This is a genomic window from Vibrio sp. TH_r3 (assembly GCF_033101115.1).
Taxonomy (GTDB): Bacteria; Pseudomonadota; Gammaproteobacteria; order Enterobacterales; family Vibrionaceae; genus Vibrio.
On record NZ_JAWMPW010000005.1, the window covers coordinates 115,343 to 173,013 of the forward strand.

Below are 57,671 nucleotides of genomic sequence, written 5' to 3' on the forward strand. Positions count from 1 at the left end.
TACCGTGTTCGCCACGTGTAACAAGTAACGCTTCTAAATCAAATTCTTCGACTAACGCTAACCCTTTTTCGATCAGCTCTTCATCGGAATGGACTTTTCCGACCTTTAACTCAAATTCAGCCATGTTCGGTGTTAATAGCGTTGCACCTCGGTAGCGTTCAAAATCGACTTCTTTAGGGTCAATGAATACAGGAATATTGGCTGCTCGTGCTTTTTGAATAATTAATTGAGCGTGCTCTAATGCGCCTTTAGCATAGTCAGATAAAATAATCGCATTCATTTTCGGCAGTACGGCATCAATACGGGATAAAATTAACTGCGGATCGACATCTTTAAATTTTTCTTCGAAATCTAACCGAATGAGTTGTTGTCCTCGGCTGATTATGCGTAATTTGGTTATGGTTGGGTATTGCGGAAGGGTGACAAAATCGCAATCAATATTGAGGCCATGCAAAGTATCGGATAACACTTTTGCCGGTTCATCGTCACCTGTTAAGCCGATAATATGTGCATTTCCACGTAAAGAAGCAATATTCATTGCAACGTTAGCTGCTCCTCCGGGACGCTCTTCATTGTTGTCTACTTTGACTATTGGCACTGGCGCTTCGGGTGAAATACGTCCAGTTGGACCATACCAATAACGATCGAGCATAACATCGCCAATAACTAAAACATTCGATTGGTTATATTCAGGCAAAATAGGTTTCATACAATATTCCAAAAATGATGACTGGAAGGAAGTTTAGCATAAGCCAGTAGCGCGCTAAACTTGCCACAAGCATCAAATTCTATCTTATTTCTGTAAAATCAAAAAAACACTTATCTTTTTCAAATTTTCTGCTATTATTCGCGCACTATTTTTTGAACACTAATCAGCTCTGCTCAAAAAAAGATCACGAAATCTTGTAAAAGGATCTATTCAGGTCTTGAGCAATGTACGTCAAGTTAGTATAATGCGCGACCTTTGATAGCCTTGTATGGGTTTCCATAGCGGTTTTTAACCTCAAATCTTTACTTATTTAGTAGTCGTACTATTTAGTAGTAGTTTTTACTTATTGAGTAGATAGAGAGGTTCGGCCACCAAGGTTGATATCGAGCTGAAACGATTTTGGAGAGACTTTAATGTCCCGAGTATGCCAAGTAACTGGTAAGCGTCCAGTAACGGGTAATAACCGTTCACACGCACGAAATGCTACTAAGCGTCGTTTTCTGCCGAACCTACAAACGCATCGTTTCTGGGTAGAGAGCGAAAAACGCTTTGTTAAACTACGTCTAACTGCTAAGGGTATGCGTATTATTGATAAGAAAGGCATTGATGCTGTTCTTGTTGATATTCGTGCTCGTGGCGAGAACGTTTAAGAGGAATTGAACGATGGCTAAAGGCATTCGTGAAAAGATTAAACTTGTTTCATCTGCTGGTACAGGACATTTCTATACCACTGATAAAAACAAGCGTAACATGCCAAGTAAATTTGAGATCAAGAAATTTGATCCTGTAGTTCGCAAGCACGTTATGTACAAAGAAGCAAAAATCAAGTAATTGATGACAGTTTCAATAAAAGCCCAGCTTAAATAGCTGGGTTTTTTGTTTTTTAGATAAATGTTTTGCAAAATTTGATTTCGTTCGCTAAGTTTTATCAATCTTATTCTTACTTCTTCTTTTCGGCTCCTTAACCGACAACCTAGCAGTTTCAGTCATTCCTTGTTAGATTAGTCCTCAGTTTAATTACTCAAGTGCTAAGGTATTACTGCATGAAAAAAATCTCTCGTCGCGGTTGGAACAATGTCCTTATTTTTGCTGTTATCGCGTTTATGTTAATTCTTAATCTGCCGATGATTATTAAAGAAAACTTTATGCAACCAGAGCAAACAACCTATCCTTATGTGCTTAATCCTGAAGCTGATATCAAGGAAATGCATTTTTCGCAACTCTCTATTCAAAGGGAAGCAACCGATTGGGTCGCGAATAAAGAACTCACCATTTCGGCTTTAGAACTTGTACAGCGTTGGCACGCGCTTGCGGGTACACAGATTGATAGTGATACATTTTCGCAACTTAAAGATCAGTTGCCTAAAGCGAATACATTAGAAGTATGGTATTTAAATACCGAAGAACCGCAAAGAGTCACTTACTATCAAACCCCTAATTTTTGGTTGATGAAAGGTTGGCAACAGCATTGGATCGCTGTTTCAGTTGATGAAAACTACCTATTTCCAATTTCAAATTAGTGATTGGTTATCCTCTATTGATTGTATTTCTAAGTACGAAATAGAAATAACCAAGAAAGATGATGAATAAACAAAGAGAGCGCGTAATAAAAATAGATAGTACCTAACCAAATAGATAGTACTTAATACAAACTAATCGCACGGAGTAAAATTCACTATGCCTGAACTACCAGAAGTTGAAGTTAGCCGAATGGGCATTACGCCCCACCTTTCTGGCAAAACCATCAAGCATATTGTTATTCGCCAACCTAAGTTACGATGGATGATTCCTGAAGAATTAAGCCAACTTAGTGGGCAAGTTATTTTAACTATTCGACGTAGAGCAAAATACCTGCTTTTAAAAACAGAAAAAGGCAGCATTATTGTTCATTTAGGCATGTCCGGTTCTCTACGAGTATTAAAAGAAAATCATCCAGTGAAAAAGCATGATCACGTTGATCTGGTGTTAACTGATGGAACGCTGCTTCGTTATAATGATCCACGACGTTTTGGTGCTTGGTTATGGCAAGATAGAAATCAAGAGCATACGCTGTTTAAAAGTTTGGGCCCAGAACCGCTAGAAGAGGATTTTCACGCTGACTACATTGTGCAAAAAGCGGATAAAAAGCGAGTGGCAATAAAGCAGTTTATTATGGATAACAAAACCGTGGTTGGTGTTGGGAATATTTATGCTAATGAAGCTTTATTTTTAGCAAAAATACACCCTTTAACACCGGCGGGTACTTTGCAGCTTGAGCAATGGCAAGAATTGGTTCAACAAATTAAGCAAGTACTCGCTACGGCCATAGAGCAGGGGGGTACAACACTTAAAGATTTTAATCAAGCGGATGGTAAGCCGGGTTATTTTGCTCAAGAACTCAGAGTTTACGGTAAAGCAAATGAAGGTTGCCCTATCTGTGGTGAAAGTATCCAACAGTTGAAAATAGGACAACGAAATAGTTATTTTTGCTCAACTTGTCAGCCGGAACAGTAATCCAGTTCGACTCAATTACAGCTTGAATACCATGCTGTTGAAGTGCTATTTTTGTGCTTTTTCTTTTAGCTTAATCGCCACAGGAATAGGCACAAATTGATCGATTTCACCGCCATGAATCGCGACTTCTCTTACAATCGTTGAAGATAGGAAAGCATACTCTTCTGCTGGGGTTAAAAAGATACTTTCTAAATTAGGCATCAATTTTTTATACATATTGGTTAAGCCAAATTCGTATTCGAAATCGACAGTGGTTCTTAAGCCTCGGATCAGTAAATTGGCATTTTTTTGTTTAGCAAAGTCAACTAACAGCCCTGAAAATCCTTCAACCGACACATTATCAAGCATTTTTACCGATTCTTGCAGCATATCGACTCGCTCTTGCAGCGAAAACATGGTCTGTTTACTCGGGCTATAAGCGATCGCAACGGTAACCTGATCGAACATTTTTGCTGCTCGAGTAATGATATCCATGTGACCATTTGTGACGGGATCAAATGTGCCAGGGTAAAGTACATGATTATCCATTACATTGTTCCTTTTTGCTGGCTAACCACTGATTTAAGCGCTGTTTTACCATTTCTAAACTAATATCCTGCATTAGGTTTTCCCCTTTGGCTCTTGTGCCCCAGCTTAATTGTTCTAGTGGTTTTCCTTGTTGCTGCTCCACATGTTGCTGATACACACTAGCCACATATTGCTGGCTATAATACGGCCCAGTTCGTACTGGATTACTGTGTGCATACAAACCAATAACTGGTGTGTTCTGAGTGGTGGCGAGATGAGCGGGCCCAGTGTCTGGCGCCAAAACAATATCGGTGTGTTTAAGTACAGAGGTGAGTTGCATTAAATTGGTTTGGCCAATTAAGTTGGTCACAGGGCACTGACACAGAGCTTCTATTTGTTGACCTAGCTTTACTTCTCTTGGTGCAGGGGAGCCACATAAAACAATGTGTAATCCTTGTTCATAGGCGTAATCTGCTAGTTGAGCATATCGCTCTGTTAACCAGTTTCGTTCGTCTTTACTCGCCGCGGGTGAAATGACTAACGTTGGCGGTTTGGGTAGATTTTTCTTTGCAAATTCAACATCACTTTGGCTAATAGGAATATCCCAGCTAGGTAATTCAAATGGTACGCCAATATACTTGGCAAACTCAGCAAAGTTATCTAAAACATGAAAACTATCAGTATTGGCAAGATGTTTGTTGGTGAAAAATCGTTGTCCCTCACGGGTTCTATTTTTACCAAAACCTACTTTATATTTTGCTTTAATTCCAAAAGAAAGAGCACTAGCCCGAATCGCTGCTTGCATGTGTAAAAGTGCATCGAAACGTTGCTCAGAAAGCTGTCGCCATACTTTCTTCATGCCAGTAAAGCCTTGTTTTTTATCAAAGATAACTACATTGATATTAGGCAGTTGGCTAACTAACTGCGCTTCTATTTTTCCTGTTATCCACGTTATTTTGGTTTCAGGCCAATATTTTTGAATTGCCTGAACCACTGCGATAGCATGACAAACATCACCAATAGCGGAAAGCCTTAATATACAAAGCGATTTTGGAGCAGAAGAAAATAAAGCCATAACATCTTTACTCGTAAAGTAGGTAATGCGAATTATGCAGTTGCCATGGTTAAATGTAAACTATCGTTATAAGTGGTTACGCTCAAAAATAAAGGCGAGTTTATTCAAGATAAAAGTCGGTGGTATACAATAGCGGGCTGTGATGTTTAATAAAAAAAAACAAAAAACAAAAAACAAAAAACCAAACTCGAATATAATCCGTCACGCTTATATTCAAAATAACCAAGTTCAAACAGAGGCACTGGTGCAAATTTATAAAAGTGGAAATGAGACTATTTGGTATGATTCAGAGCTTCTATCTGTTCCAGTAGAGATGTGTACTAATGCGCCTTATTGGTATGTAAACAATAAGGTTGTTGGTGTGGCGAAAGGACGAGGAACGACTTGGTTTGTTCAATTGGCTAATCTGCAAGGTGCGCTAAGGCATTATCGTCGTGGTGGTTTATTCGGCAAACTAGTGAGTGACCAGTACTGTTTTCAAGGCTGGCAAAAAACGAGAAGCTATCAAGAATTTTTATTGTTAACCACATTGCGATCAGCAGGTGTCAATGTGCCACGACCTATTGCGGCTCGTGCCGTGAAAACAGGGTTAATTTATCGCGCTGATTTATTAAGTGAGAAAGTACCTAATGCGCATGACTTAGTGGATATATTGCAACGTCAGTCCTTAACCAAACAAAACTATTGTAATATTGGCCAGCAAATTCGCAAAATGCACGATGCAAGCGTGAATCATACCGATCTTAATATCCATAATATATTGCTAGATGACGAACAAAATGTATGGATTATCGATTTTGATAAATGCGCCGTTCAATCTGGTGATGCTTGGAAAGCATCTAATTTAGACCGGTTAAAACGTTCATTTTTCAAAGAACAGGGTAAGCGAAATATTCATTGGAATGAAAATGAATGGCAGCTATTGCTTGCCGGCTACTCTGGTTAATTTAATATGCTACCTTACAAAAGGACAGTGCGTTTTCAAGACCGATTCTATATCTCGAATAGGCTGTACATTTTAAAATAGGTAGCACGTACTTCAGTATAAATTAGAACATTACAGATATAGAAAACGTTTAATTAGACTATAAATAACGCAGTGTTTTCTCTAGTGCGCCTCGGTTTCTTTCTACCACATTTAATGCTGCTTGGCCCATTGATTGCGACCGTTTTGCATCTGAAAAAATCAGGTTCAGTTGTTCTGCTATCTCGTCAGGTGTACTCGCAATCACTACTGCATTATCCGCTAATAATTGTTGAGTAATATCGCTAAAATTATAATAGCTTGGCCCATTAATCAGTGGCTTAGCCAATGCAGCTGGCTCAAGAAGGTTGTGTCCGCCTACTTTATCTCCTAACAAGCTTCCTGCCATGAAGCAAATATCAGCAGCACCAATTAATAACAACATTTCGCCCATTGTATCGCCAATATAAACTTGTGTATCGTCTTGTGGTGGATGTTGGCTTGTCCGAGTAATGGCTTTTAACTCTTGTTGCTGTACTAATTCACTCACAGCAGTAAATCGTTCAGGGTGCCTAGGAACGAGAATCATCAACGCATTAGGCTGTAACTTCAATAATCGTTTATGCGCCTGCAATAATATTTCATCTTCACCTTGATGAGTGCTGGCTGCAATCCAAATCGGTCTTTCGCTACCTAGTTCGGATCTCAATTTTTGGCTAGACTGCATAATATGAGTGGCAATGCTGATATCAAATTTAATCGAACCTGTAACATGAAGGTTTTTATTAGCAAACCCGAGTCGTTTGAAACGCATTGCATCATCTTCATGTTGGCAAAGGATTTGAGATATATTTTTTGCTAATAAGTTAAATACAGATTGAAATTTTGCGTAGCGCAAACAAGACTTTTCTGACAAGCGAGCATTCAGCACGGTGATCGGAATATTAGATTTTGCGACGGTATGCAATGTATTAGGCCATAATTCCGTTTCCATAATTAATAGCTTTGTAGGCTTTACCGAACGCAGAAAACCTTTCACGCACCACGCAAAATCAATCGGCATATATCTGTGCTCAACAAGATCGGCTAACTTTTCTGCTTGTTGTGCGCCAGTGCTCGTTGTGGTGGTTAATACAATGGCTTGTTGTGGGTTTTGCTTTTTTATCGCTTTAATAATAGGCGTAACAGCAATGGTTTCACCAACAGAGACTGCATGAATCCAAATAGGATTTTGCGCTTGAGTTGTAGGTGTTACCCCCCAATGCTCTTTCCAGCGAGAGCCGAAGGTTGGTTTACCGGTCTTTTTCCTATATAAGCCAACTAAAAGAAAAGGGCAGGCGAGAAAAAGAACCAATGTGTAAAGTAAACGAATAAGCATAATTATGGGCGCTTAGTTGAAATTAATAACAATCAATACGGTTGTGCTCAAAATCATTGCATTTGCATTGAGGCGACAAGTGAGTAAATCATCACGAGTATAGTTTAACTATATGATTTGAGTAAACGAATGCCACTAACCAAGAGTGTGTTTCAAAGGAACAGGGTAGAACTTATATAGTTAATAGCCCGCATTTTAAGTTAGAATAAACAGACAAACCAGAAAAATTGAAGAGGCTTGCAGTGACAGCACGTAAACGTCGTTACCTATTGTATATTGCGCAAAATTACGCCTACGCTATTTGTCGTCCACTACAAGAAGAAATACTGGCTCAAGGCGGAGAGGTTACTTGGTTTCTTGAAGGTGACGAGGTTAATCCAGATTATCTCCGAGAAAATGAAATCAGATTAAACACGATTGAAAAGGTAAAGCAATTTAATCCTGATGTTGTTCTGGTTCCTGGTAATGTTGTGCCTAGATTTATTCCTGGCCTTAAAGTTGATATTTTTCATGGTTTTAATTCAGGCAAACGAGTGCGTCGTGGCAAGGCGAGACATTTTGAAATTCGTAATTGCTTTGATTTGTATTGCACACAAGGTCCGCAAACTACGGGGCCATTCCAAGAGCTTGCTTTAGAGCATAGACATTTTTCTGTTAAAGAAACCGGTTGGTCTATGCTTGATCCATTATTTAAGGTTAATCACGATAACCCATATATTGATAAGTCAGATACTCGTCCTACCGTGTTGATGTGTTCGACATTTTCTCGCAATCTAACTTGTGCACCTCATTTATATGAACAAGTTAAGGCAATGTCAAAAAAGGGAAACTGGCGTTGGTTGGTTCAATTTCATCCCAAAATGCCGGAAGATGTGGTAGAAAAATACAAGCAGTTACAAAATGATAATTTAACCTTTGTCGAAACAGACAATGTGATCCCGTTATTGAAAGCGGCCGATGTGATGTTGTGTGATACTTCATCGGTATTATTAATGTTTTTATTGCAAAGGAAACCGGTTGTTACCTTCAAAAACCGAGCTCCGCAACCACATTTACTGGATATTAGCCAAGCAGATAAAGTAGAAGAGTCGATACAGCTAGCGTTATCTAAACCCAGCGATTTAATGGAAGAGATCGAAAAATACTGTCAGTTTATCCATCCCTATACTGATGGAGAGTCGAGTAGACGAGTCTTAAAAGCCGTAGATAAAATGTTAGATAATGGGAAGCAGTTATCGTTAAAAAGAAAACCTTTTAATTTAATCCGAGAGTTAAAGTTGCGTAAAAAAATAGGGTATTGGAAACCTTGGTAATTAATGAAGTCTCATTACTAAAAATTTCTAGCTTTATCATTGCTGTAGTGAGGTAAGCTTACCTATTTGGACTCGGTTATGGCAAAGTAGCTGAAATAGAAATGTTGAGATAAAAAAGGGCTCGGGTTGGTAAAATCTTATATTCATTTACTAACATTTTAATTTAACAACATACATACAGTTATTAAATATGAAAAAAATTAAGCTACTTGCGGTTACACATCATAGCCGTAGCAACATCAACCCCATTCGACCGGAAGCTTCGCAAATTATTGGCTTGCATAAATCAGGGCAAGTTGATGTTACCGTTCTCTGTAATCCTAATTCAGGGTTGATTCCTTATTTTGAGCAGCATGGGATCGAGGTGTTAACTGATCCTCTAGATAAAAAAATCTCATTAGCAACCATTTCCAAAATACGTTCTTTAATTAAATCTAAAGATATCGATATTTTGCACTTATTCAATAATATAGCTTGTAGTAATGGTGCGACAGCAGCAATTGGCACTAAGGCTAAAGTTATTGCTTATCGTGGACAAACGGGCAACATCAGCCGTTTGGATCCTGCTAGCTACCTGACGATGCTGCATCCTCGATTAGATAAAATTATTTGTGTGGCAAATGCAGTACGTGACGACTTAAAGCAACATGTATGGGGTGATAAAAATAAACCGATCACCGTTTATAAAGGGCACGATCAATCATGGTACCAAAAGCCTCAGGCGAGTTTAGAAGAGTTAAACTTAAATGCAGATTCATTCAAGCTTTCATTAGTGGCTAACTTGAGGCCAAGAAAAGGCTTAAGTGTGCTGATTGATGCCGTTAAGTTGCTTCCTGCTGATATTAATCTAGATGTATTATTAGTAGGAGCCGATCCTAAATCAGAAAAAATTCAGGAAATGATCGTGCGAAGCGGTAAACCAGAAAGAATACATGCGTTAGGGTATCGAACTGATGCTCCAGAAGTTGCGGCAGCTTCAGATTTAACCATTCTACCCACAACCAAGCGAGAAGGGTTATGTCGAGCAGTATTAGAAGCAAACTCTTACGGTGTCCCTGCGATTGTTTCTGATACCGGTGGAAATGCCGAATTAGTTGCCGATGGTGAAACAGGATTAGTTGTCCCACCAGGTGATGTTGCAGCATTGGCTGATGCTATTCTAACACTCTACAATAATCGTCCACTGTGTAAGCAGTTTGGTATTGCAGCAAAGCAACGAGTGATCAATAAGTTTAATGTAGAGCAAGGTGTTGAAGCGACGTTGCACTGTTATAACGATTTATTAGGTAAGCAATATTAGTTTAATTTTAAACTTACTTGATATGTTTTCGAGTTTTTTTCTTAAGACTTTTTAATAGTTTATGTTTTAGTTTTTTTATAACTTTGTCGCTGTTTTTTATCATATATAGGGCTTTGTGTTTTTTGATAATGAACCGCCGGCGAAGTGTGTTTTTCCTAGTTGGATTCCTATCCATGTAACTATAATAACGTAATAATTTTCTTTTATCTTGTTGCTTACGATAGAACGCTACAATGTCTAACTCATTGTTATAAAATGATAAAAAAAGTAATTTCAAATAATGTATATTTGAAATTGATTCAATAACTTGATGACCTACGCCATAAAAATGTAGGTAGTGAGTTTGACTAGGGTAACGTAACGCTATCTCTTTATCTTCAGCATTAAATGGATCATAAATTAAGGTGAATAAAGTTGATTCTAGCTCTTTAAATGTTTGGTCTTTATTTGATAACGGTGGAAGCAAAGGAGAAAAAATTAGTGCTCGGTTGATATTTAATGTTTCTGAAAAGCAAGAAATAGCATAAGCTCCCATGCTTGCACCATAGCCTAATCGTTCAGGAAATTGTTGTAGAGAAAAGGCTAATTCTTTAAGGTAGTCAGATAACTTGGGTCGAACAAACCAATGGTTTTCATCAATAGTGTTTATTGCTACAACATTAATTTGTTGTTTTCGTAAAAACTGATAACACCATGCGTGCTCACCGTTTTCCACTTGTTTTGATGTCAGCAACATACCTGCAGGGTTGAAGCAAATCACTATTGGTTTTTTATAGTCAAAAAACGCATATTCAATTAGGGAGTTATCAACTATAACCCGCTGTTCTTTAGTAGGAGTTACCATATTATTATTCACCCCATATTACGTTCATTTTTCTAATTTCTTATATCGAGGTTTGTAGGTGATTGCTTCACGTAATAGTCGTTGTGCCCACTTTTTGTCACTACTACCAAAATTATGAGGGCCTTGTGGGCCTAAATAGTGATACAGCACTTTATCAATAAATAACGCTCTTTTACCTGCCAATTCTAATAACGGTGAAGTTAAGTATTTATCACTACATCGCCTAACGTAGCGGCCATCTTCTGTAAGAAGATCAGTCAGCTTTATTTTTTTAAATTCCAACCAGTTTCGTATGCGTCCAGTATACAAGTTAATTTTGATTGTTTTTCTTAGCTCTTCTTCTGATAACGTCAAAGACTCCGGTTTTACCTCTCTCCACAGAGAATACTTAAATGTTTTCAAGTGGTTTGCACGCCATTTAATATAGCGAAATAAGTTTAGTTTTTTTATATAATCAGGGTATGACGTGCAGTTTGAACCTAACCTTCCATTAACAGAATATGAACCAAACGTCATTAAGCATTTTTTTTCTTTATATACAGAGTTTAAATAGTTAAGAACGTCTATATCAGCCAGAGCATCATCACCATCGACAAGGACGATAATATCCTCGTCTTTAGGAGAGGCACATTTTATCGTCTCAGCGATATTCCCCATGGAGTAGAGCTTTTTTGTATGGCGTATTAAATGAAATCTATTATCATCTTTAATATTTTTTTCTATAACCTCACAACTGTCATCAGTTGATAAGTCATCCCCAAAATAGGCTTCAAAATTAATATGAGTTTGTTCTTTTAAAATATCTATATTCTGTTTTAGTTGCTCAGACATATTATATACAGCACTAATAATTATAAATTTCATTATTATTTTTCACCTTTTAGTGCTTTAGTTTGCTTGGTTTTAGATGGGTTTTGTAATAAAAAATAAACGCAAATAAGATAAAACCCTAGTGGATGTGAACGTTCTAGAGGCATATCTGTTAAGGTCATAGTTAAATAAATGCAACTTAGAATTAATATTGGAATTTGACTGCTTTTATTTCGTGACGCATACAAAGGGTAGACAATAAGAAGTAAGGTTAATATTATTCCTAGTAAACCATATTTGGCTAAATCATTGATCCATTGATTATGAAGATGAACTAAATTAGCTGCTTCTTGGCTAACTTCACCTATGTTTACTAGATGCTGCTTTATTTCTATTTGCCCGGTATTTCCTACACCTGTTAGCCAATTAGATTTAATAATATAGGCACCAATTTTCCATACTTGTAAACGCAAGCCTATAGAGGTATTTAATTGATTTGATTGGATTTGTTCTATTTCCCAAGCAGTGATCTTGATTCTTTCTTCTATGGGTTTTTTTAGAGCGACAACCATAGAAACGGCAAGAATAAACAAGGTTAATACTATTTTAATGTTTATTTTTTTTATGTTTACTATTTTGAAAATTAAAAAAATGAAACAAATGACAAATGCAATCCAAGTGGAGCGAGATAAAGATGAGATGAGAGGAAGCATGGTTAAAATAGCAAGACAAACAGACACAATCTTACTTTTTTTATCTGTATCCAATATTGAATAATAAATATTCATATTAACTAATATTGCACTTATAACCCCAATTCGAATAGGGTTTATAGTCCAATTCCTAGTGAATAAATGGCCATCTAAATACTGAATAAAAAGAAATATAATTACACTTATTGACAACGTCCAAGTTAAATATCGAAATGATAACTGTTTCAATAAGTCCAGAGGTAAAATAGATAAGTACAACATTGCCAACGTTAACATTCTAAAGCGATTAGATGATATGCCATAAGTAAAATAAGCGACAACGGCAAAGCATAAGTTGGCAATAATAATCCAAAGGAATTTATTATTTTTTATATTTTCTGTAATGCCTTGCAAACCAAAAGAATGAAAGCGAACTATCAATACTATAAGTACAAGTCCATTAAGTATTTTATCTCCATTGGCGAATATGTACATGCCACTAAAGCACCAAATTAATGGCAATAAAATAATAAACTTAATTAGAGTTTGGCTATCTAATGTCTGAAATCGGTCACTTAACATTATAGTTCTTTTATTCTGTATGGATTTTTACCATCATTTGGTCGTGTTTTTAGCAATCTTAATATCCACATATATTGCTCAGGCTTATCGCCCACATATTCTTCAATACATTGGTTCATCATTCTCGCATCTTGCTGTTCGTCACCAGTTGGAAATGGTAGTGCAGGATAGAAGTCTAACTGATATTGTCCAGTTGAGGAATTATACATAGCAAATAGAGGGACAATTTTTGCTCGGCTGAGTTTAGATAATCGCCCTAAGCCTGAAATGGTCGCTTTTTGTGTCGCAAAAAAATCAACGAATACACTATGTTCTGGGCCTAAATCTTCATCGGGTAAGTAATAACCTAAGTAACCATCACGAACTGATTTGATGAATGGTTTTATACCACCACTTCGGTCATAAATCCGCCCACCGTACTGCACGCGTTGTTTATGCATTAGCCAGTCTGAAACCGGGTTTTTCTGAGCTTTTGCCATGGCAGATACCGGTAGACCTTTGGATGCAAGCAAAACAGCAGGAATGTCTATTGCCCAAGTGTGTGGCACCAATAAAATAACGCTTTCACCTTTGTCGGTAATAGATGTCAGATGCTCCATACCATTTATAGTGGTATTGGCATCTAACCATTGTTTGTTGCGTAACGTTAACGAAGCAAAACTTAACAGAAACGAAATGGACGTAACGTAAGAAGCAACTAGAATACTTTCTCTTTGCTCAGTGTTTTTATCAGGGAAGCACATTTGTAGGTTTACACGTGCCCTTTTATTGGCTTTATTGTTGATTTTTACTGCCTGTTTAGCGAAAAGCTTTGCTATCCAATGACGGAAACCAGCAGGAGTAAAACTCAATATAGAAGCAAATATTACAGCAATCCAAGTCCCCCAATATTTAGGTAATAAAAAGGACTTATCAAACTGTGGATTGTAAGCGTTTACGTCAAAATCATTACGTTGATTCATAGAATAAAATTACTTATAAAAGTGAGTACGAGTTACTATAATAAACTACTATTACGGATAAAGATTGAACCGATATAGTTTAGTATTTATTGTCCAATAATCCCAAAACTTATTTAGCTATATTGAGATAATATCTTCATTTTCTCATAGGGTTGGTATCGTTTTTGGGTAGAAGATACCCTAGCACTGCTGTACAATCAACAGCCCGCTAGCGTAGATAACTCGTACGTACGGTAAAATAATTCAAATACTATTGCCATTTAGGAGGCTTACCTAAGGGCGGTAGCGTGCTCAAATTTTGTTAATATCTACGCTCGGATGGCAATAATGAAAACTTTGAAAGTCATTTCAATTTGATGTTGGCGTAAACATGCTTGTTACCAGTATTGTTATTATCTCACTTTTAGCTGCATTGGTTTTTTCCAATGTGCGGCCTTCTCTATTGTTTATTGGTACCGTAATTGTCCTTTATATTACTGACAATGTGTCTCAACAAGATGTGCTAGGTAATATTGTTAATACCTCTGTACTGACGTTGATCAGCTTGATGTTAGCTTCTTTAGTTTTAGAAAAAACTCAACTATTAACTTGGATTTCAAGCAAGGTTTTTCGTCCTAGTTATAGAAAAACTATCTTTAGATTAGGCATTGGAACGGCTATTTCTTCTGCGTTATTGAACAATACCGCAGTAGTGGCAACCATGATGAGTGGCATACAACGAAATCAAGAGCATGCGGCTTCTCGCCTTCTTATGCCGCTTTCCTATTTTGCTATTGTTGGCGGTACCATCACTCTAATAGGAACATCAACCAATTTAATTGTTAATGCTTTGATTATTGAGCAAGGACTGCCTTCTCTGAGCTTCTTCAGTTTTTTACCAGTGGGTTTATTATTGTTTATTCTGGTCGGTTGTGTGATTGCACTTTCTAGCTACCGTCTAAAAAGTTCAGATTCGACAAAAGACAATACCGATGCTTATTTTATTGATGCAGAAGTGTTACCCAACAGTAAACTGATCGGGAAAAGTGTAATTGAAAACCGTCTGAGAGCACTAGATGGTTTGTTTTTAGCCGAGATAGTAAGAGGCGATGAATTACTGTCACCGGTTGCTCCTAATATGGTAATCCAACAAGGTGATAAACTGATTTTCACTGGTGATGTTAGCCAAGTGAAACAATTAAATATGCTGGACGGAGTGGAAGTTTTTGCCGACAGCAGCAAATTGTTATCGGAAAACTTAATTGAAGTGATTGTAAGCCCAGAATCGATATTGATTGGCCGCACTCTTAAAAATACGGAATTTCGCTCAAGATTTGATGCCGCGGTTGTGGCGATTAAACGCCAAGGTCAAAAACTATCCGGTAAGTTAGGCGAACAATCTATTTTTGCAGGGGATAAGTTGGTTCTGGCTGTCGGTCAAGACTTTAGTAAACGACAAAACTTAAGTCGCAATTTTTTTATACTTACTGGTAAGCAGTTACATCAACCATTGAGTATTAAAGCTAATTTTTTTGCTATTGGCGGTTTTATTGCCGCCATATTAGTTTCGGTTGTTAGTTCGGTATCATTGCTTGAAATGATGGCGCTGTATCTTATTTTTATGGTAGCGAGCGACATATTAGACGGCACCACATTAAGGCGACGCTTCCCGTTCGAACTTTGGTTAATATTGGTTTGTGCGCTGTCTATTGCTCAAGCGTTTAGAGAGTCAGGTTTAGCCGACTTTCTATCCGATGGGGTATTCTCTTTTGTTGGATCTCAAAATCCGTACTTTGCATTAGTTATCTTATTTATCGTAACGGTGCTACTAACTGAGACAATTACCAATACTGCGGCAGCCGCAATAACGTTGCCGATAGGTTTATCTCTCGCAACGGCTTATAACGTCAGTACATTGCCATTTATTATGGCGGTGGCTTATGCAGCCAGTGCCAGCTTTATTAGTCCTTTTGGGTATCAAACCAATTTAATGGTTATGAACGCAGGGGGCTATAAAGTCATGGATTTTATCAAAACAGGCTGGAAAGTTTCGTTGGTTTATACTGCGGTTTCGTTATGTTTTATACCGCTGTTTTTTCCTTTTTGATGTAAGAAATTCGTAATAGTGTTAAATGCACTTATATTATAAAAATTTGCATTTAATGAGCTATTGTTTGAATTAATTTAGTAAATGTTTCAGATGATTCTTTTTTGAATTGGTTGAGATACTTTGAATGTATAGCAACTGTGTTAATTAACTATTAAAATAAGTATATAAAATGTTTATACCTGTCATTATGGCTGGAGGTTCAGGTTCTAGATTGTGGCCTCTATCTCGCTCTGCTTTTCCTAAACAATTCCTTGCTCTAGATAATAGTAATAAGCTTACTATGCTTCAATCTACTCTTGAGAGATTAGATGGTATGGATGTAAAGGGCTCAATTATCATTTCTAATGAGGATCATCGTTTTATAGTCGCGGAACAAGTTCGCCAATTTGGCCAACAATCAAAAATAATTTTAGAGCCAGCAGGAAGAAATACAGCACCAGCAATAGCATTAGCAGCACTTCAGGCTATAAAAAATGGAGATGATCCTATCTTGCTTATATTAGCTGCCGATCATGTCGTGTTGAATAAGCAAGCATTCCAAACCTCCGTCGAAAAGGCGCTTAGTTATGCTGCGAATAATCAATTGGTTACATTTGGAGTTGTACCTAGTGCACCAGAGACAGGTTATGGATATATACGTAGAGGTGAAGAAATTGATAACGGTGGTTTTCAAGTTGATTCATTTGTAGAAAAACCAGATAAAAAAACTGCTGAGAAATATTTAAAAAGCCCACATTACTATTGGAATAGTGGCTGTTTTATGTTCAAAGCAAGTGTTTATCTTGAGGAGCTGAAAAAACATTCCCCTGGTATTTATAACGTATGCAAAGAATCTTGTTCCAATGTAAAAATAGATTACGATTTTATCAGAGTAAATGAAAGTGCATTCTTGAATTGCCCTGATGATTCAGTTGATTATGCAGTAATGGAAAAAACAGATAAAGCAGTTGTCGTTCCAATGGATGCAGGGTGGAGTGATGTAGGATCCTGGTCGGCTTTATGGGAAGTTTCTGAAAAAGATATTAACGGTAATGTAATTCATGGCGATGCAATAATCGAAGACACAGAAAATTGTTATATCTATGCGCCCAATAAATTAGTTGCGTCAGTGGGGGTCAAAAATATTGTAGTTGTTGAAACGAAAGATGCTGTATTAGTTGCGGATAAATCTAAAGTTCAAGAAGTTAAAAAAGTGGTAGAGAATTTGAAGTCTAGCAATCGTGCTGAATATAGAGAACATAGAGAACAATATAAGCCATGGGGACATATAGATGCAATTGAAACTAATTGTAAATATAAAGTAAATAGAATCACCATCAAACCAGGAGAACAGCAAAGTGAACAGATGCACTATCACAGGGCAGAGCATTGGATCGTAGTTTCTGGAACAGGCAAAGTAACACGAGGTGGAGAAGTTTCTCTCATCACAGAGAACCAGTCAATTTATATTCCTATAGGTGTACCTCATAAAATAGAAAATCCAGGGAAAATACCTTTAGATTTAATTGAAGTTCAATCTGGAACATATCTTAATGAAGACGATATAGTCAGACTTAAGCAAGTATAATACTTCAGTGTTAAGGGATGTGATGATAAGTAATACCTTTAAAAATGCGTGGTCTTACAGAGCGTTTATACTTGGAAGTGTTAAAAGAGAATTCCAAGTGAAGTATCAAAACTCTATGTTGGGTGCTCTATGGAATGTGATTAATCCACTTGCAATGATATTCGTTTATACAGTTATTTTTAGTCAACTAATGCGCGCTAAACTTCCTGGAGTAGATAGTACTTTCGGTTATAGCATATATTTGTGTACTGGAATTTTGGCTTGGGGGCTTTTTTCAGAGGTTTTTTCTAGAAATGTCAATATATTTTTAGAAAACTCGAATTTACTGAAAAAAATAAACTTCCCTAGTTTGTGTTTACCAATCATATCAATTTTAAGCGCACTGTTGAATTTTAGTATAATATTTTCTCTGTTTATAATATTCCTTGTTCTTTCTGGAACTTTTCCAGGGATGGTCATATTTCTATCTGTACCTATTTTATGTATTTTAATACTTTTTGCAGTAGGGCTAGGAATTACATTAGGTGTTCTTAATGTTTTTTTTCGAGATATCGGACAGTTAGTTGGAGTAGGCATACAGCTCTGGTTTTGGGGGACTCCTATAATTTATCCATTAAATATTCTCCCTGAAAAAATACAGATTATTGTTATGTTAAATCCGTTAACGACAATTTTTAATGCCTTACAAATGATTATTGTAAGAGGACAAGTTCCTAATTTTTATTCTTTACTTCCGGTATTTATTCTTAGTGTAATATTATGTGTGTTTGGCATTAAATTGTATCGAAAACATTCAAATGAAATGGTGGATGAACTTTAATGGGCAAGGTTGTAGTTTCAAATGTAGGGAAAGCTTTTAAGACTTATCCCACTAAATGGTCTCGACTAATTGAATGGATTAATCCATTTAGCGGCACAAAACATAAATTAAACTGGGTTTTACAAGATATCAGCTTTGAATTAGAGCAAGGAGAAGCTGTAGGAATTATTGGAATTAATGGTGCGGGAAAAAGTACTTTATTAAAAATGATTACTGGAACTTCAGCACCTACAATTGGTTCTATTTCTCTCGATGGGAGAGTTGCAGCTCTATTGGAACTAGGTATGGGTTTTCATCCTGATTTTACAGGTAGAGAAAATGCTTATATGGCAGGTCAATTATTAGGTTTATCAAAAGAAGAGTTAGATAAATTAATGCCCGAAATCATTGACTTTTCCGAGATTGGTGAATATATCGATCAACCTACTAGAGTGTATTCTAGCGGTATGCAAATGCGTTTAGCATTTAGTGTGGCAACAGCTATCCGACCCGATATTTTAATTGTCGATGAGGCATTGTCCGTTGGTGATACTCATTTTCAACATAAAAGTTTCGGTCGTATTCGAAAGTTCAGGGAACTTGGTACTACGCTGCTGATTGTTTCACATGATAAACAAGCAATACAAAGTATCTGTGATAAAGCAATTTTATTAAACTCAGGTAAAGTTGAGTTAATTGATAAGCCTGAAGTTGTTATGGATTATTATAATGCTATGATCGCAAATAAACAGGGAAATGAAGAAAATAAAATACAACAAGATGACTATATTGAGCTAGGCGGAAAAACAATTTCAGGAACTGGAGAAGTTACGTTCAAAAAAGTTTTTTTATTAGATGAAAATAGAAATAAAATAGATTCAGTAACTGTGAATCAAAATGTGATTTTATCAATTGAAATAGAGAAAAAAGCGGATTGTCCAGATTTTAGTGTAGGATATCTAGTAAAAGATAGGTTAGGGTTACATATATTCGGTATTAATTCGAAAGCGCTAAAAGAAGACATTAGTTTATTGAGTATATCAAATAGCTGCGTAGTTGAATTTAGTTTTAAAGCATCGCTGGGTGTAGGTACATATTCTATTGCAGTAGCTTTACATTCAGGTGAAGATCATATGTCTCGCAATTATGAGTGGAGAGATAGAGAATGTATATTCAATGTAATAAATAAAGATACAGTGGATTTTATTGGTTGCAATTATATGTTGCCTAAGGTTGAAGTTAAGTATGAAGTATGATTTTTATCGAGAATTTGAAGAGAAAAATTATGCCCCAAGAGAGCATATTTATGAATTAAGAAAGCAATACTTGCCTTTCACTAATATTCTACGAGATATTTACGCAGAGTCAAAAGTATTTGACTTAGGCTGTGGTAGAGGCGAATGGTTAGAGTTGATGGTTGAAAGTGACTTTAAAGCATTTGGTGTAGACTTAAACGAAGGTATGTTGGCTGACTGTATTGAAAGAGAACTATCGGTAAAAGAAGGTGATGGAGTAGAATTCCTTACAAATCTTCCTAGCATGAGCCATAGTGTTATTAGTGCGTTTCATGTAGTTGAGCATTTACCATTTGACGATTTACTCAAGTTTATATCTGAAGCTGAGAGAGTACTTCTACCCGGCGGTTTACTAATTTTAGAAACACCAAATCCTGAAAATATAATCGTTGGAACCAATAACTTTTATTTTGATCCAACACATATTAAACCTATACCATCGGCGCTACTCAGTTTTCTTTGTGAGCATAATGGTTTTATTCGAAATAAAATCATGGGGTTAAATCATTTGAAAAACTTTGATGAGTCAACACCTATCGAATTATATGATGTGTTGTCTGGTGTGAGTCCCGATTACGCCATTGTTGCACAAAAGAAAGCCAGTTCGGAAATCTTGAGCCAATTCGACAGTCAATTTTCATTGAAGTATGGTGTGACCTTACAAGATATATCGAAGCTGTACTCTAAAAGATGTAAAAAAATATCATATGAACTAGATACTCTAAAGCAACAATTAGATTATTTGAATCAAAAAGTTGATGAAATCTATAATAGCAGATCATGGAAAGTTACAAAACCACTAAGAGGGCTCTCTATGTTGCTTAGAAAGGTTCGAGGAAATAGGTAATGGCACTAGTTATTGATATTACAACACTAAAAAAATGGAATCGATACCCGGTTGGAATAACTAGAACTTTATTGGAGTTTGTCAATTTTAGTAATGAAAATCTGGATGTTAAATTTGTTTTTTTTTCAGATGATAAAAGTGAAATTGTAGAATGTGAGCAATATGAAGTAGATAGTATTTTAGAACGTTTAAATAATGGTTTGTGGGAAAAAGAAAATAGATTTAAGCTAGTAAAAAAAGAAATCATTAGGAAATATAGTTTAGTTCGATTAATCCTTACTTTTATTAAAGAATTGAAAGGTGGGAATTTTCGTGTCGTAGCAAGAGCAGTGTATCATCGCTCGCCTGGTTTTATAAAATATATCGCTAGAAACCTTTACTTATTGAAAAAAAGTAATATCTCAATTCTTGAATCTAATGTGGAATTAAATGAAAAAATCAATTTTCATGAAGAAGAAATATCAAGAGATAGGAGCATACCAATTTCGGAAGGTGATATTTTTGTTTCTATCGGATTAGATTGGGATTTCTCAAATTATAGGTTGTTATATGAATATAAGAATGAAATTAGGTTTGAAGTGGTGACTTGCTTTTATGATGCTATTCCAGTTACACACCCTGAATTGGTCCATTCTGATTACTTTGGCAAGGTTTTCTATACTCATATATATAATTTAGTACATCTCAGTGACAAAATTTTCTGTATATCAAAATACTCTGAGAAAATACTAATTGATATGATAAATAAACAGGACATGGGCGTGATGCCTGATGTTAAAACAATACACTTGGGAGGTGACATAGATAATAATAAAACCACATCGCTTTCCTTGAGTCAAGATAACTACGTTTTGTTTGTTAGTACAATAGAAGCAAGAAAAAATCACAAATTACTCTTAGATGTGTGGGAAGAATTGATAGAAAAACGCGGTGAAACGACTCCGAAATTGATTCTTGTTGGTATGCATGGTTGGGGTGTAGATGATTTTTTTAAAAAGTATAATTCCGAAAAAAAATTTAGTGAATTTATCGAAATTAGAAATTCAGTAAGTGATAGTGAATTATCTAAACTATATTCTCAATGTAAGTTTTGTGTATTTCCTTCAATAGTAGAAGGTTGGGGCTTGAGTGCTTCAGAAGCATTAAGTTATGGGAAGGTGTGTTTGATTTCGGAAGCACCGTCACTAAAAGAGGCAACCCAATCCTTAATGCCTGTGCTGCAAAATGATCCTATTGTTTGGACAGAAAAAATAGGTCAATTATTAGATGATGAAGACTATTTAAAAAATTTAGAACTAGATATTAAAAATAAGTTTGAAAAACGCTCTTGGGAACGTTTTTCTAAAGACTTTGTGTCTTTTATCTTAAATAAGGCTCAAGATTAATGAAAATATTACAGTTATCAACTTATCCCATAAAAGAACCGAGACACGGCGGGCAAATCAGGGTTTACCAAATCCGAAAGCAACTAGAAAAACTAGGTCATGACGTTATATCTGTTTCATTTTCAGAGGTTTCCCATGTGCATTTTGATGATGAATATGATTTTATTATGGACTCACATCAACTTTCGCAAGAAATTAGTACTCCATATGCTACCGATTTAGCGACTGCTTTAATATGCGAAAAAAGTAAAAAATGCCAAAGCTTTTTAGTTCACCATTTAAAAGAGCATTTACCAGATTATATTTTTATTGAACAGCCCTGGCTTTGGCCTGCCGTAAAAAGAATAAAACAAAAGCACCCGAATTTGATTAAAAAAATAATTTATTCGTCACAAAATGTAGAGTTTGAAACGAAAAAATCATTGTTTTCTAATAATATGATCCAAGATAATGATAATGTTGTTGATACAATTAAGTCTATTGAAATGGACTTTATAAATAATGCGGATGATGTTATTTGTTGTACAAACAATGATGCAGATATATATTTTACTCTAATGAATAAAAATGCACATGTTTGTCCTAATGGTGTCGCTCCTATATTGAATAATGATAGAGTTACAGCGATCAGGAAAAGTCTTCGGAAAAAACTTGGGAAAAGAAAAAAATACGCTTTATTTGTTGGTAGTGCATATCCACCCAATGCACAAGGGTTTTGGGATAACTTGAGCGGTTCTTTATCGTGGTTAGGCATGGATGAATTTATTTTTTCTGTTGGCGGATGCTCAAATATTTTAGATGATTTTATGCCTAAAGAGGCAGATATTGCTAGCTATCTAAATTTCGATAAAGTTAAGAGGTTGGGGTATGTATCTAATGAAGAACTATCTGCATTAATATATGAATGTACATTAATAATCTTGCCGATTAGTGATGGTGGAGGATCCAATTTAAAAACAGCAGAGGCTATTATTTCGAATAAACCAGTTGTCGCTACAGAAATGTCTTGCCGAGGATTCGATAACTTTGATAAATATACAAATGTTTTCGTATGTGGAAATGACACTCAATTTCGAGAAAAAATTAAGTACTGTTTCGAAAATACTCTTTGTACGGAACTAAATGAAGAAGAAAAAAATAGTAGAGCAAGAGTGTACTGGACGAATACACTGAAAGGAATAAAAAATGTGGTGGTCTGATACTCGTTTGGTTAGTAATAAAAAAAATTATATAATTATTTTCATTAGTTCTTTGATAGTGTCTATTTTTTGTAGTTATATCGTGTCTTCTCTCACTGTTGTTCCCGATGAATCTGCATACTGGGCTGGAGCATCAGCATTAACTGGAAATAAAACAGATGCATTTGGTAGTTGGACGCTAGGCTATTCATTTTTTATCTGGCCTGCCTTTTATTTTTTTGACAGTTATGACTCAATATTAATTGGTGTTAAACTGATTAATAGTATTATTTATGCATTTAATGTTGTTCTTATATTTAAATTATACGACGTTTTATTCGATAATGGATATATAAAATCGTATCAAAAATTCATTCCTATTCTTTTTTCAATATATCCATTTTATATTATTATTTCTGGATACGTGATGTCAGAGAATGTTTTTTCTTTGGTTTTTTTGTTTTTAAATATAGTGCTTGTAAAATTTCACATTAAAAATAGTCGGTATTTATTACTGCTATTATCACTCCTGACAGCTTTATTATATATCGTAAACCCGAAAGCTATAGTTATATTCATTGCTATTACTTTAACTTTATTCTCTTCGAAACAAAAACCGTATGATGTTATTTTTTTTGGCATTATTTATTTTTTTTCTCTCTATATATATCGTGAGTTTGAAGCAATACTGCATTCTACGGCAAGTCTTGGTGATATAAAACTACATTATCCTCACATAGGTGAATTATTTTCCGTCTTACTCGATTACCAATCGGTTAAAGATTTATTTCTCAGGTTTTCTGGGCAGAGCCTCTATCTAACTCTTTCAACTGGTGGGTTATTTGTTATTGGTATGATGATGTGCTTTTTAAATCTTTACAGAGGCCGAAGGTTTAATTATTACTATTTATTTCTATTTCTTTCTGTGTTTGGTACACAGATACTGACTGCTATGATGTTTTCGTTGGAATCTGAGGCGGCTACTAGGCTAGATCATTTTATGTATGGTCGATATATTGAACCATTGATAGCACCCATAATGATCTTAGGCTTTGATGCGTTTTTTTCAAAAAAACGAATAACGAACCGATACATTTCTTCTTCTCTTGTAGTTGTCATTATAATGAGTATATATTTTTATTTTGTATTTGATAGCTCATGGGGTTTTTCTTATGTCAACTCTTCTTCGTTCTGGTTTTATTATTTTTTTGATAAGACCTTTGACGCGAGTTTTTTGATTTTTCCAGCAGCTTTATATACTATTCTTTTATTGATAAATAATAAAAAAATAGTCATATCAATTATTTTTGCATCATTTGTTGTTTCTTTATCAATTTATATGAATTGGCATGCTAAACGAAGTAAACAATTTTCTGGTTTTGATAACTCTGCAAACCTAATTCGTAATAAAGCCGTTAATAATACTTGTGTATTATACAATACTTCTGGAATAAAAAACATTTGGGATTACATGCCGTTTTATCACTTGTCATGGAGGTTAATAAATTATTCTTTTGTGAAAGGAAGTATTAATAATGCTGAAAGTAATTGCTCTCATTTTTATTTTAGTAATATAATGATAAACGAAGTTGACATACGAAGATCTCATGTTATTAGAGATTGGTATTTGTACGAAAAAGATGATTTAGGATTAGACAAGTGGACAAGTCCGATATTATTTGAATATCAAAATGAATGGTTGCATGAGATTTTAAAAGTAGGTTGGTATCCAATGGAGTCTAATTATTTTTGGTCAAAACCTAAAGCATTTGTTAATATTTCTCGATTTAATAACGTGTCCCATAATAGTAACGTTACCTTTGACGTTCGACCTTTTGGTTTAGATAATAAATACAAATCAATAGACTTTACATGTGGAAGTTATACTTCATCTAAAGTTCTTAAAGCAAATGTAGATGCTCAGGTTACTATACCTATAAAATCATGTGATGTGATTTCTATTGATGTGACTAATGCTGAATCTCCCAAGGAGCTTGGAGTTAATAGTGATACCCGCCAATTAGGTATAATGCTTAAAGGTATAACATTTAATTAATATTTATATAGAGAATGAATTTCAGTGAAATTAATAATACAGATACCATGTTATAACGAAGCTGGTACTCTAGCTTTAGCTTTAAAAGAACTACCGCGAAAAGTTGATGGTTTCGATACTGTCGAGTGGCTGATTATCAATGATGGGAGTGAAGATGATACAGTTAATGTTGCTAATGATTGTGGTGTAGATCATATTGTTTCCTTTAAGACAAATCAAGGTTTGGCTAAAGGTTTTCTTGCAGGAATTAGTGAATGTATAAAATTGGGTGCTGATGTAATAGTCAATACGGATGCTGATAATCAATACGAGGCTAAAGATATACCTAAATTAGTGAAGCCTATTTTAGATGGCAAAGCTGAGTATGTGATAGGAGAGAGACCTATTAGCACTACTGATCATTTTTCGCCAATTAAAAAATTACTTCAAAAATTCGGTTCATATGTTGTTAGGAAAGCAAGCAAAACTAATATACCCGATGCTCCTAGTGGTTTCAGAGCTATTAGTCGAGAATGCGCTATCCAACTGAATGTATATAATGGCTATACATATACACTAGAAACAATTATCCAAGCTGGAAGAAAGAATATCCCTATAACTTCGGTGCCTATTAGAACTAACGAAGATTTAAGACCATCTAGACTTTTTTCTAGTATCCCTGAGTATGTAAAGAGATCAATATTTACAATAATTCGAATTTCGGTAGTATATAAACCATTCAAGGTGTTTTCATCTATCGCTGCAATATTAGTCTTTTTCGGGTTATGTTTAGGTTTCCGTTTTCTATATTACTACATTATAGGAGATGGAGATGGGCATGTTCAGTCTGTTATTTTATCTGGATTACTAGTTGGATTAGGTTTTCAGACATTCTTAGTCGCATTTTTAGCTGATATCATAGCTGTTAATAGAACGTTATTGGAACAAATAAAGGCCGAGTTAAAAAAATGACCTCATATTTAAAAGAAGCTTTTTATCGAGGGTCTCAAAGCATCCTTGGCCTTTCTATTTTTGATTTAATTCCATTGTATTGGTTGAGGGTTTTTTTTTATAAAAGATTATTCTCAATAGATGGTAATGTTAGTATCTCAAGTGGTTTTGCTTTGTTAAAACCGCATTTTGGAAAACTTAAAAACCATAGATGTGAATTAAACATCGGAACCGGATTCTCAGTTAATCGTAATGTTGAGATTGATTATAGTGGCGGGGTGGATATAGGGAAAAATGTTTGGATTAGCCAATCTGTGATTATAGAGACGCACGAACATAAGATTGAGGCTGGTAAAATTAAAGACGATTGGAATATAGAGCATAGTCACCTATATATTGGTGATAATGCATGGATTGGTGCTAATGCTATTATTTTGTCAAAGTGTAATTTAATTGGTGAAAACTCAATTATTGGAGCTGGTAGTGTTGTAGTGAAAAATGTTCCTGCTAACTGCATCGTCGCAGGAAATCCAGCTAAAGTTATTAGGAAATTATGAAGTTATTCAGTCAAAATTCAAGAATAAAAATAATTATAAAGGTTTTGTTTTTTGTTTGCTCAATGATTTTTTTTATAAAGGTTTTTGCTAGGAATTTAGATGCTGTATTTACCCAAAGTTCTAATATTGTAGAGAATTTAGATGTCCTTTTTATAATGTCTTTTTTTTATTTTGTTTTACAAGTATCTCTAGCTTACTCATGGAGGTTCTTTTTAGAAAAAAAAGAGTCAAAAAAATTCAATATTACTTTATTAGCAGTGTATTTAAAAACAGCAGTTTATAAATATGTGCCTGGGAATGTATTTCATTTAATCGCTCGACAAGTTATTTCAGTTAAATATGGTGCTAGTCATAGATCATTGTTATTCAGCAGTGTGATTGAATTTTTATTTTTAGGAGCTTCAGCTAGTTTGGTTTCGGTTTTGAGTTTGTTGTTTTTTGTCGAGACGGAAAATGAGTTATTGAAAATTATTAAAAGTTATATTCCTATTTTTTTTGTCGGGATTATAGTGTTAATTTTTTATTTAAACTTAAAAAAACGCTCATTATTTAAGGAGTTGTGTTCTTTTTCGAAAGTGTTCTTTTTGTATATGTTGTTTTTTATTTCTATTGGCTATATTACTTTTTTTATTTCAAATCAAGTTCTTTTTGCACCGATTTCATTGAGTTTGGCTATACTGTTATATTCTACTGCTTGGATTGTTGGTTTTGTTGTACCAGGCGCTCCTGGAGGTATCGGAATTAGAGAAAGTGTCTTTATTCTTTTTTCTAATGGGCTATTGCCTGAATCCGACGCGTTCGTTCTAGTCGCACTTTTACGTTTGATTAATATAATTGGTGAAACTTTTGGTTTTGTTGTATCAGTTATCTATCTTCATTGTTTAAAAATCAAAACATAGTTTGGTACCTTATAGAGGTCCGCTAGAGTAACCGCAAGTTTTAGTCACTTTTCTGATATTTTCATTTTAGTTTAATGTTATTTGTTTAGATTATTAAAACTTGGATATTCTCACCTTTCTGATAAAATGTGTTTTATAGTTTGCTAATGAATTTTAATGAGTCCCTAATGAAAACAGCAGTTATTACAGGTATTACAGGCCAAGATGCAGCTTATTTAGCTGAATTGTTGCTAGAAAAAGGCTACAAAGTATACGGTACGTATCGTCGAACTAGTTCGGTAAACTTTTGGCGTATTGAAGAGCTTGGAATTAAAAATAATCCAAATTTAGAATTGGTAGAATACGATTTAACCGATTTATCGTCGAGTATTCGTCTACTTCAAGAAAGTAAAGCAACAGAGGTGTATAACCTGGCTGCACAAAGTTTTGTTGGGGTTTCCTTTGATCAGCCTTTAACAACTGGCGAAATAACAGGTATTGGCCCAGTAAATCTTCTAGAAGCTATTCGCATAGTGAATTCAAAAATCAAGTTTTATCAAGCATCGACATCTGAGATGTTTGGCAAGGTGCAAGAAATTCCACAAAAAGAAAGCACACCATTTTATCCACGTAGCCCTTATGGTGTTGCGAAATTGTATGCCCACTGGATGGTGATTAACTATCGCGAATCTTATGATATGTTTGCGACTAGTGGTATTTTATTTAACCATGAGTCTCCATTACGTGGTCAAGAGTTTGTCACTCGAAAAATTACGGATTCCGTAGCAAAAATCAAACTTGGTAAACTCGACGTACTTGAGTTAGGTAATATGGATGCTAAACGCGATTGGGGTTTCGCAAAAGATTATGTTGAAGGTATGTGGCGTATGTTACAAGCTGAAAAGCCAGATACCTATGTACTTGCTACAAACCGTACAGAAACCGTACGAGATTTTGTAACAATGGCATTTAAAGCAGCCGATATTGATTTGGAATGGAGTGGCTCTGAAGAAAATGAAACGGCAGTAAATAAAGCAACAGGGAATGTAGTTGTTAAGGTTAACCCTAAGTTTTATCGTCCAGCAGAAGTGGAGTTGCTCATCGGTAATCCAGAGAAAGCAATGAAAGAGTTAGGTTGGAAGCCTAAAACAACTCTAGAAGAGCTTTGTGCTATGATGGTTGAAGCAGATCTACGTCGTAATGAACAAGGCTTTTCTTTTTAAATAAAGCTTTATTTAGGTTGATTTATTTACATTTAATAGTGGCTGCAGAATATTCTGTGAGCCACTATTTTTTTATCTGAGGTTATGTATATGAAGAAAGTTTTATTAACCGGTTCTGATGGATTTACTGGAAAGTATGTTGCACAAGAGCTTATGAGTAACGGATATGACGTTGTAGGTTTAGTTCATTCGGGTGCTAATAATGATCAAGTAGATTGTGATTTGACCGATAAGCAAGCTGTTTTACATTGTCTGAGTAAGGTTAAGCCTGATTATATTATTCACTTAGCGGCTATCTCATTTGTTGGACATAGTGATCAAACTGCATTTTATAATGTAAATGTATTTGGTGCGCTTAATCTGCTTGAGTCGGCTAAAGAATTACAACTCCCTGTAAAAAAAATAATTTTAGCGAGTAGTGCTAATATCTACGGAAACCCTGAAAATATAGAAAAAATAGATGAATCTGTTCTGCCTTCTCCAGTTAATCATTATGCAATGAGTAAATTGTCGATGGAATATATGGCTAAGTTGTGGTTTGATACTTATCCTATTTTGATTACTAGACCTTTTAATTACACTGGTCCTGGCCAAGCTAAAAATTTTCTGATACCCAAAATTGTGTCACATTTTAAAAAAGGTGCAACGACTATCGAGTTAGGAAATATAGATGTGGCTCGTGATTTTAGCGATGTTAGAGATATATCAAAAGCTTATGTATCTTTGCTAGAATCTGATGCTAACTCAGAGCTAGTAAACCTTTGTTCGGGTAAAGTGATTACTTTAAATGAAATTATATCTAAAGTTGAAAAAATAGCGGGCTATAAAATCAACGTGGAAATTAATCCAGATTTCGTTCGACAGAATGAAATAAAAGTTCTTGGTGGAAATAATGAAAAACTGAAATCTCTTACTGGATTCTCCTCTACAATAAATATAGACAAAACTTTATCAGATATGTTTTATGCAAAATAAATTATTAATTAATGTATCACCTATACGCCGACCACTCACTGGAATTGGGTACTACACTTTAAATATCTTAATAGAGCTTTTATCAAAGAACATTGAAATTGTAGGGGTAAAGAATGGTTCTATGTTAGACAAAGTCCAACTCGGAGAGTTAGTTGAGGCGTTCTCTAATCCTGAGCCTGTCATTCAAAAACCATCGAAAATAAAGAGATCATGTGTTGAATTATTAAGAAATATTCCAGGGGTATATAGTCTTAAAAATAAATTACTCTCGATTCGTTCTAAAAGAACTTTAAAGTTTTTGGCTGAACAAGGTTATATTTATTTTGAGCCTAGTTTTATTCCTTTTGACTATAATGGTAAAACCATTACAACTATTCATGATTTATCATTTATATCTCACCCTGAGTTTCATCCTGTTACACGAGTAGATTTCTTGAAAGATAAAATAAAAGAGTCGATAAATAAATCCGATCATATTATTGTTGATTCTCATTTTATACTGATGGAGCTTAACTCTCTTTACCCCGCGACAAAATCTAATTCTTCTTGTGTTTATTTAGGCGTAGCTAAGACTTTTAAACATTACCCTGTACAGGACTGTGTCTCATTTTTATCTTCTCATAACATTGGTTATAATAAATTTATTTTAAGTGTAGCAACTTTAGAACCAAGAAAAAATTTACAGCAATTGGTCAGAGCCTATAAATTATTACCTGAGGAAACTCGCCGAAGTATCCCTCTGGTTCTTGTTGGAGATCAGGGTTGGAAAAATTCAGAGTTATTTGATGAAGCGAAAAATTTAATTGATAAACAACAAATAATATTTACCGGTTATGTGTCGGATTCAGAACTTAGATTGCTTTATGCCTCTGCGAAGTTATTTGTTTATCCATCATTGTATGAAGGATTTGGGCTTCCTGTTATTGAAGCTATGGCTTCTGGTGTCGCCGTTATTACTTCAAATATAGGAGCAACGGCTGAAGTTGCTAATAATAGTGCGATGTTGGTAGACCCTAATAATATATCTGAAATTAGACATGCAATGGCGGAGGTCATCAGCAATCAACAATTGCGAGAAAAATTGGTTGCTGATGGTTTGGCTAGAGCTGAACAGTTTTCTTGGGAAAATACAGCTAGAGAAATATTAGAGAGAGCTAGCGCTATTCAACAATAGATCTATTTAACAGCGAATTATAACTATCGATATAATTTTTGGCATAGCGCTTCGAAGTGAAGTTATCTTCGAAGCGTTTTCTTGAGTTTTGTCCAAGTTCGTTACATAAAGCTATGTTGTCATTTATTTTTATCATAGCATTGGAAAATGCCATGGCATTTTCAGGCTCTACAGTATAGCCAGTTTGGTTATTGATGTTTACATACGATGAACCTGTGCCGATATCACAGCTAACGATAGGTTTGCTATACATCTGTGCTTCTACCAGAGATATTCCAAAGGCTTCCGAACGAAGATGAGATGGGAATACAAATGCTTTCGATAAGGTGTGAAGAGATGCTTTATCTTCTTCACTTATAAATCCAACCATTTTTATATTAGTCAAGTTATGCTTGTCTATATAATCTTGTAGTGCTTTACGTTCTGGCCCATCACCTGCAATAACAACTGGTAGTTTATTTATGTTGGCAGCTTCTAACAAATAATGTAACCCTTTATAATATCGCAATACCCCTATGAATAAGAAAAAGCCTTCTCCGACTTTGTGTTGCCATTTTTCTAAATTGTCATTCGATACTGCAGGGTAACTGCTCTCATCTATCGCTAGTGGTATTATCTCGACCTTATCTTTAAATTTTATTAGATTATGACTGGTTTCTGCATATTGCGGTGAACTAGCCATAATTCGGTCAACTTTAGATAGAAAGCGTTGCTCAAGCGGCCAGTATAATTTTTTTAGAATTTTTTGTTTTACAATATCCGATTGATAGCTTACCAAAGATGGTTTTTTGGGAGCGAATAAACTAAGAAGATCACCTGTAGGCCAAGGATATTGGTAATGGATAATGTCGTGAGTACGACTTAATTTGATGAAAGTAGATATGAGTCTAAGGGAAAAACCGTTAGATGATATTTCAAGGTCTTTTTTAACAACAATTATTCGATAATTTTCATATAGATAATCTTTGTTAGAATCTCCTAACGTTAGAATAGTATTCTCTACTCCTAACTCGGCAGTACCTTTACAAATATAACGTATGGCTTGTTCAAGGCCTCCCTTAGTTTCTGGGTAACATGTTCTATATAGATGTAATACTTTCATTTAGTCTTCTTCTTTTGGTGCATAACCCGTTGGTACTTCAAGCAAAATTCTTTTAATGCAATTGACATCAAATTCATGACAGCATACATCTAATTGAGCCAATATTGGCTCCATCTCTTCCCAACTCAGTTTTTCTTCATCTGCGGTTAATATTTTAGAATGGTCAGTGCCTGCTACATTATCGCCGATAAGCAATTCTTCATATAGCTTTTCCCCTGGGCGGAGACCAACAAATTTGATCTCCATTTCATCTTCTTCAGGTTGGCCGTTAATATTTTCCTTATAACCCATTAGGTGGATCATCCGTTTCGCTAAATCCAATATTTTGACAGGCTCACCCATATCTAATACAAAAACTTGGCCGTTATTGCCTATTGCACCCGCTTGTATCACTAGTTGGGCCGCTTCTGGAATAAGCATGAAATAGCGAATAATATCTGGATGAGTAACGGTAACTGGCCCACCTTGTTTAATTTGTTGTTTAAATAGTGGCACTACTGAACCTGATGAACCTAGAACGTTACCAAACCGAACCATGGTGAAGGTAGTAGCGGTAGATTTGCTGGCTAAAGCTTGCAGCACCAGTTCTGCCATACGCTTACTTGCGCCCATCACGTTGGTGGAACGAACCGCTTTATCTGTGGAGATTAAAGTGAAATTCGTTACCTTGGCTTCAATGGCAGCTTGGGCGGCGGCTAATGTACCAAAAACATTATTGCGAATACCTTCTACTATATTATTTTCCACTAAAGGAACATGCTTATAAGCAGCAGCATGATAAACCGTTTCTATTTGATAAGACTCCATCAGTTTTTGTACTCGATTTTGGCGTTGGACCGTTCCGAGTGCCGCCACAATGATGGTATCAAGTTTTAGCGTGTTTTTTACAGTTTGCAGTTCTTGGTCAATCTTATATAGGTTGTATTCATTAAGTTCAAGCAGCACCAATGTTTTAGGGTTTTGCTTAAGAATTTGTCGACACAACTCTGAGCCAATAGAGCCGCCTCCACCCGTAACCATTACGTTTTTACTAGTAATATTTTTGCTCAATAAATCGCTGTTTGGTTCCACTGGAGCTCGACCTAAAAGGTCTGCTACATCAAGATCTCTAACTTCAGTCGATTTAGCTTTGCCTGTGGCAATATCTTCTACTGATGGCACAGATTGTATTTCAATGGGTAAAGCAGAGAGTTTCTCTACTAATTTTAGGCGTTTGTTTTTTTCAATGTTGTTGATTGCAAGCAACAGTTTGACAGGTTGATAAAGCGCTTGAAGGCTTTCAAAATCTGAGCTGTGATGAACTCTAATGCCGAACATTATTTGTCCAGCTTTGCTTTTATCATCATCCAATAGAACAACAGGGTGATATTCATCACCTTGAATTAAAGCGTAGGTTAAGTCTCTTCCTGTTGCCCCAGCGCCATAAACAAATACATTCGGTTTTTGTCTTTTGTAATAATGATAATAAATGCTGCGAATAAATACTCTCGGGCCACCTAGAGTAATTATTGCGATACCAGCATAAATAAAAGGCACACTGCGAGGAATGAAAGATTTAAAGAAAAAGCCACTTATTGCCAAAGTTAAGGCTGAAATTATTACTGCTAAAAAAATGTTTCCAAGAGCGGGAAAGGTCATATAACGCAATACTGCTCTGTACATACCAAGTTTAATAAAGCATAAAAGTGTGACAGTTACGGTTACGATGAGGCTAAAAAACTCATCGGCTTGAAATGGGAAAGTAAATATACCCAGCCTAAGTGCTACCGATAAATACACCGAAAACATAATTGCAAGAATGTCATATGACATACTAATAAATCGTTTACGTTTTCGATTAGCATTGAGTAAATTTTGAATTGGATTGAACATCAACAAAGCCTAACTGTGATAATTATTTTTATATAGCGACCGTATTGTAATCTGCTTGAGAGTTTTAAGCCAGAGAAGTCCTAATAAAGCAATGGTTAAAGACGACAGGTGTTAAGGGTAAGTGTTATTATTTGTGCAAAATAATAACGCGTGAGTAGAAATGTGAAACTATTAGTTACGGGGAGCAGTGGTTTTGTCGGTAGCCGGCTTGTTCAACTTGCTTTTGAACGAGAATGGGATTGTATTGAGGTTAAACGTCGAGTTTCTTTTGATAAAGAAATCACCAACAAGGCATATTTCGAGGTTGCAGAGTTAACTGAACATACAGATTGGTCGGGGGCTTTTGTAGAGATAGATTGCATTGTTCATTGTGCCGCTCGTGTTCATCAAATGAATGAATTGGAAGCGGATACAAAATTGGCTTATCATCAGGTCAATACCCTTGCTACTCTGCATCTGGCTAGACAAGCTGCTCAGGCAGGCGTTAAGCGTTTTGTTTTTATAAGCTCGATTAAAGTGAATGGTGAATCGACACAAGTTGGACAACCCTTTAAACCGACTGTACATGTCGCGCCAACAGATCCTTATGGTCTGAGTAAATATAATGCTGAAATAGGTTTACAGGAAATCGCTCACGAAACAGGTTTAGAAGTAGTCATTATTCGTCCGCCATTAGTTTACGGGCCCGGAGTGAAAGCTAATTTTAATTCTATGATGAAGCTGGTTTATAAAGGGTGGCCATTACCTTTAGGTGCGATTAACAATCAAAGAAGTTTGATTTTTTTAGATAATCTTGTTGATGTGATTTTGACAGCATGTGAACACAATAATGCGCCCGGCTGTACGTTTCTTGTTTCAGACGATAATGATGTGTCGGTTACTGAATTATTAAGAGCGATAGCTAGTTCGATGGAGAAAAAAAATGTTTTGTTGCCGATTCCTACTAAATGGATCATGTTTGCAACAAAAATGATCGGTAAAGCGGCTATTGGTCAACGACTATGTGACAGTTTACAGGTTGATGTTAGTCAAACTAAACATAAATTAGATTGGACGCCACCGGTAGATTTTACGCAAGGTATACAGAAAACAGTGGATGATTTCTTATTGAAATAAAAATATTGTGTCGAGTAACATTCTTAATACAATAAATAAGGTAGAATCTCACGCTTATTTACTCGAGTAAAATTATTCATCTTTATATATAAATCAAACAGTGACTTATTAATGTTTTTACGATCGTTGGACTTAGTGTTTTCATTCTTTGGCCTGTTATTTTTATGGCCAGTGTTAATTGTTGTAACCTTGTTAGGCTATTTTGATACCGGTTCACCGATTTTTTTTCAGCAGAGAGTTGGTCGACATAAAAAACCATTTATCTTAATAAAGTTTAGAACCATGGGTGTAGAAACCGCATCCGTTGCTACTCATTTGGCTAGTGGTACCTCGATAACTAAATTGGGTGCTGTGTTACGAAAAACCAAATTGGATGAACTCCCCCAGTTGATTAATGTATTAAAAGGCGATATGAGTTTAGTCGGGCCAAGGCCTTGCTTATTTAATCAAACGGAACTGATTCGTGAAAGGGATAATAGAGGTGTATTTGACGTGCGCCCTGGAATTACTGGCTTAGCACAAGTCAACGATATTGATATGTCTACTCCCGAAAAACTCGCTACTTGGGATGCAAAAATGATCGATTCATTGACCTTGTCGAGTTACTTTATTTATATTATTCAAACGGTAATCGGCAAAGGCTCTGGCGACAGAGTAAAATAGCCTGAACTAGAAGGTTTAAAATGAAAATAGCAATAGCAGGTACGGGCTATGTTGGCCTATCGAACGCAATGTTACTGGCGCAAAATCATCAGGTTGTAGCGGTTGATATTGTTGCTGAAAAAGTAGCAATGTTAAACAAAAAACAATCGCCGATTGTGGATGCGGAGATTGAAGATTTTTTACTAAATAAACAACTTAATTTCACGGCTACGCTAGATGCAGAGCTTGCGTACCAAGGTGCAGATTACGTTATTATTGCCACACCGACCGATTATGATCCGCAAACTAACTACTTTAATACTTCGTCAGTTGAAGCGGTCATTAAGCAGGTATCGTCTATCAATCCAAATGCAGTTATGGTGATTAAATCGACTGTTCCTGTTGGATATACCGAACAAACTAAGCAAGAATTTGGCTGTGAAAATCTGATTTTTTCACCGGAATTTTTACGTGAAGGGCGTGCTTTGTTCGATAACTTGCATCCGTCGCGTATTATTGTTGGAGAACAAAGCGAGCGGGCCAAAGTATTTGCTGACTTGCTACTTGAAGGTGCAGAGAAACAAGATGTGCCGGTGTTATTTACTGACTCTACTGAAGCTGAAGCGGTTAAATTATTCTCTAATACTTACCTTGCGTTACGTGTCGCTTATTTCAATGAACTGGATTCTTATGCGGAAGCTCAAGGGTTAGATTCTCGTCAAATTATTCAAGGTGTGGGCTTAGATCCACGTATTGGTAATCATTACAATAACCCCTCTTTCGGTTATGGTGGTTATTGCTTGCCGAAAGATACCAAACAGCTTTTAGCTAATTATCAAAATGTACCTAATAACATTATTGGTGCGATTGTCGATGCGAATAGAACACGAAAAGATTTTGTTGCCGATTCTATTATTAGCCGCCAACCTAAAGTGGTTGGGATTTATCGTTTGATAATGAAAGCAGGTTCGGATAATTTCCGTGCTTCTTCTATTCAAGGGATAATGAAGCGTTTGAAAGCAAAAGGCATTGAAGTTGTAGTTTATGAGCCAGTGCTAAAAGAGGAACATTTTTTCCATTCGAAAGTCATTGCGGATTTAGAAGCGTTTAAACAAATGTCTGATGTAATTGTTTCAAACCGCATGATGGATGAAATTTCCGATGTAGCCGATAAAGTTTATACACGAGATCTGTTCGGCTCAGATTAATCGCTTGTCATCTTATCTCGTTGTTATCTGATCTCTCTCCATTTTAAAGTGGAGAGAGTTGGTATATCAAAGACTTCTCTCACAACCTTTCATCATGCTTGTTTTTTACTCTTGTTATATCGGTATCTTGAACCTGTTGTTTTAAGCCAAATGTTTTAAGCACCAAATGATGTCAAGAATCAAATAACAGCAGGAGCAGGCAATGAAAGTTATCCATCATGGTGGCAAAAATACGGTTACCGGTTCGTGCCATGAATTTTTCTATAGTCGACATCACAGTCTTCTTATTGACTGTGGTCAGTCCCAAGGTAAAGATAGCCAACCACTAGCGGTTGACTTTCCCATTCATCGTATCTCCGCTGTGATTGTAACTCACGCTCATATTGATCATGTTGGCCGTATTCCTTGGCTTATTGCGGCAGGGTATTCTGGACCGATCTATTGCACCCCTGCTACAGCTGAATTGCTACCACTAATGCTTGATGACGGCTTAAAGCTGCAACTTGGAATGAGCAAAAATAACCGAGAATCTATTTTAGCCTTGATCCGAAAACGAACGGTCAGTATTGCTTATGGACGCTGGCATAGAATCTCTGCTCCAAGTCGTCGTTTAAAAGAACTAAACAGTAATGAAAAACCATATTGTTATATACGATTCAGTCCTGCGGGACATATTTTGGGTTCTGCGTATGTAGAAATAAAGCAATCGAATACAAACGTAACGGTGTTTTCTGGTGATTTAGGGGTGAGTAATACTGCATTATTACCCGATCCTATTCAGCCGCAAAAGGCGGATTACTTGTTTATTGAATCAACCTACGCAGACCGTGTACATGAAGCTGTCGATACTCGGGCTGAGCGTCTTAAAGAGATTATTAATTGTTCATTGCAAAATGGCGGCACTATTTTAATTCCTGCATTTAGTGTCGGTCGTACTCAAGAATTATTATTTGATATTGAGCAACTTATTTTTCAATCGGGTATAGATGCCACCGTTCCTATTATTTTAGATTCCCCGATGGCCCAAAAAGTGACGCAATTTTATCGTCGTTTTAAAAAATTATGGGGAGAAGAAGCGAAAGCAAAAGTACGACAACATAGGCATCCTTTGGCTTTTGAGCAGTGTATTACGATCGAGGATTTTCGTTCCCATCAACGCTTGGTTAATCGCTTAGCCAAGTCAGGTGAAATGGCTATTGTTGTCGCTGCTTCTGGTATGTGCCAAGGTGGTAGAATTGTTGGCTATTTAAAAGCGTTGTTAAGTGATCCTCGTACTGATGTTATTTTTGCGGGTTACCAAGCTAGCGATACATTAGGACGAGAATTGCAGTCACTACCTGCAGGTGCGTCAGGAAACAAAATATGGATTGAAAATGAACAGGTTGAAGTTAACGCTCAAATTCATACCTTATCTGGTTATTCGGCTCATGCTGATAAGCATGATTTACATTCGTTTATCGATGGTATTGCTATCAAACCAAAACAAATTCATTTAATTCATGGCGAAAAACAAGCGCAGCGACAATTTGCCATGGAATTGAGAGAAAAGGGCTTTAACGTGATTGAATAGCTCATCTTCTCTGCTTTAAGAATTTATGTTTTCTGCTTATACTTGCTAGAGTATGTGCTTGTTAGCGTTAAGTTTAAAACTAATAAATGAGCTTTCTATAATAAAATAGCTTAAACAATAATAGCTTGGATAAAAAAATGAAAACAAGAGATAAGATTGTTTTAGCCAGTCTAGAACTGTTTAATGAACATGGTGAGCGTAACATTACCACCAATCATATTGCTGCTCACATCGAGATCAGTCCGGGTAATCTCTATTATCATTTTAGAAATAAGCAGGAAATTGTACGTGATATTTTTGATTGTTATTCTGCCGAGTTGTTAGAGCGTTTTACCCCAGTAGAATCAGAAGAAGAAAGTTTAGTTTTACTTAAACGTTATTTAGATTCTATTTTTACGCTTATGTGGAAGTACCGCTTCTTTTATGCAAACTTACCTGAAATTTTACAAAGAGATGAAAGTTTGCATGAGCGTTATTTGAGTGTGCAAGAGAAGCTGCGTAAAAATTTACACGCTATTTTCGTTGGCTTTGTTGAGTTAAAGTTGCTTGATGTAGACAAACAAGAAGCGATATCCTTAGTGACTACGTTACACTTGGTGGCTTCTAGCTGGCTTGGATACCGTTCTGCCATGTCTTTAAAAACTGAAATAACCGAACAGATAATACATCAAGGTATGTTGCAAATGATTGCGGTGGTAAAACCACATACAACGCAAATGGGAAGAGAGCAAATCCAACTTTTAGAAGATGGCATTAAAGCGATGAACGATTAGGAACACGCATGAATTACGATATTTTTAACGGTGATGCTGACGGTATTATCGCATTGTTACAACTTAGATTGGCTAATCCAATACAGTCAACTTTGGTGACGGGTGTTAAGCGCGATATTAATCTTGTGGCTAAGGTTCAGGCCACATCCGAAGATACTTTAACCGTACTCGATATTTCTATGGCGAAAAATAGTGCCGCCTTACTATCTGTATTGGAAAGTGGCGCGAATGTTTTTTATGCCGATCATCATCAATCAGGTGATATTCCATCGAATGAAAATTTGGATGCTCATATCGATTTAGATGCCAATACTTGTACAGCTCTCATCATCGATAAGCTATTGCAAGGACAGTTTCACTTATGGGCAATTACTGCTGCCTATGGTGACAACTTGATTGCCAAAGCCGATCAACTCGCGGTAGCGGCGGGTTTATCGGTAGAAGAAAGCAGCGCTTTAAAAGAACTCGGTACATTGATAAATTACAATGGCTATGGCGCAAAAGTAGACGATCTACATTATCATCCAGCTGATCTGTATACTGCTTTATTGCAATATGCTTCGCCTTTGGATGTCATAGCCGATAAAAGCTCACCTTTTTATAAATTGCAGTCGGCGTATCAACAGGATTTGGATAAAGTGCTCGCTATTCAAGCATTGCATAGCAGTAGTAAATTAAGTGTATTTGAACTGCCAGATACCCCAGCTTCTCGAAGAATTAGCGGCGTTTATGGTAATTTACTGGCCAATCAAAATGCGGATTCTGCTCATGCGGTACTTACGCAAAATAGTGATGGTACTTATACCGTGTCTTTACGTGCGCCGTTAAATAATAAACAAGGTGCGGGTGAAGTTTGTTCTCAATTCGCAACTGGCGGAGGCAGAGCTGCAGCAGCAGGAATTAACGCCTTACCTGCCAATGAAATTAATAGTTTGATTGAAAAAATAGAAGCCTTTTATTAAGTAAACTCTTTTATTAAGTGGACTCTTATTAGTTGAAAGACAGGATTACAGAGCTTGTTTATTGCTAGACAAGCTCTTTGTTATCAAGCTCTTTGTTATCAAGCTCTTTGTTATCAAAGGCGATGTAGCCTACTTTTATCTGACCAGCCAGCTTTTAGGGTTTTGTGTTTTACTGTTTCTTCTAATTTCAAAATAAAGTGATGCCTGAGGTTGTCCGCCAGTATTACCCGCAAGCGCGATGGTTTCTCCCGCTTTAACTTTATCGCCCTCTATTTTTAACAAGGTTTGATTGTAGCCATAAAGGGTCATATCGCCTTTGCCATGGTCTAGTAACACCACTAACCCATAGCCTCTTAAATACTCTGCAAACACCACGGTACCGGAATAGACAGCTTTCACCGGTTGTTCATACTGAGCATCTATAACCAAACCTTTCCAGTTAATTTGACCACTTTGTTTGGTCCCATAGCTATGCAATACCTTGCCTTTTAGTGGCCACGGTAGTTTGCCTTTTTGTTTTGCCAATCCATCCATTGGAACCGTGTTTCGTTTGGCTGCTTTGGCTATTTCTGATCTTAAGCGAGACTCGTTGCGTTGCAGTTCGGCAAGGTAATGCTTATCGCTAGAAATATTGCTTTGGATTTTTGTTACGGTCTTTTTACGTTCGTTTTGCGACTGAGCTAAAGCATCTCGTTTTTTGGTCTTCTGTGCCAATAGCGCTTGGATTTGTTGTTGTTCTTGCAGCAATTGCTTATTTTTTTCATCCAATTGCTTACTGGTCAAATCTAGAGCTTGTATGGTTTCCGCTCTCGCTTTAGCTAAATGTTGAAAGTATTGACTGATTCTATCTTGTTGTTCATCTTGACCGTGTTTAATAATGCCTGTCGTATCATTACTTCTTTTTATGACGTAATACGTTCTTATCAGCTGTTCTAGCGTTTGTTGTTGCTCTTTTTTGGTTTGTTCTAAGTCGGATTTTTGTTGAGTAAATTGGGCTAGATTTTTATTGGCTTGATTAAGGAGTGTTTGTGTCTTGGTTATTTCTTTACCTAATGATGAGATAGATAACTCTTGTTTCTTCAGTGACTGCTGTAGTTTATTTAGCTCTTTTTGTTGAGATGTCACTGCACTTTTCTGACGAGAAATTTCATTTTTTACGCCATTCAATTCGTCTTGATTGGCAAAACTTAGAGTTGAAAATAACACGATCATACAACAAAAAAAGAGGTTTCTGCTGGTTCTGAAAAACGTCAATAGGGCGTTTTTGTATTTACGTAAATTTTGGTCTTTATGTAATAGTGTCATTCTGAAATTATCATGAAAAAAACGTCAATAAAAAACCAGTATACGTTCTATTGGTGATCGGGTCGAGAGGTGTTCTTTTTGCTGACTAACGTGTTTTATCAAGTCTAATTTTACTGTCGGATAGACTAATTACAATTGGTGTTAAATGATTTTATTAAATCGTCTGGATAAAAACTGAGTAAATAAAAAAGCTCAGCGAATGGTATCGCTGAGCTTTGCTGTGTTTTTTGAGCTTATGGTTTTATAACCTAAGCTTATAGCTTAATTAAACCAGTACCTGGCCGCTCATTTCCGCAGGAATATCCATATCGGTTAATTTAAGCATTGTTGGTGCTAAATCTGACAGTTTGCCACCTTTGGTAAACTGTACATCTTTGTTACCTACATAGATAAGTGGAACCGGTAGATTGGTATGAGCAGTATGTATACCGCCAGTTTTTGGGTCTACCATCATTTCGGCGTTACCATGGTCGGCAGTGATCAGTAATTGACCGTCGGCCTCTTTTATTGCGGCAACCACTCTTGCGATACAAACATCAATGGCTTCGATTGCTTGTTTTGCTGCTTCGTAAACACCAGTATGGCCAACCATATCTGGGTTAGGATAGTTACAGATAATGTTGTCGTATTTACCTGATTTGATTGCAGCAACAAGTTTATCTGTTAGTTCTTCCGAACTCATTTCTGGTTGTAGATCGTAAGTTGCTACTTTTGGTGAAGCAACTAAGCTACGCTCTTCACCTGCAAATTCGTTTTCTTTGCCGCCGTTGAAGAAGAATGTTACATGTGCGTATTTTTCTGTTTCAGAAATACGAAGTTGAGTTTTTCCTGCTTTAGATAACCACTCACCAAAGGTGTTTTCTAGTGATGCTGGTGGGAAAGCACAAAGTAAAGGAATATCCGCTGCGTATTGAGTTAGCATAACAAAATCAACGGCAGGGAATTTAGAACGTTCAAAACCATCAAATTCAGGTACAAAGGTACGAGTAATTTCACGAGCACGGTCAGCACGGTAGTTCATAAAGATAACTGCATCGCCATCTTCGATTGCTGCTGATTCTTCGCCTGCTGCTTTTAATTCGGTTGGTTGAACAAATTCATCGTTTTCATCACGAGCATAAGCGGCTTCAAGCCCAGAAACAGCCGAGTCATAGCTGAATTCTGCTTTCGCTTCGGTTAATAAGTTGTAGGCTTTTTCTACTCGATCCCAGTTGTTATCGCGATCCATTGCGTAGTAACGACCGACTAGAGAAGCGATGCGTCCTTTACCTAATTTAGTAAATAGATCTTGGAAGCGTTGCAAGGAATTATTAGCACTACGTGGTGGTGTGTCACGTCCGTCTAGGAAGCAATGCAGATAGATTTTTTCTGCGCCACGCCCTGCTGCCATTTCAATTGCAGCATAGATGTGGTCTTCGTGGCTATGTACGCCACCAGGAGACATTAAGCCCATAATGTGAACGGCTTTATCTGCTTTTACTGCTTTGTCGATAGCAGCAGCTAGAGTTTCATTGTGTTGGAATTCGCCATCAGCGATAGATTTTGTGATGCGAGTTAGATCTTGATAAACAACACGACCAGCGCCGATATTAGTGTGACCAACTTCTGAGTTACCCATTTGACCATCAGGTAAGCCAACATCTAAGCCTGAGGCTGAGATAAGGGTATTGGGTTGGTTTGCAAACAAACTATCCATAAACGGTGTATTTGCATTATTAATTGCATTGCTTTCGTTATCTTCACGGTATCCCCAACCATCAAGAATTACTAGAGCCATTGGCTTCTTAGCTGACATAGTTATGACCTCGTCAAATTCATAGTAACTTTAAAAATAAATTAGCGTAACTTTACTACACTTTTACCCTAAAACTGTAGTCTAAGATCAAATAATGATCGGTATATGTTGTTGCTTGCTTTCAGTCTTAATCATCTACTAAGTTCTGATTATCTGATAAGTATAGAAGCCGCTGCTTAATATAGGGGTATTGTTGCGAATTATTCGCAATAATGAAAGTAGGTTATTACTATTGATCTAATAGGTATTGCAAAAAATCAAAGATCATATCCCCATTTCTAGGTTTGAATTGCGATCCGCTCTCGCCTATAAGTCGTATCCTAGTTATACTCACGCTTTAAATTTGTAATCAGGGCTTAGCCCACAATTTGTAAGAGTATTAGAAATGCAAGAATATATTGATTTTATACAAGGCAACATGCTGCTCGCTATGGCCTTTGTGGGTATCGTTGTGGCGCTTATATTGAACATCTATAAAACCTCTACCGCTCGATATAAAACCATTTCTCCTGCGCAGCTGACTCAATTCATCAATAAAGATGAAGGTGTTGTTGTTGATCTCCGCACGAAAGATGAATTCAAACAAGGGCACATTACTAGTTCAGTTCACGTTTTACCATCAGATATCAAATCAGGATCGTTGGCAAGCCTTGAAAAATACAAACAAAACCCAATTACAGTGGTATGTAAGACAGGTCAAACCGCTAGCGAAAGTGCAAACCTGTTAGCAAAAGCGGGTTTTGAGAATGTTCACTTACTTAAAGGTGGCATTCTTGCGTGGAGCGAGGCGAAAATGCCGCTTATTCGTGGTAAAAAATAACGAGATCACTGAGTCGCTTGGCAACATTTGTCTCAATATTTACTCAAATATCGTCCTAAAAGTGGACTAACAGAATTTTTATACAAGATTCAAAATTAAGGAAAATTTAAAATGGCTGAAGCAGCACCGCAAGAAAACCAACAGAACTTCACTATCCAACGTATCTTCTTAAAAGATGTATCTTTTGAAGCTCCTAACTCTCCAACTATTTTTCAACAAGAGTGGAATCCAGATGTTAAATTAGATCTAGATACTCAAAGTAGAGAATTAGGTGAAGGTGTTTACGAAGTTGTTTTACGTTTGACGGTAACGGTTAAGAATCAAGAAGAAACCGGTTTTCTTTGTGAAGTTCAGCAAGGTGGTATCTTTACTGCTGAAAAAATGGAAGCAGGTCAACTTGCTCATTGTTTAGGTGCTTTCTGCCCTAACATCCTTTTCCCATATGCACGTGAAACTATCTCAAGCTTAGTGGTTAAAGGAACTTTCCCACAACTTAACTTAGCACCAGTTAACTTCGACGCTCTGTTTATGAACTACCTACAGAACCAAGCGAAAACTGAAGATAAATCAGAAGCTGACGCATAATAGTTAAAACTTTCTATGCATCACTGTTTCGTTGCTTAAATGATGGTTTAGTTATTTAAATAATAAAACGGTGACCCAAGTATCAAAAGAAAGTCATTAAGATAGAGAAAATGCACAATGCTACGCGCTTGTGCATTTTTTATCTTAATCTTAGTTAATTGCAGAGATATTTGTTAGGTTCGGTATATTAGCTAACGACAAGTGTTTACATATAGATTCAGGAAGTGCTCATGTCTACTAAACAAAATAATGCCTACGGAAAAGAGATTGCAATGACAGTGATCGGAGCAGGTTCATATGGAACATCGCTGGCCATTTCATTGGCTCGAAATGGCGATAATATTGTTTTGTGGGGACATGACCCTGAGCATATGGGTACGTTGCAGAATGATCGTGCTAATCATGCGTTCTTGCCAGAGATTGCTTTTCCTGACACTTTGTTGATTGAGTCTGACTTAGCGAAAGCTGTACAAGCAAGCCGAGATCTGTTGATTGTAGTGCCAAGTCATGTATTTGGTACCGTTCTTAATAGCCTTAAACCTCACTTAAGAAGTGATAGTCGTATTTGTTGGGCAACCAAAGGGTTAGAACCAGAAACAGGACGATTACTGCAAGATGTGGCTCACGATATTGTTGGCGATGACTATCCCCTAGCAGTGTTATCTGGTCCTACGTTTGCTAAAGAGCTAGCCGCAGGTATGCCTACCGCGATTGCGGTTGCCTCTCCTGACGCTGAATTTCTAGAGCAACTGCAAGATAAAATTCATTGTGATAAGACCTTTCGTGTTTATGCCAATAACGACTTTATTGGAATGCAACTTGGCGGTGCGGTGAAAAACGTGATCGCTATTGGAGCAGGGATGTCTGATGGAATAGGTTTTGGCGCAAATGCAAGAACGGCTTTGATTACACGTGGACTGGCTGAAATGACGCGCTTAGGAACGGCTTTAGGCGCTCAACAAGAGACCTTTATGGGAATGGCGGGTCTGGGTGATTTAGTGTTGACGTGTACTGACAATCAATCGCGTAATCGCCGTTTTGGTTTGGCGTTAGGGCAAGGTAAAAATGTTGATGTCGCACAACAAGAAATAGGTCAAGTTGTTGAGGGGTATCGAAATACTAAAGAAGTGTGGTTGCTTTGTGCTCGTATGGGTGTTGAAATGCCAATAGTTGAGCAAATATATCAAGTATTATATCAAGGCAAAGACGCGCGATTAGCCGCGCAAGATCTGTTGGCCAGAGATAAGAAATCGGAAGGATAAGTATGAAGCACTGTAAGCCAAGTAATGTATGGCAGACGATTGTAAAGGAAGCGAGAGAACAATCTGTTCAAGAGCCTATGTTAGCGAGCTTTTACCATGCAACGATTATTAATCATGATAGTCTTTGTGCTTCTTTGAGCTACATATTAGCCAATAAATTCAAAACTGCTTCTATGCCGGCTATGGCAGTGCGTGAAGTGGTGGAAGAGGCATTAGCCGCCGACCCTGAGATAACCGAATCAGCGGCCGCAGATATTTGTGCCACTGTTAGCCGAGATCCTGCGGTAAGTTTGTATTCTATTCCATTGCTTTATCTTAAAGGGTTTCATGCTTTACAGGGATACAGAGTTGCCAATTATTTATGGAAACAAGGACGAGTAGCCTTGGCGACGTATTTGCAAAATCAAATTTCTGTTGCTTGTCAGGTTGATGCTCATCCAGCTGCAACGATTGGTCGAGGTATTATGCTTGACCATGCTACTGGTATTGTTATTGGTGAAACAGCGGTGGTTGAAAATGATGTGTCTATACTGCAAAACGTTACGTTAGGCGGTACAGGTAAAGAGTGTGGTGACCGACATCCTAAGATCCGTGAAGGAGTAATGATTGGAGCGGGTTCTAAGATTCTCGGTAACATTGAAGTGGGCGTTGGTGCCAAAATTGGTTCTGGTTCGGTAGTGCTGCAAGCCGTTCCGGAACATACTACCGTTGCAGGTGTACCGGCTAAAATAGTTGGGAGACCGATGACTGATAAGCCTTCTGAAGATATGGATCAGGGCTTTAATGGTAAACAGCATGGTTATATTGACGGTGCTGGAATTTAGTACTTTTCGCTCACTATTTGATCGACGTTTTTGTCATCGATATTGAGCATTGAAGTATTCATGGTTTTCTTTAGTCGAATTGCATAAATATAGCCACATATACCACCTAAGACGTTGCCTAATGCTATACCAATAAACAGTCCTTGAACTTGGTATAGCCAACTTCCTATCCATGCTGCGGGCACAGTAAATACAAACAACCGCATAAAACTCCAATAGAAAGCCTGCAGCGGCTTATGCATTGCATTTAAGCTACTAACTAACAACATAATAATACCTTGAAATCCATAGCTAAAAGGCACAATAACAAGGTAAAGCCAGATTAAATCATTAACACTTTCTTCTCGGCCAAATAAGGCCGCGAGTGGAATACTTAATGGCACCATCATAATAAACAAAATGAATTGAAACCCAATAGAAAAGCGCATGGAAAGAAACATAGCCTTAAAGCTACGTTCATAATTTTTTGCGCCTAAATTTTGCGCCATAAAAGGGGTGAGAGCTGATGTTAGCGACATCAGAACCAATAATAAAATGGATTCGATACGTTGGGCGGCTCCGTAAGCTGCGACAGCAGCGGTACCATGACTGGCCAATATTATCATCAGAACTGCACCTGAAATAGGCGTCATTGCATTGGATAGACCGGCAGGAGTGCCTATTTTTAACACTTGTTTCCAGTCTGACATAAGGTACGAAAAATTAGGTATCGCCAGTAATTTTTCTCGTTTGATCAATAGATACAGTGAGCAAGCTAAAGCGCCCAACCAACTTAGTGCACTGGCGATTGCTGCACCTTTTATTCCTAGCTCTGGAAAGGGGCCATAACCAAAAATAAGTAAAGGGTCTAAAATACCGTTTAGACCGCCAGACACAATCATTATTTTGGCTGGTGTTTTGGTGTCTCCTGTTGCTCTAATTGCGCTATTGCCCGCCATTGGAATAACCAACAAAGGTATAGTGAGATACCAGACAAACATATAGTCTTTGATGAGTAAGATTAGTTTGTCTTCTGCGCCTAAAAATCGAAACAGAGGGTCAATGGTAAATATGCCGAATATAGAGGCGATGGAAATGAGCAGTATGGCCAGAAGTAATCCATGAGAGGTAAAACGAGCGGCATCTTTGTTGTTGCCTTGGCCTAATAATCTGGCAATGTTAGTGGATAGGCCAATACCTATACCCATGGTGATGCAATTGACTCCAAAGGTCACTGGAAAAGTAAAACTGATGGCGGCGAGTGAATCCGTACCGAGTAACGAGATAAAAAAAGTATCAACAAGATTAAACATCAAGATCGCAATTAAGCCAAACACCATTGGGATTGTCATAGTACGAAGAACTTGAGGTATCGGCGCTGTTAGTAGCCCGTGTTTGTCTTGCATAGCGGTGTCGTATCGGAGAAACAGGCGATTAGGATACCGTTTTTTTTGTGTTTCTCATAGATTTGTGTTGTTGATAGGGTGATGCTTTTTATTGAATTTGTTTGTTTTTACAAATAGGTTCAGTGAATAGTGAATAGTGAATAGTGAATAGCCAGTCGGCTACTCAACAGGAGTCGAGTAGCCGATTGATATTTGGTATTAATTAACAACCAGGGCCGCAATCGAGGCAGTTTTTAATCATTTCTGGTCCAAGGTGCAGTTTCGCATTTAAATCTCGTAATGCGGTACGAACGCCTTCTTCAATGACAGGATGATAGAAAGGCATGTCGAGCATTTCAGAAATAGTCATTTTGTTCTGATGTGCCCAAGCAAGTAAATGAGCAAGATGTTCTGCATTTGGTCCCATCATTTCAGCACCTAAGAAGCGACCGGTACCTTGTTCGCCATAAACATGCAGTAACCCTTTGTTTCTCAACATGACTCTAGAACGGCCTTGTCCTTCAAATGATACTTCACCTGTTGCAAAGCAACCACAACTGCCTAGTCTATCGGTTATCTGTTTGTATGTTTCACCTACCATTGCAATTTGTGGGTCAGTAAATACTGCAGAAATAGATGAACGACGCAGTCCTGCTCGGATATCAGGGTATCGGCCAGCGTTATCACCAGCAATACGACCTTGATCCGCCGCTTCGTGTAACAGAGGTATTTGATTGCTTGCATCACCTGCAATAAAAATACTGCTGACTGAGGTTTGCAAAGTGAAATAATCGGCTGTTGGCACACCACGATCATCTAGTTGCACATCGGTATTTTCAATCGCTAATTTATCAACGTTTGCTCTACGACCCGTTGCAGCCAAAACGTAATCGACTATAAAGGTTTCAGGTTGCTGATCTTGGTTGATAAATACGATTTCTACTTTGTCACCTACACGCTCCATTTTCTCAACTTTTACGTCTGCATCTAGGTAAAATTCTTCTTTAAACGCTTTATTTGCGTATGCCATAACTTCTGGATCAGAGATAGGGCCTACTTGTCCACCCACACCAAATAATTTTACGTTAACACCTAAGCGATGTAGTGCCTGTCCCAGTTCTAAACCAATCACACCAGGGCCAAATACCGCCACAGATTCTGGTAAATCATCCCATTCAAACACGTCATCATTAATAACTAGCCTGTCGCCAAGATCATTCCAAACTCCGGGGTAAGCAGGACGTGAACCCGTTGCAATAACAATACGTTCTGCCTGTATTTCTGTATGGTCATCAACAACTAATGTTGTATTATTAACGAATTTAGCATAGCCAGAGATTTTGTCTTCAGCTGGAATTTCATCAACACCTTCAAGTACAAAACCTACAAATCGGTCTCGTTCTCGTTTTACTCGGTCCATCACTTCTCTGCCATTGATAACCGTTTCACCTTGAGGGTAAACACCAAATGCAGGGGCTTTTTCTATCTGATGAACGCTTTCTGCTGCGGCAATAAGTAATTTTGATGGCATGCAACCTACTCGAGCACACGTTGTGCCGTAAGGACCACCTTCAATCATAACGACGTTTTTATTATGCGCTTTTGCTGCGCGATAGGCGCCAAGACCCGCTGTGCCACCGCCAATAACGGCCACATCTACATTTATTTTTTTCATGGGAAATCTCTTTTTGATATTTAAGCTGTTGTTGGTTTTAGCAATAGCTGGTTTTGCAAACCGTTAATTTTAGTCATAGCCGGTTTTACTAATATTTGATGTTAGTAACCGTTGTTAAGTAGCCGTTATAATTAATTGGTGCTTTGAAAGAAGGAAATCAGAGTGAGCGTGTGCTGCGCTCTGGTTTCCTTCAAATAGCCATTATCGCCATTTAATCGTGATTAATAAGTAACGAATAAGGCCTATTAATTGTCACTGATTAGCCAAGATAAGCTTCTAACTCTTCACTACCACCAATGTGTTTACCGCCAATGTAAACTTGTGGAACCGTTGTTTTACCTGTTATTGCACGTAAAGTTACGGTTGTTGCATCTTTACCCAAAACAACTTCTTCATACTGAAGTCCTTTACCGATTAGATTCTGTTTTGCTTTTGCACAGAAAGGACAACCAGGTTTAGTAAATACCGTTACGGATTCTTGCGTTTTATATTCAGGAGCAATGTAGTTCAACATTGTGTCAGCATCAGAAACTTTGAACGGGTCGCCTGGTTCATTTGGTTCGATGAACATTTTTTCAACTACGCCATTTTTTACTAGCATGCTGTAACGCCATGAACGCTTGCCAAAACCAATTTCGTTTTTGTCGACTAACATGCCCATGCCGTCAGTGAAATCGCCGTTACCATCTGGGATGAAGGTAATGTTTTCGGCTTCTTGGTCATTTTTCCAAGCATTCATTACGAAAGTGTCGTTTACTGATACGCAAAGAATGTCATCGACACCGTGATCTTTAAATACAGAATACAATTCGTTATAACGAGGTAGGTGACTAGAAGAACAAGTCGGTGTAAACGCGCCCGGTAGACTGAATACAATCACAGTTTTATCTTTAAACAACTCATCTGTGGTTAAGTTAACCCATGCATCACCTTGACGAGCAGGGAAAGTAACTTGTGGGACGTTTTGACCTTCTTTAGATGTTAACATAATAAATTTCCTCGGGTTTAAATGGTAAGTTCCTAGCTTAATTTAGCAGAACTGATTTTAAATTGTGTAACGGGTTTCCGTTTTGTTGAGTTAATTATTAGATATTTTCGTTGATAGTTCTAATCGTTTAATACTATAGTACCGATAGTTTAATTCTATCTTTAAGGTAAGCATGAATATAAGAGACTTTGAGTACCTTGTAGCTTTAGCTGAACATAAGCATTTTCGCAAAGCCGCAGAAGCTTGTTTTGTGAGCCAACCTACGTTAAGTGGCCAAATTCGCAAATTAGAGGATGAACTCGGTACTGCACTTTTAGAACGAAGTAGCCGTCGAGTGTTGTTCACTGAATCGGGTTTGCAGCTTGTTAATCAAGCTAAAAAAATTCTCAACGAAGTTAAAACCTTTGTTGATATGGCCAGTTTGCAAGGTAATGAAATGAGTGGACCATTGCATATTGGCTTTATTCCTACGGTTGGCCCGTATTTAATGCCGAAGATTATTCCGCATTTAAAGAAGGATTTTCCAGATTTAGAGCTTTTTTTACATGAGGCCCAGACCAATCAATTAGTTAGTCAGTTAGAAGAAGGGCGACTAGATTGTTTAGTGTTGGCTTCTGTAGCAGAAACGGAACCATTCAAAGAGCTGGATCTCTATGTTGAACCATTATATGTCGCAGTACCGTGCGAGCATGAATGGGCCAGTTTGAACGAACTCGACATGCAGCAACTTAATGGACACACGGTACTCTCTTTAGGTGACGGGCACTGTTTAAGAGACCAAGCATTAGGTTTTTGTTTTGCAGCTGGAGCAAAAGATGATGAACGATTTAAGGCAACCAGCCTAGAAACACTTAGGAATATGGTCGCAGCAGGGGGAGGGATTACTTTATTACCTGAGCTTTCTGTGCCAGCGAGTAAAGTTCAAGATGGGGTGAAGTACTTAAAGGCTAAAGACCCGATCCCAACTCGCAAAATCGTATTAGCTTACAGAGCTGGTTCACCTTTACGACACCGTTTTGAAGCCTTGGCTCAATCTATTTCTAGTTATTTGCAATAGCGTTTTGAGTCGTTTTTTGATGATTATTTTATCTGCGTGAGTATGAGATTAACTCACGCAGATAATTGAGCTGTGTAACTTAACTTAGAACAGAGATTCTTCTCCACCCGTTTCACTTTGAGTGGAGTAGATATCAAGCTTGTCATGATTCGCTTCTTCAGCGAAACGAGTTGGCTCGGTACCTCGTTCGAAGTATTCAAACATTGAGCTTGAGTCAGACTTGTTAGTACGCAAACCCGATTCTCTATCTATTCTAATTCGTACAATTCCTGCAGGAATAACTTTTTCAGTTTTGGGTGCGTCTGCCAAGGCGACTTTCATGAAGTCAATCCAAGCCGGCTGAGCGGTTTTTGCACCAGCTTCTCCGCCTGTGGCTTGTTCATTTCGAGCTAAATTAGGGTTTCTACTTGTTCTACCTAATTTTCGATTGTGGTTATCGAATCCAACCCAAGAAACAGCAACAACATTAGGACCGTAACCGTTATACCAAGCATCCTTGGAATCATTGGTGGTACCGGTTTTTCCTCCAACGTCTCGTCTGCCTAATTTTTGGGCTCTGAAGCCCGTTCCATTCCAGCCCGTTCCTTTTGACCAATCACCGCCACCCCAAATATTGCTATAGAGTAACTCTCTCACTAGAAAAGCGTTTTGTTCGGTAATGACTTGAGGGGCGTATTGTTGTTCCGCTTCGTTAACATCTACCTCGTTAAAATCGTCACTATTACTTTGCGCAAACGAATCACTTTCGTCTAACTGAGTGCTCCGGTTCAGTTGATCGTTTTGTTGGTTGTTATCTTCCATTGTTGTAGTGGCGGTATCGCAATTTGTTTTGCAAATTAAAGTAGGTTCAGCTTGGAATTCTAAATCACCAAATGGCCCTTCTACTTTTGAAATATAGTAAGGTTCAACATAATAGCCACCATTGGCAAATACTGAATATCCTTGAGCCAGTTTTACCGGCGTTAAACTACCAGCACCAAGTGCAATGGTTTCCGATTTTGGCAATTTATCGAGTTCAAAACCGAAACGAGTTAAGTAATTGCGTGTGTCCTCTAATCCTACAGACCTAAGAACTCTTACCGCCATGACGTTTTTAGATTGAGCTAGACCAATGCGCATTCTTGTTGGTCCGATATATGTTGGAGGTGAGTTTTTCGGACGCCATGCAGTTCCCGCTTGTTCATCCCAGCTGTTGATAGGTGCATCATTAATTAAACTGGCTAATGACATCCCTTTATCTATAGCTGCTGAATAGATAAAGGGTTTTATACCCGAACCAACTTGACGAACTGATTGAGTTGCTCGATTGAATTTACTATGAATAAAGTTAAAACCGCCGACCAGAGAGATAACCGCTCCATTATTAGGATTGATGGCAACAAAAGCTGTGTTAGCATTCGGAACTTGGCTGAGTTTCCATGTGGTTTCTGTTGGATTTTCATTCCCTATATTTTCTTCGTCGCTAGATTTAGCGGCGTCAGGTCTGACCCAAATTTGTTCTCCTTGAGCAAGAATGTCGTTCGCCGTTTTGGGTGCTCGTCCTTGTCTTTCATCGGTTATAAATTTTCTTGCCCATTTTATCGCATCCCAAGAGAGCTCGGCATACCCTTGATTCTTTATATAAACACGAGCACTTTTATCTTCGACAGAAATCACCACTGCTGGGGTTAATTGGCCATAAGTCGGTTGCTTTTTGAGGTGTGCGATTAATTCTTCTTCATTCAATGCGTCTTCTTCTTGTTGCCAAACTTGTTGCTCTGCTCCTCTGTAACCGTGTCTTTCATCATAGTTAAGAAGATTGCCGATAGCAGCCGTTTGTGCAGCTTGTTGTAATTTAGAATCAACAGTTGTAAACACCTTCATGCCTGATGTATAGGCTTGTTCTCCATATTTATCAACCATCCAAGAACGTGCTATTTCTGCAATATAAGGCGCATTTACCTCAATTTCTGTACCGAATGATCTACCAAGCAGTTCTTCGCTTTTCGCTTCTTCATATTCTTCTTGGCTGATGTATTTTTCATCTAACATGCGCGCGAGAACTACATTTCTACGTGTTGTTGCACGGTCTATCGAGTAAATTGGGTTCATCGTCGAAGGTGCTTTTGGTAACCCAGCGATTAATGCGAGTTCTCCTAAAGACAAGTCTTTTACCTCTTTACCAAAGTAAACTTGAGCGGCTGCGCCTACACCATAAGAACGATGACCTAAATAAATTTTGTTTAGATATAGCTCTAAAATTTCATCTTTGGTCAACAGTTGCTCGATATGAAAAGCAATAAACATCTCTTTTATTTTTCTAATTAATTTTTTTTCGTTCGATAAGAAAAAATTTCGAGCCAATTGCTGAGTGATGGTACTGGCACCTTGTTTTGCCGAGCCTGACATAATCACCACAATAGCCGCGCGAGTAATACCGATAGGGTCGATACCGTAGTGAGAATAAAAACGACTATCTTCAGTGGCAATAATTGCCTCTAGCAATTCTTTAGGCATTTCATCTATTCGGAGCGGGATCCGGCGTTTTTCACCAAATTGAGCGATCAGCTTATTGTCTTGGCTATACACCTGCATGGGAGTTTGTAATTCAACATCCTTTAACGTTGCTACGTCTGGAAGTTGTGGTTTCAAATAAAAATAGAAGGCAACTATTGTTGTGACTCCAAGAATGATGCAAATCACTGCAAGAATAAGTAGACGCTTTATGAACTTCACCGAAAATTCCCTGATTGATTGAGGTTGTTTGGTTATGAATCCGAGTACATTAAGGCAACAGTTTAGCATATGGATAAAGCTCTGAGCTTAAAATTTATGCATTTACGTACTCTATATTTTTACGCACTTTATATTTTTAAAGGGAGCAATACAAACATGAGCGAGTCCTTTATTACTGGTGTAGATGTGAGTGAATACTCTATAAAAGCCGTTATGATTCGTGCAAATAAAGGGCGTTATAGCGTTAAGTCTTGTATTGAGTTGCATGCAACCACGTCCTTATTTTCCGCTGATGGTCGTTTTAATACGTTTGAAATCGCCAATAAGTTGGCAGAACTAAAGAATAACTTACCTAAGCGTTGTACTAATGTTGCTCATTTTTTGCCTGAACAGTTGGTATTCAATTTAGTGGTTTCGATAGATCCTGGTTTGAAGAACACAGATTTGCAATTTGCCGTACAACAAGCACTTTCTCTTGAGTCTTCCATACCGTTAGACGATCTAAGTATCGATTTTGTATCACGAGAAAAAGACAACAATACAGAGGTTAATAACGTTCATGTTTATGCAACCTATCGTCAGGTGGTAGAAGATAGAATTGAGACCTTTAAGGAATCTGGTTTTACTCTTCGGCTAATACAGAGTGAAAATATGGCGTTAATGCAATTGTTGTCATTGATTACGCACTATTGGAGTAACCAAGCCAGTCAAAATGAACAGAGCCATAGTTTGCTGCATATTGAACAGAGCCGAAGCTTATTTTGTTTTGTCGATTCAACGCAGATACATCAATGTAAAACAATCGAATTTGGTATTTTACAGTTAAACGAATTAGGGATGAATGAATTCATAAAGCAATTAAAAGTATTTATCGATCCGTTTATAAAAGGAGAGTTAGTAGCAAAATCGGTGGTTCAACCTCACCAGGTTTGGTTAAGTAGTGATGGGGCAGGTTCGCAAGAGGATGAGCAAAAAATAGTATCTGAATTCAAGCTAGTTATGTCTATGGAGCGAGTAATAAAATTAGACAGATTAGTTTTATCTGATTTGTTTATTGGAGAGCTGGATACAAACTATTTGAACGGCTTCGCAAAGACAATTGGCGTTGCAATTAGTGGTCTTACATGGAAAGGAGCTATGTAATGTTAACCAACATTAATTTTCTTCCTTGGCGAGAGACGAAGCGCCACTACCTAAAAAGACGATTATATTTGCTGACGGTTATTGGCTTGATACTCTCTACGCTTGCTCAGGGTTGGTGGTATCTTTATATTTATCAACAAGGCGTTCATATTCAGAGCTCTATTGTTGAACTCGAAACAATGGGCGTTTCTGTTGATAAACAGCGTGCTTTGATCGTTCAATTGCAAGCAGAACAAGCTGTGTTAGATGAACAGTTGATCCACATAAGTGCTCTAAAGAATAGTAAGTACTCAATGGTGTTAGTGTTTAATTTATTAGCAGTGCTGCTTCCCCAAGACCTTGTGTTGGACAGCGTTTCAAAAAATGGCGCTAAGGTTTACTTATCTGGCTTCTCTTATCAAGCCGATTCAGTCGATAAACTGGTCAATGATTTGAAATATAACCAGCAATTATCCAATGTTGAAATCCAGTCTATGTTCACTCGTGATACATACCCTGTGTCTTATTACTTTTCTCTATTATTTAGTCTTCAAGAGTTGTCGTTGGATGAGTAAGTAGTGATATGAGTAAGTGGATAATCATAGGCATTTAGTTATGGAGCCAATTTATTAACAATACAGGAGTAGCTGATGAAGTTCTGGCAAGAAATAAAAATCACACTGTCTCAGTTGCAAATAGATGACCTAGCATACAAACCAATTTATATTCAATTGGCACTAATTTTAGTATTAGCTGCGATTTTTCAACTGCTTTTGTCTGTTATTTTTATTTCACCGAAAATGAGCGAAAAAAATCATCTTTATACATTGCAATCAGAAGCACAAATTGATTATCAAATTAAGCGTGATCAATTCCACAAAGAGCAATCAACCAGTCGAGTTGCGTTAGAGCAGCTAAATGTAGACAAAAAATTACAGGTCTCTGAGTTTCTTCAAGCTTTACCTAATAATGAACATCTAACCACTATTTTGACCTCAATCAACCAAAAAGCGCGAGAGAATAAATTAGAGGTGATTGATTTGAGTTGGGGGCAAAAAATGGAGAGTAACTTTCTTTACCAGTTGGCAATAAATATCCAATTAAGAGGCAAGTATCATGATGTGGCCTACTTTTCTCAAGATATTGCAACACTGAGTAACTTAGTTGTGATCGACCAATTAAGTCTTAAAAATAGCCTAACAGCCGACCAACTATTAGATATACGTATTACTGCACTTATCTATCAAGTGGCAAATTTGGATAACAACCATGAATAAATTACATGCTTACTTATGTTTGGTGATGTTTTGCTATGTTGCATTTGTTTTTGTCAGTGACGTTGAGGCTGAAGAGCGAACAATCGTTTCTGAACCACAAGTAGTTAAATCTGAGTCACCAAGTAAAACTTATCAGGCAGTTATTAATCGAGACCCTTTCAATGATATTTCAACACCCAAAGAGGATCCCTTAGTTCCAGTCCATTCTGTCATCACCATAAAAAAGCCAAAAGTAGAAAAAAGTTTATTGTCTGAGCCGCCAGTTGATTTGAGGTTTATACCGATTAAATATGCTGACGCTGAATCTTTGGTTCAATTGTTGAGCCAAAGTATGCTCAGTGAACAAGGAACTATTGGCTTTGATGTGCGAACCAATACGATCATAGTGAGAGATCAGAAAGCGTATTTAGAACACATAGCACAAATAATTACTGAGCTTGATTCTCCTGTAAAACAAGTGCATATAGAAGCAAGAATAGTGATTATAAATGAAGGCAATGTACAAGAGTTAGGGGTTCGATGGGGAATTAAAGCGGATAATATTGGTGGTTCAATAGAAGGTATCAATAATGATTTATTATCTGATGATGCTGCTATTGATATTGCCGATTATTTGAATGTGAATTTGGCCAGTTCGTCGGTTAATGCGTCTAGTATTGCTTTTCAAATAGGCACATTTGGTTCCTCTGCTTTGCTCGATTTAGAGCTATCGGCTTTACAGGCGGAATCGAAAGCGGAAGTTATATCTAGCCCTAAATTACTAACAATGAATAAGAAACCTGCCTATATTGAACAAGGTTCTGAAATTCCATATCTCGAATCGAGTGAAAGTGGAGCGGCTACGGTTAAATTTAGAAAAGCGGTACTTAGTTTAGAAGCCACCCCTCAAATTATGCCAGATAATAGGATAATGTTAGATTTACTCGTTACTCAAGATCGGCCTGGTCAAATAGTTCAAACAGGAACAGGAGAGGCAATAGCAATAGATACTCAACGAATAGACACTCAGGTCATTGTTAATGATGGTGAAACTATCGTGCTTGGCGGTATTTTTG

General features: G+C 37.1%; 51 protein-coding genes and 1 pseudogene (2 of these 52 running past the window's edge). 36 read left to right on the forward strand and 16 right to left on the reverse strand.

The genetic code is table 11. From position 1 onward, the window contains the following. Positions 1-709: the beginning of a bifunctional D-glycero-beta-D-manno-heptose-7-phosphate kinase/D-glycero-beta-D-manno-heptose 1-phosphate adenylyltransferase HldE gene (gene hldE, locus R3X26_RS07180; RefSeq protein ID WP_317716537.1), read on the reverse strand. It extends 728 nt beyond the left edge of the window; only the first 709 of its 1,437 coding nucleotides appear in the window; it begins with the start codon at positions 707-709; the stop codon falls past the left edge of the window. Positions 710-1,122: 413 nt separating this feature from the next. On the opposite strand from hldE, the gene rpmB reads away from it, so the two are divergent. The 4 genes from rpmB to mutM all read left to right on the forward strand — a co-directional run bounded on the left by rpmB (position 1,123) and on the right by mutM (position 3,202). Continuing rightward, the gene (rpmB, locus tag R3X26_RS07185) at positions 1,123-1,359 is read left to right on the forward strand and encodes a 50S ribosomal protein L28 (RefSeq protein WP_004728407.1); all 237 of its coding nucleotides are present in this window, start codon (positions 1,123-1,125) and stop codon (positions 1,357-1,359) included. Positions 1,360-1,372: 13 nt separating this feature from the next. After that, positions 1,373-1,540, forward strand: coding sequence for a 50S ribosomal protein L33 (rpmG, locus tag R3X26_RS07190; RefSeq protein WP_317716538.1), 168 nt, complete (start codon positions 1,373-1,375; stop codon positions 1,538-1,540). A gap of 212 nt (positions 1,541-1,752) precedes the next feature. Continuing rightward, positions 1,753-2,229 (forward strand): hypothetical protein, encoded by a 477-nt coding sequence (locus tag R3X26_RS07195; protein WP_317716539.1) that lies wholly within the window; start codon positions 1,753-1,755, stop codon positions 2,227-2,229. A gap of 157 nt (positions 2,230-2,386) precedes the next feature. Further along, positions 2,387-3,202, forward strand: a complete 816-nt coding sequence (mutM, locus tag R3X26_RS07200) for a bifunctional DNA-formamidopyrimidine glycosylase/DNA-(apurinic or apyrimidinic site) lyase (protein WP_317716540.1) — start codon at positions 2,387-2,389, stop codon at positions 3,200-3,202. A 45-nt stretch (positions 3,203-3,247) separates the two neighbouring features. Here the strand turns inward: mutM and coaD are convergent, their stop codons facing one another. Next, positions 3,248-3,730, reverse strand: coding sequence for a pantetheine-phosphate adenylyltransferase (gene coaD / locus R3X26_RS07205; protein WP_317716541.1), 483 nt, complete (start codon positions 3,728-3,730; stop codon positions 3,248-3,250). Continuing rightward, entirely contained in the window at positions 3,723-4,784 is a 1,062-nt protein-coding gene (locus R3X26_RS07210) for a glycosyltransferase family 9 protein (protein WP_317716542.1), read from the reverse strand. Before R3X26_RS07210 ends, coaD begins: the two co-directional genes overlap by 8 nt. Before the next feature lie 241 nt (positions 4,785-5,025). Between R3X26_RS07210 and R3X26_RS07215 the strand changes: the two genes are divergently transcribed. Further along, the gene (locus R3X26_RS07215; protein WP_411572403.1) at positions 5,026-5,730 is read left to right on the forward strand and encodes a 3-deoxy-D-manno-octulosonic acid kinase; all 705 of its coding nucleotides are present in this window, start codon (positions 5,026-5,028) and stop codon (positions 5,728-5,730) included. A gap of 139 nt (positions 5,731-5,869) precedes the next feature. Here the strand turns inward: R3X26_RS07215 and waaA are convergent, their stop codons facing one another. Beyond that, a complete protein-coding gene (gene waaA / locus R3X26_RS07220) occupies positions 5,870-7,126 on the reverse strand; it encodes a lipid IV(A) 3-deoxy-D-manno-octulosonic acid transferase (RefSeq protein ID WP_317716544.1) in 1,257 nt (418 codons plus the stop codon). A gap of 242 nt (positions 7,127-7,368) precedes the next feature. Here waaA and R3X26_RS07225 point away from each other — a divergent pair, with 242 nt between their 5' ends. Both R3X26_RS07225 and R3X26_RS07230 read left to right on the forward strand, forming a co-directional pair. Continuing rightward, positions 7,369-8,439 carry a CDP-glycerol glycerophosphotransferase family protein gene (locus R3X26_RS07225; protein ID WP_317716545.1) on the forward strand — a complete coding sequence of 357 codons (1,071 nt, stop codon included), beginning with the start codon at positions 7,369-7,371 and terminating at the stop codon, positions 8,437-8,439. A 190-nt stretch (positions 8,440-8,629) separates the two neighbouring features. Continuing rightward, positions 8,630-9,739, forward strand: a complete 1,110-nt coding sequence (locus R3X26_RS07230) for a glycosyltransferase (protein ID WP_317716546.1) — start codon at positions 8,630-8,632, stop codon at positions 9,737-9,739. Between the two features lie 13 nt (positions 9,740-9,752). Here R3X26_RS07230 and R3X26_RS07235 read toward each other — a convergent pair whose 3' ends face one another. From R3X26_RS07235 to lpxM, 4 genes are read right to left on the reverse strand one after another with little or no spacing between them, the layout of a single operon-like run. Next, positions 9,753-10,595 carry a hypothetical protein gene (locus tag R3X26_RS07235; protein ID WP_317716547.1) on the reverse strand — a complete coding sequence of 281 codons (843 nt, stop codon included), beginning with the start codon at positions 10,593-10,595 and terminating at the stop codon, positions 9,753-9,755. A gap of 12 nt (positions 10,596-10,607) precedes the next feature. Continuing rightward, the gene (locus R3X26_RS07240; protein WP_317716548.1) at positions 10,608-11,447 is read right to left on the reverse strand and encodes a glycosyltransferase family 2 protein; all 840 of its coding nucleotides are present in this window, start codon (positions 11,445-11,447) and stop codon (positions 10,608-10,610) included. A 2-nt stretch (positions 11,448-11,449) separates the two neighbouring features. Then, positions 11,450-12,667 carry an O-antigen ligase family protein gene (locus tag R3X26_RS07245; protein WP_317716549.1) on the reverse strand — a complete coding sequence of 406 codons (1,218 nt, stop codon included), beginning with the start codon at positions 12,665-12,667 and terminating at the stop codon, positions 11,450-11,452. Further along, positions 12,667-13,629, reverse strand: a complete 963-nt coding sequence (gene lpxM / locus R3X26_RS07250; protein WP_317716550.1) for a lauroyl-Kdo(2)-lipid IV(A) myristoyltransferase — start codon at positions 13,627-13,629, stop codon at positions 12,667-12,669. The genes R3X26_RS07245 and lpxM overlap by 1 nt, the downstream gene beginning before the upstream one ends. 370 nt (positions 13,630-13,999) lie before the next feature. Here lpxM and R3X26_RS07255 point away from each other — a divergent pair, with 370 nt between their 5' ends. The 14 genes from R3X26_RS07255 (at position 14,000) to R3X26_RS07320 (ending at position 30,582) form a co-directional block, all read left to right on the forward strand. Continuing rightward, the gene (locus tag R3X26_RS07255; RefSeq protein WP_317716551.1) at positions 14,000-15,715 is read left to right on the forward strand and encodes an SLC13 family permease; all 1,716 of its coding nucleotides are present in this window, start codon (positions 14,000-14,002) and stop codon (positions 15,713-15,715) included. A gap of 172 nt (positions 15,716-15,887) precedes the next feature. Further along, positions 15,888-17,285: a mannose-1-phosphate guanylyltransferase/mannose-6-phosphate isomerase gene (locus R3X26_RS07260; RefSeq protein ID WP_317716552.1), complete on the forward strand. Its 1,398-nt coding sequence runs from the start codon at positions 15,888-15,890 to the stop codon at positions 17,283-17,285. A gap of 22 nt (positions 17,286-17,307) precedes the next feature. Beyond that, complete coding sequence (locus R3X26_RS07265; RefSeq protein WP_317716553.1) at positions 17,308-18,105, forward strand: ABC transporter permease; 798 nt, start codon at positions 17,308-17,310, stop codon at positions 18,103-18,105. Next, positions 18,105-19,340: an ABC transporter ATP-binding protein gene (locus R3X26_RS07270; protein ID WP_317716554.1), complete on the forward strand. Its 1,236-nt coding sequence runs from the start codon at positions 18,105-18,107 to the stop codon at positions 19,338-19,340. The genes R3X26_RS07265 and R3X26_RS07270 overlap by 1 nt, the downstream gene beginning before the upstream one ends. Then, a complete protein-coding gene (locus R3X26_RS07275; RefSeq protein WP_317716555.1) occupies positions 19,330-20,226 on the forward strand; it encodes a class I SAM-dependent methyltransferase in 897 nt (298 codons plus the stop codon). The genes R3X26_RS07270 and R3X26_RS07275 overlap by 11 nt, the downstream gene beginning before the upstream one ends. Beyond that, entirely contained in the window at positions 20,226-21,611 is a 1,386-nt protein-coding gene (locus R3X26_RS07280) for a glycosyltransferase (RefSeq protein WP_317716556.1), read from the forward strand. The genes R3X26_RS07275 and R3X26_RS07280 overlap by 1 nt, the downstream gene beginning before the upstream one ends. Further along, positions 21,611-22,810 carry a glycosyltransferase gene (locus tag R3X26_RS07285; protein ID WP_317716557.1) on the forward strand — a complete coding sequence of 400 codons (1,200 nt, stop codon included), beginning with the start codon at positions 21,611-21,613 and terminating at the stop codon, positions 22,808-22,810. Before R3X26_RS07280 ends, R3X26_RS07285 begins: the two co-directional genes overlap by 1 nt. Further along, on the forward strand, positions 22,797-24,845 hold the full coding sequence (locus R3X26_RS07290; RefSeq protein ID WP_317716558.1) for a hypothetical protein: 2,049 nt from the start codon (positions 22,797-22,799) through the stop codon (positions 24,843-24,845). The genes R3X26_RS07285 and R3X26_RS07290 overlap by 14 nt, the downstream gene beginning before the upstream one ends. A gap of 24 nt (positions 24,846-24,869) precedes the next feature. After that, positions 24,870-25,796, forward strand: a complete 927-nt coding sequence (locus tag R3X26_RS07295; RefSeq protein WP_317716559.1) for a glycosyltransferase family 2 protein — start codon at positions 24,870-24,872, stop codon at positions 25,794-25,796. Then, positions 25,793-26,332, forward strand: a complete 540-nt coding sequence (locus tag R3X26_RS07300) for an acyltransferase (RefSeq protein ID WP_317716560.1) — start codon at positions 25,793-25,795, stop codon at positions 26,330-26,332. The genes R3X26_RS07295 and R3X26_RS07300 overlap by 4 nt, the downstream gene beginning before the upstream one ends. Next, complete coding sequence (locus R3X26_RS07305; RefSeq protein WP_317716561.1) at positions 26,329-27,231, forward strand: hypothetical protein; 903 nt, start codon at positions 26,329-26,331, stop codon at positions 27,229-27,231. Before R3X26_RS07300 ends, R3X26_RS07305 begins: the two co-directional genes overlap by 4 nt. 167 nt (positions 27,232-27,398) lie before the next feature. After that, positions 27,399-28,433, forward strand: coding sequence for a GDP-mannose 4,6-dehydratase (gmd, locus tag R3X26_RS07310; protein WP_317716562.1), 1,035 nt, complete (start codon positions 27,399-27,401; stop codon positions 28,431-28,433). 90 nt (positions 28,434-28,523) lie between these two features. Next, on the forward strand, positions 28,524-29,408 hold the full coding sequence (locus R3X26_RS07315) for a GDP-mannose 4,6-dehydratase (RefSeq protein WP_317716563.1): 885 nt from the start codon (positions 28,524-28,526) through the stop codon (positions 29,406-29,408). Beyond that, positions 29,398-30,582, forward strand: coding sequence for a glycosyltransferase family 1 protein (locus R3X26_RS07320; RefSeq protein ID WP_317716564.1), 1,185 nt, complete (start codon positions 29,398-29,400; stop codon positions 30,580-30,582). The genes R3X26_RS07315 and R3X26_RS07320 overlap by 11 nt, the downstream gene beginning before the upstream one ends. Here the strand turns inward: R3X26_RS07320 and R3X26_RS07325 are convergent. Next, positions 30,569-31,684 carry a glycosyltransferase gene (locus R3X26_RS07325; protein ID WP_317716565.1) on the reverse strand — a complete coding sequence of 372 codons (1,116 nt, stop codon included), beginning with the start codon at positions 31,682-31,684 and terminating at the stop codon, positions 30,569-30,571. The two genes, R3X26_RS07320 and R3X26_RS07325, sit on opposite strands and share 14 nt — an antisense overlap. Beyond that, on the reverse strand, positions 31,685-33,556 hold the full coding sequence (locus R3X26_RS07330; RefSeq protein ID WP_317716566.1) for a nucleoside-diphosphate sugar epimerase/dehydratase: 1,872 nt from the start codon (positions 33,554-33,556) through the stop codon (positions 31,685-31,687). Positions 33,557-33,718: 162 nt separating this feature from the next. On the opposite strand from R3X26_RS07330, the gene R3X26_RS07335 reads away from it, so the two are divergent. The 6 genes from R3X26_RS07335 to R3X26_RS07360 all read left to right on the forward strand — a co-directional run bounded on the left by R3X26_RS07335 (position 33,719) and on the right by R3X26_RS07360 (position 39,827). After that, positions 33,719-34,672, forward strand: coding sequence for an SDR family oxidoreductase (locus tag R3X26_RS07335; protein WP_317716567.1), 954 nt, complete (start codon positions 33,719-33,721; stop codon positions 34,670-34,672). Positions 34,673-34,783: 111 nt separating this feature from the next. Further along, positions 34,784-35,335 (forward strand): sugar transferase, encoded by a 552-nt coding sequence (locus R3X26_RS07340; RefSeq protein ID WP_317716568.1) that lies wholly within the window; start codon positions 34,784-34,786, stop codon positions 35,333-35,335. A 20-nt stretch (positions 35,336-35,355) separates the two neighbouring features. After that, complete coding sequence (locus R3X26_RS07345; protein WP_317716569.1) at positions 35,356-36,522, forward strand: nucleotide sugar dehydrogenase; 1,167 nt, start codon at positions 35,356-35,358, stop codon at positions 36,520-36,522. 202 nt (positions 36,523-36,724) lie between these two features. Beyond that, positions 36,725-38,092 carry an MBL fold metallo-hydrolase gene (locus R3X26_RS07350; protein ID WP_317716570.1) on the forward strand — a complete coding sequence of 456 codons (1,368 nt, stop codon included), beginning with the start codon at positions 36,725-36,727 and terminating at the stop codon, positions 38,090-38,092. Between the two features lie 137 nt (positions 38,093-38,229). Next, positions 38,230-38,865 carry a TetR/AcrR family transcriptional regulator gene (locus R3X26_RS07355; RefSeq protein WP_317716571.1) on the forward strand — a complete coding sequence of 212 codons (636 nt, stop codon included), beginning with the start codon at positions 38,230-38,232 and terminating at the stop codon, positions 38,863-38,865. Between the two features lie 8 nt (positions 38,866-38,873). Next, complete coding sequence (locus R3X26_RS07360; protein WP_317716572.1) at positions 38,874-39,827, forward strand: DHH family phosphoesterase; 954 nt, start codon at positions 38,874-38,876, stop codon at positions 39,825-39,827. Positions 39,828-39,962: 135 nt separating this feature from the next. Here the strand turns inward: R3X26_RS07360 and R3X26_RS07365 are convergent, their stop codons facing one another. Further along, positions 39,963-41,039 (reverse strand): murein hydrolase activator EnvC family protein, encoded by a 1,077-nt coding sequence (locus R3X26_RS07365; RefSeq protein WP_317716612.1) that lies wholly within the window; start codon positions 41,037-41,039, stop codon positions 39,963-39,965. A 358-nt stretch (positions 41,040-41,397) separates the two neighbouring features. Further along, positions 41,398-42,927 carry a 2,3-bisphosphoglycerate-independent phosphoglycerate mutase gene (gpmM, locus tag R3X26_RS07370; protein ID WP_317716573.1) on the reverse strand — a complete coding sequence of 510 codons (1,530 nt, stop codon included), beginning with the start codon at positions 42,925-42,927 and terminating at the stop codon, positions 41,398-41,400. A gap of 385 nt (positions 42,928-43,312) precedes the next feature. On the opposite strand from gpmM, the gene R3X26_RS07375 reads away from it, so the two are divergent. From R3X26_RS07375 to cysE, 4 genes are all read left to right on the forward strand, one after another. Next, on the forward strand, positions 43,313-43,747 hold the full coding sequence (locus tag R3X26_RS07375) for a rhodanese-like domain-containing protein (protein ID WP_317716574.1): 435 nt from the start codon (positions 43,313-43,315) through the stop codon (positions 43,745-43,747). Positions 43,748-43,858: 111 nt separating this feature from the next. After that, entirely contained in the window at positions 43,859-44,332 is a 474-nt protein-coding gene (gene secB / locus R3X26_RS07380; protein ID WP_317716575.1) for a protein-export chaperone SecB, read from the forward strand. 230 nt (positions 44,333-44,562) lie between these two features. Continuing rightward, entirely contained in the window at positions 44,563-45,594 is a 1,032-nt protein-coding gene (gene gpsA, locus R3X26_RS07385; RefSeq protein ID WP_317716576.1) for an NAD(P)H-dependent glycerol-3-phosphate dehydrogenase, read from the forward strand. A 2-nt stretch (positions 45,595-45,596) separates the two neighbouring features. After that, entirely contained in the window at positions 45,597-46,418 is an 822-nt protein-coding gene (gene cysE / locus R3X26_RS07390; protein ID WP_317716577.1) for a serine O-acetyltransferase, read from the forward strand. On the opposite strand, the gene R3X26_RS07395 is transcribed toward cysE, so the two are convergent. From R3X26_RS07395 to R3X26_RS07405, 3 genes are all read right to left on the reverse strand, one after another. Beyond that, positions 46,415-47,803, reverse strand: a complete 1,389-nt coding sequence (locus R3X26_RS07395; protein ID WP_317716578.1) for an MATE family efflux transporter — start codon at positions 47,801-47,803, stop codon at positions 46,415-46,417. The two genes, cysE and R3X26_RS07395, sit on opposite strands and share 4 nt — an antisense overlap. A 202-nt stretch (positions 47,804-48,005) precedes the next feature. Continuing rightward, a complete protein-coding gene (locus R3X26_RS07400) occupies positions 48,006-49,457 on the reverse strand; it encodes a dihydrolipoyl dehydrogenase (protein ID WP_317716579.1) in 1,452 nt (483 codons plus the stop codon). 259 nt (positions 49,458-49,716) lie between these two features. Further along, positions 49,717-50,445 carry a redoxin family protein gene (locus tag R3X26_RS07405; RefSeq protein WP_317716580.1) on the reverse strand — a complete coding sequence of 243 codons (729 nt, stop codon included), beginning with the start codon at positions 50,443-50,445 and terminating at the stop codon, positions 49,717-49,719. A 172-nt stretch (positions 50,446-50,617) separates the two neighbouring features. Between R3X26_RS07405 and oxyR the strand changes: the two genes are divergently transcribed. Then, positions 50,618-51,502, forward strand: a complete 885-nt coding sequence (gene oxyR / locus R3X26_RS07410; RefSeq protein WP_317716581.1) for a DNA-binding transcriptional regulator OxyR — start codon at positions 50,618-50,620, stop codon at positions 51,500-51,502. An 84-nt stretch (positions 51,503-51,586) separates the two neighbouring features. Here oxyR and R3X26_RS07415 read toward each other — a convergent pair whose 3' ends face one another. Then, the gene (locus R3X26_RS07415) at positions 51,587-54,217 is read right to left on the reverse strand and encodes a PBP1A family penicillin-binding protein (RefSeq protein WP_317716582.1); all 2,631 of its coding nucleotides are present in this window, start codon (positions 54,215-54,217) and stop codon (positions 51,587-51,589) included. Between the two features lie 156 nt (positions 54,218-54,373). Between R3X26_RS07415 and pilM the strand changes: the two genes are divergently transcribed. From pilM to pilQ, 4 genes and pseudogenes are all read left to right on the forward strand, one after another. After that, the gene (pilM, locus tag R3X26_RS07420; RefSeq protein WP_317716583.1) at positions 54,374-55,360 is read left to right on the forward strand and encodes a pilus assembly protein PilM; all 987 of its coding nucleotides are present in this window, start codon (positions 54,374-54,376) and stop codon (positions 55,358-55,360) included. Then, positions 55,360-55,914 carry a PilN domain-containing protein gene (locus tag R3X26_RS07425; RefSeq protein ID WP_317716584.1) on the forward strand — a complete coding sequence of 185 codons (555 nt, stop codon included), beginning with the start codon at positions 55,360-55,362 and terminating at the stop codon, positions 55,912-55,914. The genes pilM and R3X26_RS07425 overlap by 1 nt, the downstream gene beginning before the upstream one ends. Before the next feature lie 75 nt (positions 55,915-55,989). Then, positions 55,990-56,616, forward strand: coding sequence for a type 4a pilus biogenesis protein PilO (locus R3X26_RS07430; protein WP_317716585.1), 627 nt, complete (start codon positions 55,990-55,992; stop codon positions 56,614-56,616). 220 nt (positions 56,617-56,836) lie between these two features. Continuing rightward, positions 56,837-57,671 (forward strand): annotated as a pseudogene (gene pilQ / locus R3X26_RS07435) (type IV pilus secretin PilQ); its annotated part runs 143 nt beyond the window's last position; the annotation flags it as partial.

Coding starts and splice junctions, on each gene's coding strand:
- rpmB (WP_004728407.1), top strand. CDS start 1,123: ATGTCCCGAGTATGCCAAGTAACTGGTAAGCGTCCAGTAACGGGTAAT.
- rpmG (WP_317716538.1), top strand. CDS start 1,373: ATGGCTAAAGGCATTCGTGAAAAGATTAAACTTGTTTCATCTGCTGGT.
- R3X26_RS07195 (WP_317716539.1), top strand. CDS start 1,753: ATGAAAAAAATCTCTCGTCGCGGTTGGAACAATGTCCTTATTTTTGCT.
- mutM (WP_317716540.1), top strand. CDS start 2,387: ATGCCTGAACTACCAGAAGTTGAAGTTAGCCGAATGGGCATTACGCCC.
- coaD (WP_317716541.1), bottom strand. CDS start 3,730: ATGGATAATCATGTACTTTACCCTGGCACATTTGATCCCGTCACAAAT.
- R3X26_RS07210 (WP_317716542.1), bottom strand. CDS start 4,784: ATGGCTTTATTTTCTTCTGCTCCAAAATCGCTTTGTATATTAAGGCTT.
- waaA (WP_317716544.1), bottom strand. CDS start 7,126: ATGCTTATTCGTTTACTTTACACATTGGTTCTTTTTCTCGCCTGCCCT.
- R3X26_RS07230 (WP_317716546.1), top strand. CDS start 8,630: ATGAAAAAAATTAAGCTACTTGCGGTTACACATCATAGCCGTAGCAAC.
- R3X26_RS07240 (WP_317716548.1), bottom strand. CDS start 11,447: ATGAAATTTATAATTATTAGTGCTGTATATAATATGTCTGAGCAACTA.
- R3X26_RS07245 (WP_317716549.1), bottom strand. CDS start 12,667: ATGTTAAGTGACCGATTTCAGACATTAGATAGCCAAACTCTAATTAAG.
- lpxM (WP_317716550.1), bottom strand. CDS start 13,629: ATGAATCAACGTAATGATTTTGACGTAAACGCTTACAATCCACAGTTT.
- R3X26_RS07255 (WP_317716551.1), top strand. CDS start 14,000: ATGCTTGTTACCAGTATTGTTATTATCTCACTTTTAGCTGCATTGGTT.
- R3X26_RS07260 (WP_317716552.1), top strand. CDS start 15,888: ATGTTTATACCTGTCATTATGGCTGGAGGTTCAGGTTCTAGATTGTGG.
- R3X26_RS07265 (WP_317716553.1), top strand. CDS start 17,308: ATGATAAGTAATACCTTTAAAAATGCGTGGTCTTACAGAGCGTTTATA.
- R3X26_RS07270 (WP_317716554.1), top strand. CDS start 18,105: ATGGGCAAGGTTGTAGTTTCAAATGTAGGGAAAGCTTTTAAGACTTAT.
- R3X26_RS07275 (WP_317716555.1), top strand. CDS start 19,330: ATGAAGTATGATTTTTATCGAGAATTTGAAGAGAAAAATTATGCCCCA.
- R3X26_RS07280 (WP_317716556.1), top strand. CDS start 20,226: ATGGCACTAGTTATTGATATTACAACACTAAAAAAATGGAATCGATAC.
- R3X26_RS07285 (WP_317716557.1), top strand. CDS start 21,611: ATGAAAATATTACAGTTATCAACTTATCCCATAAAAGAACCGAGACAC.
- R3X26_RS07290 (WP_317716558.1), top strand. CDS start 22,797: ATGTGGTGGTCTGATACTCGTTTGGTTAGTAATAAAAAAAATTATATA.
- R3X26_RS07300 (WP_317716560.1), top strand. CDS start 25,793: ATGACCTCATATTTAAAAGAAGCTTTTTATCGAGGGTCTCAAAGCATC.
- R3X26_RS07305 (WP_317716561.1), top strand. CDS start 26,329: ATGAAGTTATTCAGTCAAAATTCAAGAATAAAAATAATTATAAAGGTT.
- gmd (WP_317716562.1), top strand. CDS start 27,399: ATGAAAACAGCAGTTATTACAGGTATTACAGGCCAAGATGCAGCTTAT.
- R3X26_RS07315 (WP_317716563.1), top strand. CDS start 28,524: ATGAAGAAAGTTTTATTAACCGGTTCTGATGGATTTACTGGAAAGTAT.
- R3X26_RS07320 (WP_317716564.1), top strand. CDS start 29,398: ATGCAAAATAAATTATTAATTAATGTATCACCTATACGCCGACCACTC.
- R3X26_RS07325 (WP_317716565.1), bottom strand. CDS start 31,684: ATGAAAGTATTACATCTATATAGAACATGTTACCCAGAAACTAAGGGA.
- R3X26_RS07330 (WP_317716566.1), bottom strand. CDS start 33,556: ATGTTCAATCCAATTCAAAATTTACTCAATGCTAATCGAAAACGTAAA.
- R3X26_RS07340 (WP_317716568.1), top strand. CDS start 34,784: ATGTTTTTACGATCGTTGGACTTAGTGTTTTCATTCTTTGGCCTGTTA.
- R3X26_RS07345 (WP_317716569.1), top strand. CDS start 35,356: ATGAAAATAGCAATAGCAGGTACGGGCTATGTTGGCCTATCGAACGCA.
- R3X26_RS07350 (WP_317716570.1), top strand. CDS start 36,725: ATGAAAGTTATCCATCATGGTGGCAAAAATACGGTTACCGGTTCGTGC.
- R3X26_RS07355 (WP_317716571.1), top strand. CDS start 38,230: ATGAAAACAAGAGATAAGATTGTTTTAGCCAGTCTAGAACTGTTTAAT.
- R3X26_RS07360 (WP_317716572.1), top strand. CDS start 38,874: ATGAATTACGATATTTTTAACGGTGATGCTGACGGTATTATCGCATTG.
- R3X26_RS07365 (WP_317716612.1), bottom strand. CDS start 41,039: ATGATCGTGTTATTTTCAACTCTAAGTTTTGCCAATCAAGACGAATTG.
- gpmM (WP_317716573.1), bottom strand. CDS start 42,927: ATGTCAGCTAAGAAGCCAATGGCTCTAGTAATTCTTGATGGTTGGGGA.
- R3X26_RS07375 (WP_317716574.1), top strand. CDS start 43,313: ATGCAAGAATATATTGATTTTATACAAGGCAACATGCTGCTCGCTATG.
- secB (WP_317716575.1), top strand. CDS start 43,859: ATGGCTGAAGCAGCACCGCAAGAAAACCAACAGAACTTCACTATCCAA.
- gpsA (WP_317716576.1), top strand. CDS start 44,563: ATGTCTACTAAACAAAATAATGCCTACGGAAAAGAGATTGCAATGACA.
- cysE (WP_317716577.1), top strand. CDS start 45,597: ATGAAGCACTGTAAGCCAAGTAATGTATGGCAGACGATTGTAAAGGAA.
- R3X26_RS07395 (WP_317716578.1), bottom strand. CDS start 47,803: ATGCAAGACAAACACGGGCTACTAACAGCGCCGATACCTCAAGTTCTT.
- R3X26_RS07400 (WP_317716579.1), bottom strand. CDS start 49,457: ATGAAAAAAATAAATGTAGATGTGGCCGTTATTGGCGGTGGCACAGCG.
- R3X26_RS07405 (WP_317716580.1), bottom strand. CDS start 50,445: ATGTTAACATCTAAAGAAGGTCAAAACGTCCCACAAGTTACTTTCCCT.
- oxyR (WP_317716581.1), top strand. CDS start 50,618: ATGAATATAAGAGACTTTGAGTACCTTGTAGCTTTAGCTGAACATAAG.
- pilM (WP_317716583.1), top strand. CDS start 54,374: ATGAGCGAGTCCTTTATTACTGGTGTAGATGTGAGTGAATACTCTATA.
- R3X26_RS07425 (WP_317716584.1), top strand. CDS start 55,360: ATGTTAACCAACATTAATTTTCTTCCTTGGCGAGAGACGAAGCGCCAC.
- R3X26_RS07430 (WP_317716585.1), top strand. CDS start 55,990: ATGAAGTTCTGGCAAGAAATAAAAATCACACTGTCTCAGTTGCAAATA.